We start from the raw sequence: 56,174 nt of genomic DNA, 5'->3' as shown, positions 1-56,174 counted from the left end.
GGCCAGATTTTCGGTATCCTGTTCGGCATCCCGCTCGGCGTGATTTCCGCCATCAAGCAGGACTCCGCGACCGACCACCTCACCCGAATCGGCGCACTGACCGGAATCAGCATCCCGATTTACTGGAGCGGACCGCTGCTCATTCTCCTGTTCGCCCAGTACCTCCACCTGTTCCCGCCGAGCGGTCGCATCGCCTCGGAGTACAGCATCAACCTCGTGACGGGACTCATCACGGTCGATACGCTGTTGAACGGCAACTTCGCGGCGTTCCAGTCGGCGGTGATGCACCTGTTCCTGCCCGCGCTCGTCATCGGCATCTACTCGATGGCGCTCATCTCGCGGATGATGCGGTCGTCCATGCTCGAAGTCGTGCGGCAGGACTACATCCGCACCGCCCGCGCGAAGGGACAGGGAACGAAAATCACGATGCTGAAACACGGCTTCCGCAACGCGCTGATTCCCGTCGTGACCGTCATCGGCATCCAGTTCGGTACCCTCCTCGGCGGCGCGGTGCTGACGGAAACCGTCTTCGGCATTCCGGGCATCGGGACGATGCTCGTGGACGCCATCGAAGTCGGTGACTTCCCGGTGGTACAGGGCACCGTGTTGACGTTCGCGCTCCTGTTCACGCTCGTCAACCTGTTCGTGGACATCACCTACTCCTACCTCGACCCGAGGATCCAACAATGAGCACGCAAACAGAAAACAGCGAAACGGTCTCCCGCGGGTTCTTCAGTCGCCTGCGGGCCTCGCCGTTCCTCTCCGAACTCCTGTCGAATCGCCTCGCCGTCACCGGTCTCACCATCATCCTCTTCATGATTGTGGTGGCGGTGTACGCGAGACTGACCATCGACCTCGCGGCCATCAAACAGTCTCGAATCGGCCTCCAGCCGAGTCTCGCCGCGCCGAGCGAGGCGTACCCCTTCGGGACCAATCTGCAGGCACAGAACATCTTCCCGCGCGTTCTCTACGGCGCGTGGTACGCCATGCTGTTCGGAACGGTGACGGTCGCCGCCTCGACGACGCTCGGGGTCGGCCTCGGCATCATCGCGGCCTACTACGGCGACCTGACGGATAACGTCATCATGCGGACGATGGACGTACTGCTGGCGTTCCCGGCGCTCCTGCTCTCGCTCGCGCTGGTCGCCGTCTTCCCCGACGAGTGGGGGTTGTGGCGCGCGGTCGCCGCGCTGACGCTCGTCTACACGCCGCGGTTCGCCCGCGTCGTCCGCGGCGCGGCGCTGAAAGTCCTCGAAGACGAGTACATCGACGCGACGGTGGCGCTGGGTGCGAAGAACCCGCGCGTGCTGGCCCGCCACGTCCTGCCGAACTGTCTCGCGCCGATTACGGTTCAGAGCACGCTCAACTTCGGCCTCGCCATCCTCGACCTCGCGGCGCTGTCGTTCCTCGGCTTCGGTGCCGACCCGGGAACCCCTTCGTGGGGACTGATGCTCTCGAACGGCGTCAAACACGGCCTGTTCAGCGTTCCGAGCGCATGGTGGTGGTCGTTCTTCCCCGGTCTGTTCCTCGCCGTGACGGTGCTGGGATTCAACCTGCTCGGTGACGGGATGCGCGACGCGCTCGACCCGCGGATGCGCGAAGCCGTGGACTGATGGATTTCGTCGGGTATCTCCGTCCCCGCGTTCGTCTCGTCTCCCGGTTCGGCGGTGTCGGACTCGCGCTGGGCGGCGCGGGCGTTTTGCTCGTCGTCGCCGCGGGCGAGACGGTTTCGTTCGCCAGTCGGAAGGTTTTCGCCGTCGCGGCGCTCGTGTTCGGCTTCGCCATCCTCGGCTGGTCGGGGTCGGTGTTCGCGGGGAGCGCGGTCGAAAACGCACAGAAGTACCTCGATTCGAACACGGGGTGGACCGAGGCGGACTCTCGAAAAGCGATGACGGTCATCGGCAGTCTCGGCGCTGGCGGCATGGTCGGTGTGACCGTTATGACGCTCGTCTTACGTGCGGCATACTGAGCCGTAAATGTTATGCCGACCTATCACTCTTATGGCTCATATGGTGGTTTTCGAATCGTTACTTGTGGGCATCATCTTCGCCGGTATCGGTGTTCTCGTGACGGCGAAACCGCGAGAAATATTTCTTATCAGACAATCGGTCGCCGTCGCATCGACCGGAGAACTCGGCGAGTTCGGCGTCGCTCGGTATCAAACCTACGGGTTGCTTTGCGTCCTGCTCGGGCTATTGCTCGTCCTCATTCCATTCTTCCTTCTCTGACACGACGCCGTTTCACCGGGGTCGGTTCGGCCCGTCACAGGTGCGAGGAGAACCATTCGCCCGCGAGCGTCGCAACCGATTCCAACGTCCCCGGTTCTTCGAACAGGTGACCCGCACCCGGGACGACTTCGAGTTCTTTCTCACAGCGCAATCGGTCGTACGCCTCGCGGTTCAGTTCGAGCACTTGCGTGTCCCGGCCGCCGACGATGAACAACGTCGGTGCCGTCACGTCCGCGAGCACCTCCGTCGCGAGGTCAACCCGGCCGCCGCGTGAAACGGTCGCACCTACCTCCGGACGACGCGCCGCCCCACGAAGCGCGGCGGCGGCCCCGGTACTCGACCCGAAGTAGCCGACGCCGCGTTCTTCCGTCTCCGGTCGCTGTTCCACCCACTCCGTCACCGCGACGAGGCGGTCGGTCAACAGTTCGATGTCGAAGCGGTTCGCGTACGTCTCGTCCTCCGCTTCCGTGAGCAGGTCGAACAGGAGCGTCCCGAGACCGAACTCGTGGAGCCGCTCCGCGACGAAGTTGTTTCGCGGACTCTTCCGACTGCTCCCGCTTCCGTGTGCGAACAGCACGATTCCGTCCGCGTCGCTCGGAACGTGGAGATTCCCCTCCAGTCGAACCGAATCGACCGGAATCTCGACCGTATCTTCTCCCGTCATATCGTATCCTCTATCGACGCGTCGGTGCCTAATCGTGACGGCCCGTCCCACTCCACTCCACTCCACTCCACCCTTCGACTTTCCACCGAGTTCCCACTCACTCCCGAAGCTGTCGTTCCGCCGCGTCCCGCTCCGCCGGTGTATTGACGTTCGCCGTCCAGCCCTCGGTTCGCATCGTCAACATAGTGTTGTCGGTGACGAATCGTCGAATCGACTCCGAGAGTTCGTACTCGCCGCGAACCGACAGTTCCGTCGCCGCACACGCGTCGAACATCGCCGGACCGTACACGGCGAATCCCGCGGCGACGAGGCTCGGTTCTGGCGGGTCGTTTGGTTCCTTTTCGATACCGCGTAGTTCCCCTTCGTCGGTCACATCGCAAATGGCTTTCACGCGAGCCTCCTCGGTCGAGACCCGTTCGACCAACTGAACCCCATCCACGCCCGCCTCCTGCTGGCGTTCGACCAGTGGTTCGAGGTCACACCGAATCACACAATCCCCGTCGAGACACATGAACTCCCCCTCGACGTACGGTTCGGCCTGCAACAGCGCGTGTGCCATCCCCAACTGCTCGCCCTGCCGGGCGTACGTTATCGGAATGCCGGAAAACGAGTCTCCGTACCGGTCCCGAATCTGTGTTCCTTCGTAGCCGATGACGACGATCACTTCCTCCGCGTTCAGTTCGGCCACGGTTTCGAAACAGCGCGTGAGAATCGGCTTTCCCGCGACTTCGACCAACGCTTTCGGCTTGTCGTCGGTCAGCGGACGGAGACGGGTTCCCTTTCCGGCGGCGAGGACGACTGCTTGCATACGGTCGCTACCGCAGCACGCCTGATAATTTTACGGGGACCTACGCTCGAACGTTTTCCCCGATTTGCTCGCCGAACTCGCCGTCCTCGAAGACGACGTTGCCGCGGACCATCGTCATCTCCGGGAATACGCCCGTCCAGCCTTCGAACGGCGTCCAGTCGCACTTCGTGTGGAGGTCTTCCGCCCGAATCTCGCGCGTCGTGTCGGGGTCCACGAGAACGAGGTCGGCCATCCGTCCCTCCTCGATGCGACCCTTCCGCGGCAGGCCGAACACCTTCGATGGGGTTCGGGCGGTGAGGTCGGCGACGCGCTCGTAGCTGAGATTGTCCTTGCGGGCCTCCTCCAACAACAGGGGAAGCATCGTCTCGACGCCCGGCACTCCGCTCGGGGCGTCCCAGATTCCGGCGTCCTTCTCCTCGCGGGTGTGCGGTGCGTGGTCGGTCGCAATCATATCGACCGTCCCGTCCGCTACGCGCGCGAAGACTTCTTCGCGCCGTTCCTCGCTCCGAAGCGGCGGGTTCATGCGCCCGAACGTCCCGAGTTCGTCGAGGTCGTCGCGCGAGAGGAACATATGATGGGGCGTCACTTCGCAGGTCGCACCCGCCTCGGTCGCCGCGTCGATTCCCTCCGGCGTGCTGGTGTGTGCGATGTGCAGTCGCGCGCCGAGTTCGATGCCGATTTCACAGGCCCGTTCGACGGCATCCGACTCCGCCTCGGCCGTGCGGTAGGCGCTCCACGCGTCCGCGTCGTCGCGGGACTTCGCATCCGAATCGAACAGGTCCGCGTTCTCCGCGTGCACCGTCACGACGAGGTACTTGTCCGTGGCCCGTTCGACCGCCGACCGGAACAGGTCCGCTTCGATGCCCATCTTCCCCGTCGAGTCGGCCAGAAACACCTCGCCGAGCGCGAGAATCGGCTCGTCGAGCAGCTCGTCGGGGTTCCAGTCGGGCGTGACGCCGCCGTTGATACCGTAATCGACGTACGACTCCGCCGCGAGTTCCGCCTTCTCGTCGAACGACGGTCCATCCACCGTCGGCGGGTTAGTGTTCGGTTGGTCAACGACCGTCGTCACGCCGCCCGCGGCGGCGCTCTTGCTTCCCGTCTCCCACGTCTCCTTGTGCGAAAACCCGGGCTGGCGGAAGTGAACGTGTGCGTCGATAGCACCGGGCAACAGCAGTTTTCCCGTCGCGTCGACGACCTCGCCGGACTCCGTTAGCGAGGATCCGATAGCCGAAATTCTCCCCGCGTCGGTTTCGATGCGAACGTCGCGTTTGCTGCCGTCGGGAAGCGTCGCGTTCCGGATGGTGAGCATATACTCGCCACTGTTCCGGCAACCGTCCTAAGTGTCCCGGTCGCCAACGTGTTCGACCGTCGCGTCCGCGTCGCCGACCAACATCGCCTCGATGGTTTCGGCGACCACCTTCGGATCGCCGTTCCCCCCGGCCTTTGCGACACTCCCGACGGAATCCGGGTTGAACGGCACGTCGAGCGCGGCGTAGATGGGGTCCAAGACCGCGGCGATTTCCTCGTGGTCGTCCACGACGACGACCCCCGAAACGAGCGCCGCGCCGGTTCGGACCCGCTGTGCGATACCCGCGATTTTCCCCTTCCACTGGAGCGAATAATCGCCCGGACAGAACGACCGTGACGGTTCCCCGCGCTGTGCCGGGACCCCGAGTCGCCAGAACGCACGCTGGAGCGTTTCCGTCGTCTCCGCGTAGCGTTCCTCCATCCCGGTTCGCATGTCCTCCAGCGGGACCGTCGTGGCGAACGCTACCGTGGTTCCGGTGTAGGCGACCGCACGCCCCCCGACGCTTCGTTCGAGCGGTTCGAAGTCACACGAACGGGCGACCGATTTCGCCACGTCGTACTTCTCGGCGCGGGCGTCCCGCCGCCCGAACGCTATCTGTCGATGTGGCGTCCAAACGCGAACCGCCGCCTCGCCCGTTTCCGCCGTCTCCGTGAGCATCGCGGCAGTGACCTGTCGGTCATCGTCCCGAGTCTCCGCCCGACCACGAAGCACGCGCATAGTATTCCATTGTGACCCGATGTATGTAAACGCTCCCGGTCGTAACTCCATCCATGGTCGGGCTTACCACGGACGTGTTGTCGAGCTATCCCCGATTTTCGGTCTACAACTCGCCGTACGTCGCACACGACGACGGTTGTGCCATCGACCTGTATCCCGACAACGAGGAGCCACGGACGCCGCTCGCGCCGAGTCCCGTCGCTGGCGAAGTGGTCGAAACCCGGACGGTGACGGCTCCGTCGAAGCCCTACGCCGTCGCGCACGACCACCTCATCGTGGTCGATACCGGCGACTATCTCGTCCGGATGCTGCACGTCGCCCCGACCGTCGAACCCGGCGAGACGGTCGAAGTCGGCGACTCGTTGGGCGAACTTGTCCGCTCTGGCTTTTTCGCGCCGTGGGTCGCAAACCACATCCACCTCGGCTTTCGGGAGCACGGAACGAACCCGGTTCGCGCGTCGGGGTCGCTCCCGCTCGACGTTCCGGTCGAAATCGAACCCATCGCGTGGGACGGTTCTGGGCGCGTCGTCGAGACGGGTGAGACGTTCGTCGTCCTCGACTCGCCGACCCATCCCGCGCCCGGCGAACGGTTCGCGGGTATCGAGGCCGTTGTCGGTGGGGATGACGAGGCTGGGGATGGCGAGGCGGTGGTGCTGGACGGTGGCCTTCCACACTACGAGGGTGGCGGGGTGCTCCGCACACTGGAACGTCGAACGGCATCGCCGCGAGACGGTGGGGCGCTTCGAGCGTCGGACTCACGAGGCGGCGAACCGACCTCCGTTTCGCTTCTCGGTGCGCGCGTCGGACAGGTGAACGGCCGCACCGTGACGTGGGACGACGTGGACATCCGCGCGAACGGGGAGCCGATTACCGGACTCTCGCTGTTCGTCTCGCTGGAGCAGTTCGGCGCGAAACTCGTCTGTCCGGGCCACGACTTCTCGGTCGGCGATTCGATTTCGGTGAGCGTCCACTGAGGTCGCTTGGCTTTCTTCGCACTGGTTCGGTACTCCGATTTCAGTCTCCGGTATCGATCATCGTGGCGGTTCTGGCCGCGTCCTCGTTTAAAAATCTTCGCCGCTTGGGGAACTTCGTGGCCTTCTCTGTCGATTGCCGTTTTCTTATTCGAATTCGATGTCGTCCAGTTCGACGCCCTCGCCGAACAGCCACGCCGCGTGTTCGAGGGCGTAGTCGCGGTGGTCTTCCTCGATGTAGCCGATGGCGTCCTCCACGAGCATCGGTTTGAAGTCGCGCAGTCCGGCGCTTCCGGCGGTGTGAAGCACGCAGACGTTCGCCAGCGTTCCGCAGATGAGCAGGTCGTGGATGTCGTGGGCGTTCAGATACCCTTCGAGGTCGGTCTGGTAGAAGGCGTCGTAGGTGTACTTCGTCACCACGTGGTCGTCCTCGCGGACGTCGAAATCGTCCACGATGTCGGCTTCCCACGACCCCTCCATGACGTGCTCGCCCCAGCGGTCGAACTCGTCGTAGTAGTGGTTGTCCTCGAACTGTTCCCGCGTGTGCACGTCGCGGGTGAAGACGACCGACGCCCCCGCCTCGCGGGAACGCTGGAGGAGTTCCTGAATCGGTTCGATGACGTCCTCGCTGGCCGGTGCGTACAGACTCCCGTCGGGGTCACAGAACCCGTTTTGCATATCGACGACGACGACGGCGGTCGAATCGGAATCGACGGTCATGTTCGTCACTACGGTCGGTTTTTACGAAACGGTTTCGTCCGCCGGGGTGGCCGATTTATTTCGTTTCTTTTTCAAGAGCTTTTTTACATAGTAGCCCTAGTTTACACGCACGATAATGCGAACGATTACCGTAGCGGCGGTCGCTCTCATGCTCGTCCTCGCTGGCTGTTCGCAAGCCCCCGGAACGAGTACGAGCACGCAGACGAGCGGCCCGAACGTAACCCAAACGACTCAAGGTCCCAGTACCGAGGTTTCCGGTCCGGATACCGAGAAAGCCGTCCATCCACCGGACCCCAAATCGGACGTTCTCGGCTGGGAGAACGGCTATTGGTACAACGAAACCCTCTCGATAGACCAGAGTGACGGGCTGAACAAGTCGGAAATCGCTGCCATCGTCAATCGGTCGATGGCCCGCGACGAGCGGATACGGGACTTGGAGTTCACGAGCACGGTTCCCGTGAAAGTTATCTCCCGCGAACAGTTCCGACAGGATCAGAACAACCGCAGCACGCCCGCGAACCGACGGTTGTTCGACAACGTGAAGTACGAATCGCTGTTCATGATCGGCGAATCGACGGACTCCATCGGCGTGCAGAACCAGAACTCGGGGTCGTCCATCGGCGGCTTCTACAGTCCGTCGAAGAAGTCCATCGTGCTGGTCTCGAACAACAACGAGAACCTGCACGTGAGCGAGAGCACGCTCGCCCACGAACTCACGCACGCGCTTCAGGACCAGCACTTCAACCTCTCTTCGTTCGACCAGACCACCCGCGAACGGCACAACGCCGTGGATGGCCTGCTCGAAGGTGAAGCCAACAACGTCCAATATCTCTACGACGAGCGGTGTCAAAACGAGTGGAAAGGAACGTGTTTCTCCGACACCAAGCAGGGCGGAAGCGGTGGCGGACTCGCCAACTACGGGCCGTACCTCATCAAATACCAGCCCTACAGCGACGGTCCCGTCTTCGTGCGCCACGTCCGCAACCAGTCGGGTTGGGAGGGCGTCAACGACGTTTACTCCAACCCGCCCGCCAGCACGGAGCAGATTATCCACCCGGACAAGTACCAGAAGGACGAACCGTCCACGATTTCCGTGCAGGACTCGACGAGCGACGGTTGGACGCGCCTCCAACCGGAGGGGCGACCGAACTACGGCGAGGTCGGCGAAACCGGCCTCTTCGCCATGTTCATGTATCCCTACTTCGAGAGCCAAGGGAAAACGCAGATAATCCCGTCACGGAACTTCTTCAACCGGAACGCGGACGGTCAGATGCAAAAAGTGGACCCGCTCAACTATCAGAGCAAACCCACGAACGGGTGGGATGGCGACAAGATAGTCGTCTACACGAACGACAACGCGGGCAACAACGAGACCGGCTACGTCTTCAAGACGAAGTGGGACTCGAAGAAGGACGCCAGCGAGTTCGTGGACGCGTACGAGAAGTTGCTCAACTACCACCACGCAAAGCAGGTCGACGGAAAGCAGAACACGTGGACGGTGCCCGACAGCACCGGCTTCGGTGACGCCTTCTCGGTTCGACAGAACGGCAACACCGTCGTCATCGTGAACGCGCCGACGGTTTCCGACCTCTCGAACGTCCACAGCAACGCGGCGTCGTAGATTCCGCGTTTCCCTCGACCGACGAATCCGGTTCTTTTTCTCTCTCGCGGGGAATACCCCCGATATGCAAGACAGGTGGTTCGCGTGAGCGACCGATTCGACGTGGTTCCCGAGGAGTCGATTCGAGACGGAACCGCGACGGATGCCTACTTCCTTCGCACCGAGACGACGCTCGAAGCCGCCGGGAAGAACCCGCACGTCGTCGCCGAAGTGACCGCCGACCAGTTCCCGACCGGCGAGTTCGAACTCCTCTCCGGCGTGAAAGACGCGGCGCACCTCCTCGAAGGACTTCCGATAGACGTGGATTCGATGGCCGAGGGACAGTTGTTCGACGGTGGGCCGGTCATGTCCATCGAGGGGAACTACCTCGACTTCGCGCGGTACGAAACCTCGCTGTTGGGGTTCCTCTCGCACGCGTCCGGAATGGCGACGAACGCGCTCGAAGCACGACTCGCGGCCCCCGATTCGACCGTCCTGAGCTTCGGCGCGCGCCACGTCCACCCGTCCATCGCGGCCGTCGTCGAACGGTCCGCCCTCGTCGCGGGTCTGGACGGCTTTTCACACGTCGCCGCGGGCGAGGTGCTCGGACGGGAACCCGGCGGAACCATGCCCCACGCGCTGATGCTCTGTTTCGGTGCGGGCAATCAGGAGGACGCGTGGCGCGCGTTCGACGCCGCGGTCGGCGAGGACGTGCCGCGGGTCGCGCTCTGTGATACCTTCTCGGACGAAAAGGACGAGGTGTTCCGCGCGGTGAACGCGCTCGGCGACGATTTGGACAGCGTTCGTATCGATACCACGGGGTCGCGGCGCGGCGACTTCGAGCACATCCTTCGGGAACTCCGCTGGGAACTCGATTCGCACGGCTTCGCGGACGTGGACATCTTCGCCAGCGGCGGTCTCGGACCGGACGAGCTCCGGCAACTCGATGGCATCGCCGACGGGTTCGGCGTCGGGAGCTACGTCAGCAACGCGGAACCGATCGATTTCGCGCTCGACATCGTGGAAGTGGACGGCGAACCGGTCTCGAAGCGCGGCAAACTCTCCGGTCGAAAACAAGTCTATCGAACCGCCGATGGCGGCCATCACGTCGGTCTTGCGCGACACGAGGCATCGGGCGAGCAGTTGCTACAGCCGCTAATCCGCGACGGTGAACTGGTACGGGAGTTCGATATCGATGCTGCTGCTCGGCGGGCTATCGACGACGCGACAGCGGTCGAATTTTAAATTCGCTCGATACTCCCTTCCGGCTCTCGCTCTCGGAACACCGGTCCGTCGACGATCGTTACCATCACGTCGTCGTCCTCCCACGCGCCGTGGGGGAGACCCGCCTTTCGACAGGTTCGGTCGAGATACTCGAATTTGCTCCAGTTGTGCTCGACCGGAAGCGTCGGATACATCCACGCTTCGCCGCCGCGACCTTCGACGGCGACTCCGTGTCGTCCGAGCCGAATGTCGTTCGCCGGGTCGTTCGACAACGTGGTGTCCTCGACGATGAACACGGAGATGTTGAGATTCGACAACTCGGCGGGTTCGATCTCCGACCCGCACGAATCTCCGCTCGCGGCCGCGATGGCCGAATCGACGATTGCGTGCCCTAACTGTTCGCTCGTGTCGTAGGCACCTGCGCACCCGCGTAGGCTTCCACGACCACGGGTGGATTCGAGCCGGACGAAGACGCCGGTGCGTGCGTAGAACGCCTCTCGCATGCTTCCCGGTTGTTCTCGTTGTCCGTTGATAACGTAGGAATTGACGGCCTCCCGTGCGAGTTCGACCGCGCGCGTGCCATCCTCGTAGGTGAGGGTTACTGCCTGTGCCTCAGACATACAGGTAGCTTATGCACAGAAACATCTTCAACGCTTCCCTTCAATCTGGCCAGCTTTAAGGGGACGTGACTACCAGTATCGAACGGCTTAAACGCGTGCAACGGCTAGTTTTCTTCGGCAGAGGGAGCCCGGTTTCCGCGGTGCACGCGGCGCTCGTCGCGTGCGGACGGTATCGATTTCCGGTACCTACGTGAGGAAAGTCCCCCCACCAGCCGGGTAGGCAACCGGACGCAAGTCCGGAGTGGGAGACCACTGGCTCTGGAACAGAAACGAGACCGCTTCGCGCGACCGATGAGGTGTGCGAACCGACCCGTAAGGGGAGGAAGTTAACCCACCGAGGGAAACGTGATGGCATCGCCATCACGCGACCGCGCTGGCGCTGTCAGTGCGGTGACCGCGAAGAATGGATGGAACGGTGAATCCTTGCCGGTGCAAGTCCGTGCCATATTGGTAGCCCGGACGCGCCGTCGGATACACTCCGACGCGCCTCCGGACCTCGTCCGGAGATGGTTCGGACGCTGAGCCGAATACTGGGTCGAACAGAAGGGGGCTTACTCCCCTCAGCCATCATTCATATTCCGAACGCGACTGCCAGTAATGCGACCCCAGCGAGTATTTCTATTGCCACGACCGCCAAGGCGGCGCTTGCTTTGATGTACGTCATGCTGCCCAATTCGGACAATGATTCCACCACCAATAAGTAAGAACGATGGTTATGCACAGTTTCTCGTTTCAACAGCAAAATAACGGATTGAACGGTTCTAAACGATTGACAGTCGGTTTGAAAGGTTCTATGGAATGATTGGAAATGTCTCTCATACTCGTTCAATCCGTGATTACCGCTCGATAGTCGCGTGAAAAATACGCGATTAGGGTCCGTCTAAGTATCTCTCGCGCGGATCGTTTGTTTCGCCCGCGGTTTCCGAAGGCGGAAGGTTTGATAGTACGACGAACCGAAACTGTACCAATGAACTGGCGCGCGCTCATGCTCGTCGTCTGTCTCGTTCTCGCGGGCTGTGCCGGTGCACAGTTCGACCGAACGACGACGCACACCGCGACTGACCGCCCAACGATGCAGGGAACGCGGACCGCGACGGAAACGGGGACGGTCGCGGATCGCTCGAATCCGTGGGGTGGTCCGGTGACGGTCGCTATCAATACGAGTGACGGCACGCGTGGGTATACCGACGACGTTCGGCGCGCGCTCGACTACTGGGAGCGCCACAGCGCGAAATACGCGGGGTACTCGATTCAGTACGAACTCGTCCCGGACGCCGAGAATCCGGACCTCGTTATCAACTTCGTCGATTCCGTCGAGAGCTGTCCCCGGGTGGACCACGCCGTCGGCTGTGCGCCGTACATCACCGAGGCCGCACAGATATCCCGGCCCATGCAGATAGACGTGGACGATTCGTTCTCGAACGAATCGACGATTCTCATCCTGAAACACGAGCTCGGCCACACCCTCGGTCTGAACCACAGCTCGGCCCCGCAATCCATCATGGCCGCCGAGGCTGCGCTCGCGTCCCGCCCGCTGCCGGACGCGAGCGAGCGTGACCTCCCGTGGGCGGACGCGTCGTTCACCGTCTACCTCGGCCAGACGGACGACAGACAGGCCGTGAAAGAGCAGGTTCGCCACGCGCTCGACTACTATGCCGACGGCGCGGACGGAACCGTCCCGTCGAACGTCTCGTTTACCTTCACGGACGACCGCTCGGCCGCCGACGTTCTGATTCGCTTCCCCGATACGCTCCCGTGCAATCCGGGGTCGAGCGGTTCCTGCGGCGGCGTCCGCGGAACCGACCCGGACCACGACAACGCGCTGGAGCAGTACGACCGGCTGACGATTTCTATTTCCGGCGTCGATACCGATGCCGTCGGCTGGTACGTCGGCTACTGGCTGGGCTACGGGTTCGGGCTCGAAGAGTCGGAACTCGCACCCCCGTTCCAGCACGCGTCCGCACGCGACCGACGGAGCGACTGGTGGAAGTAAGTCCGCGCCAAAAACTGCCCGCTCGCTCGTTTCACTCGCTCACGGCACGACTGCTCGAATCTACTCCTCGAACCCGTCTTCCCACCGGAAGGTCCACATTGCACTTTTTTACTCGTCGGGTCAGCTTCGCTGACCGCTCCTCGCAAAAACCTGCACTAAAAAATTCCGCTCGCTCGTTTCACTCGCTCACGGCACGACTTCTCGAATCTACTCCTCGAACCCGTCTTCCCACCGGAACGTACCGTTTCGTTGGACCACTTCGCCGTCCACTTCCATCCGCGACTCTTCGCTCATGTCGGTTATCATGTCGATGTGGACGGCGCTCTCGTTGCCCGTCTCTCCTTCGGGAAGGCAGGCGTCGTAGGCTCGTCCGACCGCGAGGTGAACCGTATCGCCCATCTTCTCGTCGAAGAGGATGCTGTCGGTAAAGCGGTCGATGCCGCGGTTCATTCCGATGCCGAGTTCGCCCAGTTTGCGTGCGCCTTCGTCCGTGTCGAGGATGTCAGCCAACTCGTCCTCGCCGGTTTCGGCGCTGAAATCGACGACTTCGCCGTCCTCGAACGTGAGGTGGACGTTTTGGATGCGATTCCCTTGCAGGGTCATCGGCACGTCGAAGAACACCTCGCCTTCGGTCGCGTACGGTGCCGTGAACACCTCGCCGCTCGGGAGGTTGTGCGAGTCGTAGGCCACCGTCGCACAGCTGTTGACCGCGGTTCGCTCCTCGACGGACATCGTGAGGTCGGTGTCCTCCTTGACGATTCTGACCTCGCTGCCCTCGTCCAGCAGCGTCTTCATCGTCGCCATCTCGTCGGCCAGTGACTTCCAGTCGCGGAGGACGGCACTGTACACGAAGTCCTGGTACTCCTCGTAGGCCATCCCGGCCTGCTGTGCGTAGGCGCGGGTCGGGTGGAGCGTCGAAACCCAGTCCGCGTCGAGTCGGGCTTTTCGGATATCCATCCGCGCCTTGTTGTACGCCTGCTTCGTCTCCCCCGGTACGTCCGCTTGTGCCGTCGTATTCGTACTCCCCGCGAGGCGAAGCACCACGTCGGCGTTCTCGTACATCGCCAGTTCGGGTGCCGGGTTCTCGTCGAACTCCCCGTCGTGTGCGCGAAGGTACGCGCGCTCGACCTCCCCGGAGTTGTACACCGTCAGCAGGTTCGCGTTTCGCTTTCCGACCGCCTCGCCGACCGCGACGGCGAGGTCGTGTGCTCCCTCGTCCGTGATGACGACGACATCGTCGCCCTCCTCGATTCGCGCGCTCCAGTCGACCAGTACCTCCGCGTGTTCGTGAATTCGGTCGTCCATACCACGACAGTCGAGGAGCGAAAGAAAAGTTCCGGTGATTCAAAAGCGCGGCGTCTGCTCCTCGATGACGTCGGCGGCGTCGTCCATCTCGTCCGCGAGCATGACGAGCACGTCGTCGAGCGTGACGATTCCCACCAACTCTTCGTCTTCCACGACCGGTATTCGGCGGATGTCCGCGTCCTCCATCCGCTCGATGGCGTCGTGAACGCTGGCGTCGGCGTCTATCGTGATTGGATCTCTCGTCATCACGTCGCCGACCGTTCGGCCCGATGCGTCGGCCTCGTCGGCGAGCGAAAGCGCTATTTTGCGGTCCGTCACGATACCGACCGGACGTCTCCCGTCGACGATGGGAACACACCCGACGTTCTCCTCACTCATCATCGACGCGATGTCCACGAGGTCGGTCTCTTCCTTGGCGGTGATGACTTCCATCGAAGCAATGTCACTAACTGGCATGGTTCTCCCCCCCAACGGAGACACGACGGGTCGGAACGTAAAGACGACGGCTCGTCGGATGCGCCCGTCTACGGGAAGACGAGAACCGTCGCGTGCTCCGTTTCGAGCACTTCGACTTCTTCGCCGCTCTCGGCGCGATACTCCTCTTCGATTTCCACCCAGTCGCCGTCGAGGGTGACCTCTTCGCCCGCGGCGTCCAACGTGATTTCGCCGTGGGTGTCCAACTGCGCTTTGAGTTCGGCGGGGTCCGTCGATTCGAGCGCGCCGACGACCGCACCCGCCTTGTCGCGGAACTTCGGCCCGATGGACGAGTGGTCGGGGCTGACGCCGACCGGCGCGAGTTCGACGTTCGGCCGTCCCTCTTCGAGGTAGACCGGGCCGTTCACCGCTTCGCTCAGGTCGTAGGTGTCGGGGTGGCGCTCCGCGTCGGCGTACAGTTCGATGCGGTCGAGTTCGCCGTTGAGGGCCATTCCCTCGTCGGATTTCCACGCCCGGACCTCGCTCGCAACCTCGGCGATGATTTCGCCCGCGAGTTCGGCCTCGTCGTCGCGCATCTCGACGTCCGGCCACGTGGCCAGATTGACGCTTTCTTCGGTTCCGGGGAGGTAGCTGTAGACCTCCTCGCTGAAGAAGGGCGAGAAGGGGGACAGCATGCGAACGACGGAGGAAACACACGTGTACAGCGCGTGGCGCGCGGCGTTTCGCTCGCCCGGCCGTCCCTCGTAGAGGCGACCCTTCACCAGTTCGAGGTAATCGTCCGCGAGGTCCTCCCAGACGAACTCTCGGAGCGTTCGAAGCGCCCTATCGTAGCGATACCGCTCCATATCGTCGCTCACGCTTTCGGCGGTGTGCGACAGTCGGGAGAGAATCCAGCGGTCCGCGTCGCGGTAGGCCGGGTCGCTGATCTCCGGCGTGTTCTCGTCGAAGTGGTTCTCCGAGAACTGGAGGATGTTCCAGATTTTGGTGAGGAACCGCGAGGCGGACGTCGCTTCCTTCGGCTGGAACTGCACGTCGCTTCCGGGCTGGCCGCCGAGGACCAGCGCCTGTCGAACCGAGTCGGCACCGTACTCGTCCACGGCGTCCGTCGGCGTGACGACGTTCCCCCGCGACTTGCTCATCTTGTTGCCGTCCGGACCGAACACCATGCCGTTGATGAGGATTTCATCCCACGGCCGCTCGCCGGTGAGTTCGCCGACGCGGAGGAGCGTGTAGAACGCCCACGTTCGGATGATGTCGTGCCCCTGCGGGCGGAGCGCCACCGGTTCGAACTCGTCCAGTTCGATGTCCTCGGGCCATCCGCTGATGTGAAGCGGCGTGATGGACGAGTCCATCCACGTGTCCATCACGTCGGTTTCACCGACCCACGAATCCCCGCCGCACTCGGGACAGTCGCCGACTGCGGGGCCAGTTTCCGTCGGGTCGACGGGCAGTTCCTCGATGTCGGCGATGTGCCAGTGACCGCACTCCTCGCACTCCCACGCGGGAATCGGCGTGGCGAACACGCGCTGGCGGGAGATAACCCAGTCCCAACTCATGCCGTCCGCCCACTCTTCGAGGCGGGTGTACATGTGCTCTGGAATCCACTCGACTTCCTTCGCCTTCTCGACGATTTCGTCCGGTTCGACCTCGACGAACCACTGTTCCTTCGAGAGGATTTCGATGGGGGTGTCACACCGCCAGCAGGTGCCGACCGACTGTTCGGTGGTTTCCGAGTCGTTCAGGTACCCTTCCTCGTCCAGTGTCTCGGCGACTTCCGTCTTCGCCTCGTCGATGGTCAGGCCCTCGAACTCGTCGGCGAGTTCGTTCAGGTGGCCGTCTTCCGTGAAGACGGGGCGGAGGTCGAGGTCGTGTCTGGCCCACCAGTCCACGTCCTGTTTGTCCCCGAACGTACAGATCATCACCGCGCCGGTTCCGAACTCGCCGTCAACGTCGTCGTCGCCGACGAGTTCGATCTCCTGTCCGAACAGCGGAACCTCGAACGTCTCGCCGATTCGGTCGGCGTAGCGTTCGTCCTCGGGGTCCACGGCCATGCCGACACACGCCGCGAGGAGTTCGGGACGGGTCGTGGCAATCTCGATATCGTCGTTGCCCACGCCCTCGAATGTGACGTAGTAGAGCGTCCCCGTCCGGTCCTCGTTTTCGACCTCCGCGTCCGCGATGGCCGTCTCACAGCGCGGACACCAGTTGACGGGGTGTTCGTCGCGGTAGACGGACTCTTCCATCTCGACGAACGAGCGCTGGGTCTTCCCCCAGTACTCGGGGTCCATCGTGCGGAACTCGGCGTTCCAGTCGATGGAAAAGCCCAGTTCGTTCATCGTCTCCTTCATCGAGTCTATCTGCTCTTCGGTGTGCTCGATGCAGAGGCGGCGGAACTCCTCGCGGGAGACCTCCGTCCGGTGGATGCCGTGGTTCTCCTCGACTTTCACTTCCGTCGGCAGGCCGTGGCAGTCCCATCCCTGCGGGAACAGGACTTCCTCGCCCTGCAGGCGGTGGTAGCGCGCCGCGAAGTCGATGTAGCTCCACTGGAGTCCGTGTCCGATGTGGAGTCTTCCAGTGGGATATGGCGGTGGCGTGTCGATGACGTACTCCAGATCACCGTCCGGGGTGTACACGTCGGAGTCTTGCCACTCCTCCTGCCACTTTTGCTCGATACGCTCTGGTTCGTAATCGCTTGGAACGTCAGTCATGGCTGCAAATTGCTGTCGCTGAATGGTGAATCGGTGAGAAACACGATCGGCTCGCCGTCTGCGCTAGAGACGTACTACCGACACCATCGCGCTCATACTTGTGACTCTGCGTGTGGTCGCTGATAAAGGTTCCCGTCCATTTCTCGCGTAAATCAACTCCGTACGGTCTGATACGTCCGGAGGAGAACGAGCCCGCCCATGGTTGCGAGCGCGGTGATGACCGCGAAGAGGAAGTTCGGGAAGTGGGTGAGGAGGAACTGGAGATACGGTATCGCCACGAAAACAGTGATACCACAAAGGAGAACGATAATCAGATTTAGTCGCCAAACGATTCTGTCCTCGTCCATACCACCTACTCACCTTCCGCCTTGTTATTTGTTTGCCCCGAATGAAAAATGGAGCACGACATCCTCACGCGTGATATCTGTCCCCGCCGTCCGATTCGCCGCGCCGCCCGGTTCGTTTCCCACCGCGAAAACGTCTACACACCGAGTGGCGCAACGGAGGTATCGGTATCGTCGCCACCGAAGCGAATGAGATGTTAGAAAGATACCGCTTCCGACAGTCGCCGCTCCGTTTCCGCGAACTCAACCACCTGTCTACTATCGGTAACTAACGATTCTCTCCAAAAAGTCCTATACTTCTTTTCGTTGGTTTCAACTCTGTACGCGAATCCAACAACTTGGAAGACGGTGCGAAACTCTTCCGCGACCTGACCCGCGACCGGAACCGCAATCCCTACCTCTCCCCCACCTGCACCTACTCCCATGCAACTGGGCGTCATCGGATTGGGGCGAATGGGTCGAATCGTAGTGGACAGAACGCTGGATGCCGGACACGACATCGTTGCCTACGACGTGGCCGAGGAGGCGGTCGAATCCGCGGCGAAAGCGGGTGCGGAACCGGCCGATTCGGTCGCCGACCTCGCCGAGAAACTGGGCGAGGAGAAACGAATCTGGCTGATGGTGCCCGCCGGGGAACCGGTGGACGCCGCGCTCGAAGACTTGGAACCGTACCTCGACGGTGACGACGTGGTGGTCGATGGCGGGAACTCCTACTTCGAGGATTCCGTCCGCCGCGGGGAAACCACCTCGGCGGCGTACCTCGACTGCGGGACGAGCGGCGGCCCGGCGGGTGCCGAACTCGGCTTCTCGCTCATGGTCGGCGGCCCGGAGTGGGCCTACGACGAACTGACCCCCGTATTCGACGCCGTGGCGACCGGCCCGGACGGCCACGACCGGATGGGCGAATCCGGGTCGGGCCACTACGTCAAGATGGTTCACAACGGCGTCGAGTACGCGCTGATGCAGACCTACGGCGAGGGCTTCGAACTGCTCCACGAGGGACGATACGACCTCGATTTGGAGGCTGTCGCCCGGACGTGGAACAACGGCGCGGTCATCCGCTCGTGGCTCCTCGAACTCTGCGAGGAGGCGTTCCGCGAGGAGGGCACCGACTTGGGTGACGTCGCCGACCACATCGCGGGCGGTTCGACAGGGACGTGGACGGTACAGGAGGCGCTCGAACAGGAGGTCCCGGTTCCGCTCATCTACGAGGCGCTCTCCGAGCGGTTCGGCAGTCGCGCGCCCGAGGACGGCCGTTTCTCGCGGCGACTGGCGAACCGACTCCGGTACGGCTTCGGTCGCCACGAAGTCAAACGGGACTGAGCGGGTTCACTCTCCACTCGGACACGTTCGGTTTCCTCGTCGATTCCTTCGCGTCGTTACCGCTTTGCTCGGAGCAAGTACGCGTGGTCTTGCGGGAGTTTCGCGTCCGAAAGGGATTCCCACGTGTTCTCCTCCCGATGCTCCGTCGCGGTCAGTTCGAACCCTTCGTCTTGCAGCAACTCGAACACGTCCCGTGGCGTGTCGTTCGCTCGCGCCAAAAATTTCGGATGGATTTCGACGAACAGACAGCGAACGTCGTCCAGTTTCTCGCCCATTCCCCGAAGAACGTTGTACTCGTATCCTTCGACGTCGATTTTGACCACGCTCGGGGCGTCACCGTCGTACGCTTCGAGCGCCAACATCTCTGCCGTCGTTCGCTCCCCGACGTAGGCGTGTGTGATGGATGCGCCGTCCGTCGCGTGCGTCCTGTTCAGGACGCGATAGTGGTAGTCGTTCGCTTCGAATCCGTGTATCCGGTCGCCCGGAACGCCGCACGCCTTGGCCAACGTAGTGAAGTAACCGAACTGGCTCCCGATGTCGTAAAACGTGTCATCGGCATCGAATTCGTCGGAAATGGCGGCCGTCAACTGCGGTTCGTACTCGTCACCACGACCGAGTATCTGATACAGGTGTGACCGTTTCGGAGCGTAGAGCGACTCCGTTGTGGACCCTTTCGTCAATCGAATCTCTCGCACGTCGACCGTCAGGTATCGGCTGTACTGATAGAGGTCGTCGATGGCGTGTTCTGTAACGCGGTGATGACCGGCCGCGGAAGTTTCGATACCGCGTCTGCGATGGCATCCGGCATATGTACAGAACCATCCGTGTCGAATATAATTGTGCGTGTTCGGGAGGTGATTCGTCTTCGGACGATGCCACGTCCAACTCGTCCATCTCTCCCACGCACGCCCTCCGGTGACGTCACGCACCCGCGTCAATCACAATGCTGTTAAACCACCGTTCCGTAGCCACCGCCATATGGTAAACGAACTGGGTCTGGGACTCGGGCTACTACTCGCCCTCGTCGTGGTGGCTCTGCACTACACGAAGGGTACCGAGTGGCGAATCGCAGACGACATCTCCCAAGAAGTGCTCGACCGACGAGCGGCGAGCGTTCCCGAAACCGACTTCCCCGAACCGATGAACCGGTCCATCGGCGGTGGCGGTGCTGTCGCTATCGGCGGCGGTGCGGAGGGCGAACTCGCCGATGAAGGTGCCAAGGAGGAGGACGAAGGCTTCGACCCGTCCGCAATCCCGGAGGACGAAGTCGAGTACTTCGAAGTCGAGTACGTCAACGAAGGCGAAACCATCGAAGTCGCCAGCAACGAAACCATCCTCGAAGCGGGTGAGGACGAAGGCTGGGACCTACCGTACTCCTGCCGGGAAGGTCAGTGTCTGTCCTGTGGTGCGCGCATCGCGGAGGGCGACCCCGACGACATCGTTCACAGCAACAACGACACGCTCAGCGACGAGGAACTCGACAACGGATACTTCCTCTCCTGTACCGCCTACCCACAGGCGGACCTCAGCGTCGAGACGAACGAAACGCCATAAACACCATCCCATTCGTTTCTCCACGATTTCACCCGGAGAGCCGACTTTCTCCCTTATTCACGTCGTTCATATCCCAGCGAGCGGTATGGCTCTCGTAAAATTCGTGTTCCGACGATGACCGCCCACCATCGAGTAGCGACGGTGACGGTTGACGCAGACACAAAACTAAAGCCCTCGTGGGCAAACGGAAGACTGAGGGCGCGTAGCTCAGTGGACAGAGTTCTTGGTTCCGGACCAAGATGTCGCGGGTTCAAATCCCGTCGCGCCCGTATCGGTTTCGACGAACGTCGGTGAGTCGAAATCGAACTCCGGGACGGATTCTGAAGGCGACAAGTCACAGCCCGCACAGCGAAGCGAGCAGGAATGTCTTGGTGTGGTTCAAATCCCGTCGCGCCCGTACAGCGAGCGGTGTAACCGCGAGCGAACCGGACGAGGGATTTTCACCAGATCAGTCGCATGCCCGGGAAACGAACGAATGTGAGTGACCCGGAACGTCTGGGCGTGGTTCAAATCCCGTCGCGTCCGCTCATTTTGTGAGCTCTGTGAACCCCAGATGGACCCGAATAACGCCGTTCCTACTCGTCGATATCGCGCTTCAGGGAGGCGCTACCCGGTTCGTAGCTGCCAATTACTTAATTTTTCGGCCGCTGTGGTTGGCGTATGCCCTTCGAGTGCTTTCCAGAATACGCGGTCCGCAATCCCTCCGAGTGTCCCGTCGTTCGTCAGGTTTCCCGCCACGAATGGGTGGCCCGAACCGAGGAGGGGCGCTTCGCCTCCGGTTCGACGCCCGCCAGCGCCATCGCACGGTTGAAACGGTAATCTCCCGCGACGCCGTGCGAAACCGCTCGCTATCGGGACATCCGTTCGGAGAGCAGGGCATCACGATGCTGGAAACGACGTATTAAACTCGCTTAGCAACCGTTTAACTCACTGATGGTCAGTTTCGTGCTTCTCGTCGGTTTCGGCCGCCCATGGTCCCTTGTCCGGTATCGAGACGAGCGAACGACGAGCAGCGCGCCGCACGGATTGCGGCATATCTTACCGAACCGTTTGCGATTCGAAATATTCAAATCGACCTATTTCGTTTCGAAAGTACGATGACTAGCACACAGCCCAGTAGTTCTATCACCGACGGTGGGCTGGTGCGACCGATGTTCGAACTCGCGTGGCCGATTGTCGTTATCCAACTGCTACAGGTGATGTACAACGTTGCGGACACCTTCTGGTTGGGTCGACTGTCGTCCGATGCGGTCGGCGCGATGAGTATCGCGTTTCCGCTCATTTTCTTCCTCATCTCCGTCGCGGGCGGATTTACGACGGCCGGGAGCATCCTCGTCGCCCAGTTTACCGGTGCGGACAGCGAAGGCTCGGCGGGGAAGGTCGCGGGCCAGGTTCTCTCGTTCGTGTCCATCCTCGCTATTCTCCTCGCGATTGCCGGGTATTTCCTCACCGACCCGATGCTCGCGGTGATGCCGTCGCAGGGGGCGACGACCGAGCAGGTCGTTCCGCTCGCGCGGCGATACATGGAGACGTACTTCCTCGGATTGCCGTTCCTGTTCGGCTTTTTCGTCTTCACGTCGCTGATGCGCGGGTACGGCAACACGCGCACGCCGATGCGAATCATGATGGTCAGCGTGGCCGTCAACGTCGTCCTCGACCCGCTGCTCATCTTCGGATGGGGGTCGCTCGACGGCATGGGCGTTCAAGGGGCGGCGCTCGCGACCATCTCCGCACGCGCCGTGGCGAGCGTGCTCGGCCTGTACGTCCTGTTTTTCACGAGTGCAGGGCCGACCGTCGGACTGGACGACTTGCTCCCCGACCTCGGATTCATCTGGAAGATCGTCCGTATCGGGACGCCGAGCGCGCTCGAACAATCGACCAGTTCGCTGGCGATGATTTCGCTGACCGCGATGGTCGTCCAGTTCGCACCTCCCGTCGTCAGCGCCTACGGCCTCGGAAACCGCCTCGCGTCGCTCGTTTTCCTCCCCGCAATGGGGTTGGGTCGGGCGACGAACACCATGGTCGGCCAAAACCTCGGGGCGCGGAAGCCCGACCGCGCGGAGCGGGCGGTGTGGCTCGCGGCGAAGGTCGGTGCAGGGGTGATGTTCGTCGTTGCAATCGTCGCGGTGTTGTTCCCCGGCCCGATTGTCGGCGTTTTCATGGCGACGGGAACGAAGCAGGCGGACGCCACCATTCGACTCGGAAGTCAGTACCTCCGGATTCGCTCCGTCGAATTCGTGTTCATGGCGGTGTTGCAGGTTCTCCTCGGCGCGTACCGCGGTGCGGGGAACACGAAACTGGCGATGGCCTTCTCCATGATAACGCTCTGGCTCGGCCGGGTGCCGACCGTGTACTTCCTCGCGTTCGTCCGCGACATGGGACCGACCGGCGTCTGGATCGGCATGGCATTCGGCAACATCATCGGCGCTATCGTCGCCGCGCTCTGGTTTACTCGAGGGACGTGGAAGCGCACGGTTATCGACGAACCGGGCGTCGCGGTCGCCGACGGCGACGGCGAATAACGATTCGCTGTCCCGTTTAAGAGTAACATAATAAAATGATTAGAGAGCGTAGGAGTCTCCAATGAGTCTGGCGACCGTCGCATTGCAAGATGACACTCCTTGCTCCGCGAACGAAACGAGATACGCTGGCCGAAATTGCGGTTTGGGTGACAGACAATGAGTAACGTAGACGTTCTTCTCATCGGAATCGACGCCGGATGCTTGCCCGTTTTCGAACGCCTATACGAAGACGACGTTATCCCGAACATCCGTTCTATCTGCGATGGTGGGGCTTCTGCACCGCTCGAATCACAAATGCCGCCGTGGACGCCGAGCGCGTGGCCGTCGCTGTACACCGGCGTTAACCCCGGCAAACACGGCGTTTGCGGGTTCGTCGCCTACGACGGATACGATTTCCGCGTCGTCAGCGGGAGCGACGTCGAGGAACACGCCATCTGGACGCTATTGGACAAACACGACCTGACGAGTGTCGTCGTGAACGTCCCCGTAACCCACCCTCCGGACGAAATCAACGGGGCGCTCATTCCGGGGTTCATCGGCCCCGAGGACCCGCGCTGTCACCCCGAAGGACTGTTGGACGAGGTGCGCGACGCCATCGGCGAGTACCGCGTGTACCCGACCTACTCCCGCGAGGAGTCGAATTACACGGACGCACAGAAGATGGACGAGTACACGAGTCTCGTCCGGATGCGCGGGGAAGCGTTCCGCTATCTCGCCGACAAACACGACCCCGACTTCGGGTTCGTGCAGTTCCAGAAGCCCGATACCGTCTTCCACGAGTTCGACGGCGACTGGGACAAGGTGACGACCGTCTACGAGGAGACGGACAGGCAAGTCGGCAAGCTCCTCGAAGAGTGTGACCCGAACACCGTCTTCATCGCGAGCGACCACGGGATGGGTCCGTACGAGAAGTACGAGTTCCGCGTCAACGAGTTCCTCCGCGACGAAGGCTACGTGAAGGCCCGGAAGGGCGGCCGCGGGATGCCGTCGTGGAACCCGATTCAGGACGAGCTTCGGGAGGGAAAGGACACGAAGACGTGGGAGCCGAACACCATCGAACGCATGGCCGCGAAGATGGCCCAGTTCGGTTTCACCGCTCATCGGATTCGAACCGGGTTGGAGAAGGTGGGACTCGCCGAAATCGTAAAGCAGTACGCGCCGAAGAACGTCGCGCGGACGGCGAACGAGCAGGTCGATTTCCCGAAATCCGCCGCGTACATGCGCGCTCGAACCGAACTGGGCGTTCGAATCAACTTGCAGGGACGCGAACCGAACGGCATCGTCCCGCCGGAGCAGTACGACGAGGTTCGTGACGACCTGATAGAGAAACTCAGTGCGGTCGAAACCCCCGATGGTGAACCCGTCTTCGGCGAAGTCGCGCCGCGCGAGACGTACTTCCACGGAAAGAACGCGGACAACGCGCCGGACATCGTGACCATCCCGAACGAGATGGGGCAGTTCCTCTCGGCGCAACTCCTCGGCGACTACTTCGCGCCGCCGACCGAACCGTGGAACCACAAAATCGAAGGCGTCGTCGCCGCGAAAGGGGAGGGAATCGACGCGGATGCGATGCCGACCAAAGCCCACCTCTTCGACATCGCGCCCACTGTCATGTCCGCGCTCGGAATCCCGTACAGCGACCGGATGGACGGCGGCGTCATTCCAATCGTCGAGGACGCCGGAGCGCAGTCGTATCCCGCCTACGACGAGGACGACTCGGTTTCGATGGACGACGCGGACGTCGAAGAGCGGTTGGCCGACCTCGGCTACATGCAGTAGGCCGACTTCGACTCCTCACCTCGTCGGTTTTGCTCCGCGACTCTCTCCGTCGTCTCGACGGTTCTCCGACCTGTCGTTCGCTTTCTTCACCGGTCGTTCCCCGTTCTTCACTCCCCCGTTTCGTCTCTCCTCGGGTTTCATATCTACCTTATACAGTCCATAAACGTATGTGTCGGCTGTCGGTGGCTATCACGTGAGATGCCGTCGGTGGCGCTATCAACAATTTTGTACACTCCACACCACATTTGTACTGTAGAGTAATTTTATATACGTCGGGATGCAACCTTCCGTCCATGTCTCAAGAGACCGCAACCGAGTTCGGGACGTTCGGCGGCCGCCACGTTCCCGAACCGCTCGAAGAACCGCTCGAACGGTTGGCGCAAACCTACGACGAGATTTCCGAGACGGAGGCGTTTCAGCGCGAGTTCCAGCAGTACCTCGAAAAGTTCGCAGGGCGACCGACGCCGCTCTATCACGCGGAACGACTCTCCAAGGCGTACGGCGCACAGATTTACCTGAAGCGCGAGGACCTGCTCCACGGCGGCGCACACAAGATCAACAACTGCCTCGGGCAGGCGTTGCTGGCGAAGCAGGCGGGGAAGGACCGACTCATCGCCGAAACCGGCGCGGGTCAACACGGTACCGCAACCGCGATGGTCGGCGCGCTGCTCGACATTCCGACCGAGATTTACATGGGGAAAAAGGACGTGGAGCGCCAGAAGATGAACGTCTTCCGCATGCGCCTGATGGGCGCTGAGGTGAACGAGGTCACGCGCGGTGACGCCGGACTGGCGGATGCCGTCGATGCCGCGCTGGAGGATTTCGCCCGCAACGTGGACGACACTCACTACCTCGTCGGGAGCGTCGTCGGTCCCGACCCGTTCCCGCGGATGGTCCGCGATTTCCAGTCCGTCATCGGCGTGGAAGCGCGACGTCAGATTCAGGAGGAGACCGGAAGCCTACCGGACGCCGCGGTGGCGTGCGTCGGCGGCGGGTCGAACGCCATCGGTCTCTTCCACGCGTTCCGCGACGACCCCGTGGAACTCTACGGCGCGGAGGGCGGCGGCGAGGGGTCGGATTCGACCCGCCACGCGGCACCCCTCGCGAGCGGGAAGACCGACATCCTCCACGGGATGCGGACCCGCATCCTGAACGACGACGTGGAGGTCCACTCAGTCTCGGCGGGACTCGACTACCCCGGCGTCGGCCCGGAACACGCCCAGTTCCGCGAAACCGGCCGCTGTGAGTACACCGGCGTCACCGACGACGAGGCGCTCGCCGCGTTCCGAGAACTGAGCGAGTTGGAAGGCATCATCCCCGCGCTCGAATCCAGCCACGCCGTCGCGCTGGCGAAGCAACTCGCCGAGGAGCGAGACGAGGACGACGTGATTCTGGTCAACCTGAGCGGTCGGGGCGACAAGGACATGGAACAGGCCGCCGAGCTGTTCGACCTCGGCAACTGAGAAAAATCGCTTTTCGAACCGCGATTGCGAGGCCGCTTACGCGGTCGCCGCCGTCGGTGTCGGCGATGCGGTGCGCTCGCTCGTCTCGTCGGTGTCGTCCGTCTCGTTGGTCTCTTTCGCGTGCCCGCCGTTTGCCGCGAGCGTCGCGGTCACGTCGGCGTTCACCCGCGAGTGGTCGAAGTACACTTGGTCGTACTTCGAGGAGTTGTAACTTCCGTACAGGTCGAGGTCCGCCGGCCGCTCGCATCCGAGGAGCGCCGCGAGTTCGGCGTCGTCGAAGCGAACCGCGAGGCGTCCCTCCTCGGCGTCGTACGTGACCTTCTCCGCTTCGACGGTGCGGTTACCGGGTGTCGAGACGACGAACGTGCCCGCGACGGTTCCGTCGTAGTCCGCTGGCGCGTCGAAGTGCATGACGACCTTGCCGCGTTCGTCGAGGCTGACCGAGGCGTCGTCGAGGGTGGTGTCAACCCGTCGAATCCGGCCGTCCGTCGTCGGCGCGATTCGTTTCTTCTCCTTCAGATAGTCGACCACGGTGGTCGAAAGGAGTTCGTTCGTCCGGTTTACGACCGGTTCGTCGGCGAGCGGATAGCCGCTTCCGCCGCCCGCCATGAAGTCGTTGACGGCGACTTCGTAGGTCGCGTTCGGGTCGAGTCGCTCGCCGTTCACGTACACGTCTCGGATTTGGTCACGACCCTCGTGGCCGACCCACTCGAACCGGACGCCGCTGACTTGCATGGCTATCTCCGCGCCGTACTGCTGTCCGGCCTCGCTCTCCAACGGCGTCACTTGGCTGGCGAGCGTTTCCTCCAGTTCGCGGCCGGTCAGTTCGACCGTCACGACCTCGTTCCCGAACGGGAGCGTGTTGAACACGTCGCCGCCCGTGACGTTTCCGGGACCGTAGACGCTGTTCGAACGGATGCCGCCCGCGTTGGTGATGGCCACGTCGGCACCCGTCTTCGCGCGCATCGCGTCGGTCACGAGGTCGCCGTAGTTGCTCTCGCGGTGGTAGTTGGTGGCGAACCGAGCGTCGAGGGGCGTCTCGGTGTACGCGATAGTCGAATCGAGGTCCACCTCCGAGCGGTAGTCGTCGATGATGTCCGAGGCGGTTTCGTTCTTCGGCGTCGCGTCGGTGACGTTGAGGAGGTGCCCGTTCGCGGCGACGACCTCGCCGTTCTCGACGGTGAGGTTGATTTCGCTCAGGTACTCGGCCCGCGCCTGCGTCTCGCTGATGATGGTTCCGTTCACGACGCGCGGACGGTAGACAACTTCGTCGTGTCCCGTCAGCACGACGTCGGTGTCCGTTCGGTTCGCGACCGTCTCGGCTTCGTTCGTCCCCTCGTGGAGCAGGACGACCGTTACGTCCACGTCCTCCCTCTCGCGGAGAACCCGTTCGTACTTCCGAATCGACGGTACGACCGGCTTCGCGGTGATGTCCCGAGCCGAGAGGTTCTCGGAGACCGAGCCATCGACGCCGGGGTAGACGGCACCGACGATGCCGACTTTGACGCCGCCGCGCTCGACCACTTCGTAGCGTTTCGTTCCCTCGACCGTCTTCCCGGTCGTCTCGTTGACGAGGTTCGAGACGACCCACGGGAACTCGGAGGCGCGGGACGCGTTCGTGAACGCATCGACGCCGTAATCGAGGTCGTGGTTGCCGATGGTATCCGCGTCCGGCCCGATGAGGTTCAACACGTCGACCGGCGCGCGCCACTTCGAGACGGGAGAGAGCGCGTGCGGCGACAACTCGTCACCGCCGCCCATCACGAACGTCGGGTTGTCGTGGGCGGCCCGCCGCTCGTCGATTCGATGGACCAGCCGCGGCAAGTTGCCGTCCTTCGCCGCGGCGGTCTGAATGTCGTTGTAGGAGAGGATGGTAACGTTCGTCGAACTGTTCGCGGTCACGTCGGCTGACCCTGTGTCTGACTGGTGCCCGCCAGCGCCCACACCGAGCGCGGGAATCGCCCCCGCACTGACGATGCAGACGAGCAGGACGAGTGCTGTCGCGCGTCGCATTCATCGTATTCGAACGACTCTTCCAGATTAATTGTATCTATGTGATATTGATAGAATAATGGTCTCTATGGATTCAAATATATGTGGTGGACGAACATGTGCTGTATTTTACCCTTTCGCCCGGGCTATCGAAACACGACGCCGTCCGTCTCACCACTGGGTCAGCGCCTCGGACCCGTACGAGTACGACAGGACGCCGAAGAACGTCAGTACGCCCGAAATCGACGCGATACCGCCGACGTAGAACACCCACTGGATGCCCGGCCCCGTCATCAGGATTCCGGCGAGAATCGGCGCGAGGATGCTCCCCGGTCGCCAGACTAACTCCCGGACGCCGAAACTGCTCGCCACGCCCGCCCCATCGATGCCTTCGTCGGCGAACAGCGCCATGCTGGCCGGTTCACGGAAACTGTCGGCGACTCCGAGCAGGGCGTTGAGTCCGACCAGTGGAAGGAAGGCCGGTGAGAGTGCGCCGAGGACGGGAAACGCGGCGGGAAGCGACAGCGCCTGTCCGATTGCGGGTGCGGAGGGGACGACCAACGCCACGAGTCCGTAGATGCCGCCGCCGACGAAGACGAACAACGCTCGGCCGTAGTCGTCCGACAGTCGCCCGGTGAAGGGCTGACAGAGCATGTTCGTGAACTTCTCCGCGATGAGGACGACGCCGACCGCGATGGGCGCGTACGCGAGACCACCTTTCGCGGCTTCGACGCCCGCGTAGACCACGATCCACGTTCGGACCATCGTCACCGCCACCGCGTACTGGGCGCGGAAACTCGTGAGCGTCAGCAGTTTGCGATTGAGCGCCATGTCGGCGAAGGGGAAGCCCTCGATTCGCGTGTCGTCGCGCTCGACGAAGAGGAGAACCCCGAGCAACGCCGGAATCAGGAGCGCGACGATGACGCCGAACACGACGTCGAAGCCGTATCGTTCGTACAGCGCGGTGGCGGAAATCGTCCCGAGGATGGACGCCGCGAAGCGGGCCGCGTTCGCCTTGCCGATGTGGTTCGCCCGCGTGTCGGCCGTCGAGAGTTCACCGACGAGCGCGAGCGTGATGAGACCGGTTCCGGTGATGGCCACGCCCTGTAACGCACGCGCCGCGATGAATCCCCAACTGCTCTCGACCAGCGGAAAACCGGCGTAGGCGACGATAGACACGACGAGACTGAAGAGGAGAACGGTCCGTTTGTCGTAGCGGTCGCCGCTCCACGCCAGCGGAATGACGGCCACCGACTGCGCGGCGGTCAACCCTGAGACGAACAGGCCGACGACGATTCCCGACTGCGGGTCGAGAACGTTGAGATACGTCGGCAGCAGCGCTGCCAGCGTGATAAAACCGAAGCCGCTGGCGAACCGAGTGAGATAGAGCGCGTAGAACTGGGCGCGATTTTTTTGCACGATACAACCTGTGAACTTCCCCGCAAAGTCCTTTCGTTTCGAAACCTATCCGCCGCTCCCGCCAGCGGCGACGATAGTTCGGGCCAGTGCGAATCGTTACTCGTCTCGACAGTCCGGACACCGCTCGTCTTCGACGTAGATTTCGAGCAATTTCTCGCCACATTCGACACATCGCTTTAGTACGTCCTTCTCTACCACGTTCGCTCACGACGCAATCGAAACCCGATAGAAATAGTCGTATCGGTTTGTCTAGTGTTTGCGATTCACCATTCTCGAATCGCTCTCTACCCCGTTTAGTCCAGATTCTCGCCCTGATAGTCGCCGTCGTAGGTGCCGTCGTGGTCCGCCTCGGCGAGGACGAGTTGTGCGATACGTGCGCCGCGTTCGAGTTCGATGTCGTGGTGGACCTGCAACAACCCTTCACCTTTGCCCTCGTAGCCCGCGTCCCAGACCGCGGTGTTGAGCATACAGGAGTTCCGCATGAGCGACGAGCGGGGGTAGACGAAGCCGACGTGACCGTCCGGGATTTCGATTGTCTCCGCGTACTGGACGATGTATCCTCCTTGCGGCAGGTAGTAGTTCTCCGGGGACTTCTCGGTTATCTGCTCGGATTCGACCTGCTGTCGGTCGCCGATCTCCTTGCCGTTGCGCCCGATTCGGCCCGAGTCCCGCTGTTCGTACACCGTTTCCAGCGTCAAATCGACACCGTTCGGCTGTACCTGTTGCCGTCTGACCTCCGAGACGTGCTCCGCGACGAACGTTCCGCTCTCGAACATAGACGGACGGCGTGTCCGAGATAGTAAAGCCGTTACCGTTCCCGACTGGTGTGCATGACTCTCACACTCGCTCTCTCACCCGTTGACTCGTTCGCCCGCGCGTTTCTTCGCCTACTCGCGCCGTTCGAACGACCCGACGGTCGCGCCGTCCGCCGCATCGAGTTCGCTCGCTCGAAATGCAACGGGTTCGAAGCGTACGACGTCGTTCCGTCCCTTTCGTGGAGTCGTGCCGACGACGGAACGCCGACCGTGACCGAAGTCGAAATCGCCGCCGTTCGGTTTGACAACCCCCCGCAAAACATTGTGATTTTCTCGCCCCGATTTTCGCAATGATTGCCGGACGAGGGCCGAATTTACCACGAACGATGAAAACGTAAACACGCGGGATTTATACCTTCGGAGGGTCGATATTCGTCCGATATGGGACAAACACTGACGGAAAAGATTCTCGACGACCACCTCGTCGAGGGCGAACTCGAAACCGGTGAGGAAATCGGAATCGAGATCGACCAGGTTCTCACACAGGACACGACTGGGACCCTCGTGTGGCTCCAGTTCGAGGCGCTCGACATGGACGAGGTCCAGACCGAGATCGCCGCGCAGTACTGTGACCACCAGACCTACCAGTTCGACTTCAAGAACACGGACGACCACCGTTTCCTCCGCTCGGCGGCGGGCACGTTCGGTGCACACTACTCCCGTCCCGGCAACGGTATCTGTCACAACGTCCACAAGGAGAACTTCGCCGCACCCGGCAAGACGATGCTCGGGTCCGACTCCCACACGCCGACCCCTGGCGGTCTGGGCGAACTCGCAATCGGTTCCGGCGGTCTCGACGTCGCGGTTGCCATGGGTGGCGGCCCGTACTACATCGAGATGCCCGAAATCGTCAACGTCCGCCTCGAAGGCGAACTCCCCGAGTGGGCGACCGCGAAGGACGTCATCCTCGAGATGCTCCGTCGCTTCTCCGTGAAGGGCGGCGTCGGCAAAATCTTCGAGTACACCGGTCCCGGTGTCGAGACGCTCTCGGTCCCCGAGCGAACGACCATCACGAACATGGGAACGGAACTCGGCGCAACGACGTCCATCTTCCCGACGGACGAGAACACCGAGGAGTGGCTCTCGCGCCTCAGCCGCGAGGACGAGTACGTCGACCTCCAGCCCGACGACGACGCGGAGTACGACGACGAAATCGTCATCGACCTCTCCGACCTCGAACCGCTCATCGCACAGCCGTCCATGCCCGACAAGGTCGTTCCGGTCCGCGAAGTCGCCGGACAGTCGGTCGACCAGGTTATGATCGGTTCCTGTACGAACGGTGGCTACGAGGACATCCTCCCCGCCGCGAAGATGCTCGAAGGCCGCACGGTCAACCGGAAGACGGACCTCATCGTCGCTCCGGCGTCCAAGCAGGCCTCCGAGATGCTCGCCCGTGAGGGCTGGGTCGCGGAACTGATGGCGGCAGGCGTCAACTTCTCCGAGGCGACCTGTGGTGCGTGTATCGGTATCGGTCACGTTCCGGCGTCCGATTCCGTCTCGCTCCGTACCTTCAACCGCAACTTCGAGGGTCGCTCCGGTATCGAGGACGACTCCGTGTACCTCTGCTCGCCCGAAGTCGCCACGGCGGCGGCCATCAAAGGCGAAATCATCGACCCGCGCGACCTCGCCGACGAACTCGGCGACCTCGAAGCGCCCGAGTTCGAGATGGGCGACAACTACGGCACCACCGCCGACGACCCGGACCTCATCTCCCCCGACGAAGCGGTCGACGACGAACTCATCAAAGGCCCGAACATCGGCGACGTCCCGCTGAAGGACGAACTCGAATCCGACCTCGAAGGCCCGGCCCTGCTCAAGATGCAGGACAACATCACGACCGACCACATCATCCCCGCCACGCAGGACATCCTGATGTACCGGTCGAACATCCCGAAACTCTCCGAGTTCACGCTCTCGCGCGTCGACGACTCGTTCGCACAGCGCGCACTCGACGCCGACGGCGGCTTCCTCGTCGCCGGCGAGAACTACGGTCAGGGTAGTTCGCGCGAACACGCGGCCCTGTGCCCGATGTACCTCGGCGTGGAAGGCGTCCTCGCACAGAGCTTCGCCCGCATCCACAAGGCCAACCTGTTCAACTTCGGTCTGCTCCCCCTCGAAATCAGCGAGGAGGACTACGAGAAATTCGAACAGGGCGACGACATCGAAATCGTCGACGACGTTGCGGAAGCGGTCCGCTCCGGTCAGGAAGAGTTCACGGTCCGCGTGAACGACGACTGGGAACTCACCGCGACCCTCGACGCCTCCGAACGCGAGCGCCAGATTCTCGCCGACGGTGGCAAGCTGTCCCACACGAAGAAGCAGGCAGAGGGCGGCGACACCGCGGCCTCCGCGGACGACTAACGACCTTTCAGCACCCACCTTTTACGACGGTCACAAGCAAGAGCGATGGCTGTCGCCATCGCTCTTGCTGGCTTCTTCACGGCTTCGCCGTGGAGGAACGAGGGAGCTCCGCTCCCTCGCATTCCCTGTAAAAGCTGGACCAAAAGCACACCTCGCTCCCTTCGCTCGCTCGTCGGCCCGGAAAATCGGAGATTTTCCGGTATGTTACTGGCGTTCTGTGGCTGTGGCACCGGCCTATCGCTCCCTCCGGTCGCTGGATTCAAGCGAGCGACCGGAGGGAGCGATAGGCTGAGGCCTCCTGCTGTCGCACGAGTTTTTCTTCCGCGAACGAGGCGAGGCGCGAAGCGCCTCGAAACGCGAACGGCGAAGCCGTCAAGAAGACTGCCAGCGGTCGGGGCGAGTCGCCCCGACCGCAGAAAAAGGTGGTGGTCAAGGCTTTAGTCCTCCGCGTCGAATGGTCGCTCGTGACTACCACCGCGACCGAGAACGGGTCGATTTCGATTCGTTCCGCGGAGGATACCGATTTGCTCGCCATCTTCCGCATCGAGAAGGCCTCGTTTAGCCAGCCGTGGCCGTTCGCGGCGTTCGAACGGTACATCGACGAACCCACGTTTCTCGTCGCCACGGACGGTGCGAAGATAGTCGGCTACATCGTCGCCGACATGATTCCGAATCACGGTCGGGCGCTCGGGCACGTCAAGGACATCGCGGTTCACCCCTCGCGTCGCGGTGAGGGAATCGGACGAGAGCTTCTGAAACAGGCGCTTTCGGGCCTTCGAGCGCGGGGGACGCACAGCGTCAAACTGGAGGTCCGGGCGAGCAACGAACCCGCGATTTCGCTGTATCGCGACTTTGGCTTCCGCTACTTGCGGACGATACCGCGGTACTACGGGGACGGCGAGGACGCACTCGTGATGATCGTCGAACTCGACTGACCGTCGCCGACTGAACCGTTTTTCAGTGCGGACGCCATACCCACGTGCATGGGATATGCGTGTCCGGTGTGCGAAACGCCACAGTCCGATGGGGAACACCTCGCCAACCATCTCGCCTTCGCTGCCATTCTCGGCGACGCGGACCACGAGTCGTGGCTGGACGAACACGCGCCCGGATGGGACGAGGAGGGACCCGACGAACTCGCGCCGCGAATCACGGAGTACGCGGAGGAGGAGGAGTACCCGCAGGTGTTCGAGGACACGGTTCACGACCACGGCCATCACGGTCACGGACATCACGACCACGGCGGATTGGAGGACGAACTCCAACAGGCCGGTGGCTACGGTCGGGACGCGACCATGGGCGCTGACGCCCAGCGGGTTATGGCCGAGGCGCGGCAGATGACCGAACAGATGCTCGGCGAGGGCAACGACGCGGAGGCGGACCGGAACGACGCCAAGGCGGACGACGAATCGAAGGACGAAAACGAATAGTTTCTTCCCCGAAAAGTACCCGCCATGGAGACGCACGGAATCTTCGCCCCGGAGACGGAGGGGGCTGCGCACGAACAGTACGAAGACGTCGGGCCGGTCGCACAGACCGTCGTCAAGGAGACGGCCAAAGCGATGGACTTCGACCGCGAGGAGTACGGCGAACGCGTGACCGGCGACGTGATTGCGACGGCGCGGGACGCCCTGTTCGCCTCGCTGCTCGAAATCAAAACCGGCACACGCGACGAGTTCGAGGCCGACGTTCCCGACGGATTCGAGGTGCACGTCGAGGGGAGCGAAAACGTCGATAACGTCGCGTGGCACGTCGCGCCGTCGGCGGAGGCGGTCGTCGCGGCGACCTACCAGCAAAAGGAGGACGCGGCGATTGCGACCCTCCAGCGCATCGCTTTCGGACGGGTGTACCGGGACATCGTTTAATTAGTTCGGCCGCGATGTGTCGGCCAGTATGAGTATCGACTACGGGCGGTTCGACCGCGGCCGCGGGATGAATTACTGGCAGTACGACCCCGTTTTGCAACACGAAGTCGAGCGAACCTATCCCGGAGACCGAGGCTGGGCCGAGGAGCGGTTCGACGAGTTCGGTGCCATCGTCGGAACGACCGTCGCCCCGAATTCGGATACCATCGACGAACACGGCCCGGAACTCCGCCGGTACGACCGACACGGGCGGCTCGTAAACGACATCGAGTACCATCCGGCCCAGTTGGAAAACGAGGAACTCGTGTACGGCGCGGGCATCGTCGCCGACTCGTTTCGGGCACCGCCGGACCGCGACGACCCGGCGTCCATGCTCCACCACCTGACGATGGATTACCTCCTCGCGTACGCGGACGTGGGATTGACGTGCCCTGTCGCCATGACCGCGGGCGTCGCGTTGGTGCTGGAGCGGTTCGACCACGGTTCCGACGGGTCCCTCTCGGAGTTCTTCGACCGACTCACCGCCCGCGAGTACGACGACCTGCTTCAGGGCGCGATGTTCCTCACGGAGCGACAGGGCGGGAGCGACGTCGGCGCGACCGAAACCGTCGCCGAACGCACCGACGACGGCTGGGAACTGACCGGCGAGAAGTGGTTCTGCTCGAACGTCGATTCGGGGGCCATCCTCACGCTCGCGCGGACGCCGGACGCGCCCGACGGAACCGAGGGGCTTTCGCTCTTTCTGGTCCCGGGAACGACGTCCAACGGCGAGCGCGACGGCACGTTCGTCCGTCGGCTGAAGGACAAACTGGGGACGGTAAGCGTTCCGACCGGTGAGGTCGAGTTCCGCGGGGCGGAGGCGCATCTCGTCGGCGAACTCGAATCCGGCTTTCGATACATGTCCGAGATGCTCAACCTCGAACGCATCGCCAACGCCTTCGCGTCGTGCGGTCTCATCGGGCGGGCGCTGTTGGAGAGCAAAGTTCGAGCCGCGAACCGCGAGGCGTTCGGCAGCACCATCGACCGATATCCGCTCATGCGCCGCGATTTGGTGGAGATGGCCGTCGCTCACGAGGCGGCGACCGCGTTCACGTTCGACGCCGGGCGGGCGTTCGACCGCTACCACCGCGGCGACGAGGACGCGTTCGCGCTGATGCGCCTGCTCGTTCCCATCGCGAAGTCGAGAACGGGGCGGATGGCGGTCGACGTCGCGTCGTACGCGATGGAGATTCACGGCGGCAACGGCTACGTGAACGATTTCGTCACGAACCGCCTCCTGCGCGACGCGCAGGTGCTTCCCATCTGGGAGGGGACCTCGAACATCCTCTCGCTCGACGTGCTTCGCGCGTTGGCGCGAGAGGACGCACACGAACCCGCGCTGGCACTGACCCGTGACCGACTGGACGGTATCGAACACGACGACCTCGCCGACTTGGTGGCGACCACCCGCGACGAACTCGACGGGCTACAGGAGGCTCTCGTGACGCTTGCGACGGAAGAAGAGGAGTACGCGCAACTCCACGCGAAGGAACTGGCCGAGTACGTCTTCGACGTGTACACCGCCGCGCTGTTGCTGTCGGAGGCGGACGGCGAACTCGCGGCGGGGAACAGGCGGAAGGGATTGGTCGCTCGTCAGTTCGTTACCGACGCGTTCGGCCGCTCCGCCGCGCGAGGGATCTCCTCCGGGGACACGCTCTCGCTCGACGGCTTCGAAGAAATCGTTCGCTTCGCCTAGTTCGCTTCGGTGTCGCGCACGTCGTCACAACATTCGTTGTATTCGGTCTGGGGCGCGCTGCACTCGCCGTTGCAGGGGTGATTGATGTGCTCGCGGATGCGACTCGCAACCTCGTCCGAGAGGGCGTTTCCCATCTCGCGCGCCTCGTCCGGGTCGTCGATTTCGAGGTCGTCATTCAGGAAGTTCTCCGCGAGACATCGTTTCCACATCACTTCCCGTGCGGTCTCCTCGCCCTCGTTCGTGAGCGTCGCCCCCTTGTACTTCTCGTAGGTCGCAAGGTCGCGCGCTTCGAGCGTCGTGAGCATCTCGGTGACGCTGGCCGCGCTCACGTCCAAGGCGTTCGCCAACTCCCCGGTTTTGGCCGGACGTCCCGTGCTCTTGCTGACGAGGTGAATCGTACTGAGGTAGCGCCCGACGCTCGCGGAAACCTCGCTCATTATCTGGCTCTAGCGGGTGTCACGGACATAAATCATTCCCAACGTCAACAACGTATCCCACGGTGATTCGATTCACGGGTGCCGGACCTGCTCGTGAGGTCACTCGAACAGGTCGCTCACGTCCGCCTCCCGGAACTCCCGCTTTTCGACGTGCTGACCCAGACGCTGTGCTATCAGCGCCCTGTTTTCCGGTTGCCGGACGAAATCCATGAGGAACGTAATGAACCGGCTTCCCTCGTCCCCGGCGTCCAAATCCGCCCGTGCGAATTCGACCGCTCGCTCGAACGTCGGTTCGTCGTAGCCGAACTCCTCGGCGAGGACCAGGGCGGCCACCGCGGACGCGTCGAATCCGAGGTTCTCGGGGCGGAGAACGGTCCCGTCGCTGGTCAGTTGCGGCGGTGCGGTTCGCTCGACGTGCTCGGGGTCGTCCCGCACGCCTCGGAGGTAGGACCGAACCGTTTCGACGTTCACTCCCCGGTACTCGTCCGGGAGTCCGGCGAGATACTCGGCCGCGCTCTCGGCGAGGCCACGGATTCCCGTCCAGTTCGCGTCGGCGGTGTGGTGTACGACCGCCGTGAACTGGATCAGTCCGTGGAGGAACCGTTCGTCGTCGGTATCCCGTTCGAGGTCTAGCCAGTGGTCCTCCCACGCGTCGTGGGCGGCGTGAAACTCACCGGCGTTGTAGATGGCGACCCCGGCACGGAGGGATGCGTCCATACGACTTCTTGCTCGCCGCCGACGAAAAACTCCTCCGACACCGGTCACGCGCGTAAAATGGCTCGAAAACGGATGATGCATCGACCTGACTGAGCCACCGTCAGTAGTTTCGAACCGTCTGAAAGCGGTTACTTCTCGGCTTTCTTCACGGCCCACTTCTTCAAGTCGCGAACGAACAATCGGTAGTTCTCAATTTTACTCATACACGAGTAAATATTCACGCCGGGTTCAAAAGTGTCACGGTTCGCGGTATATTTGGCCTGACACACCATGGCAGACGAGCGCTCGGTGAAAACTGCGCGAACGGCAACGGCCTTCGTGTCGTTCGACCTACGCTCTGCATGGACGATATCGAACGGAAGCGGGCGACGACGGATTCGTTCGGGAGCGTCGCGGACGCCTATCTCGACAGCGACGTTCACCGAACCGGTGCGGACCTCGAACTGCTCGCGTCGTGGTGTGACGACGCCGCGTGCGCGCTCGACATCGCCTGCGGTGCCGGACACACGGCGGGTGCGCTCGCCGAAACCGTCCCCATCGTGGTCGCCGCCGACGCCACGCCCGCGATGGTCGAAACGGCCACCGACGCCTTTCCCGTCTCCGGTGCGGTCGCCGACGCGGAGCGGCTTCCCTTCCCCGACGAGACCTTCGACGCCGTGACCTGCCGAATCGCCGCGCACCACTTCCCGAATCCTGAGTTGTTCGTGGCCGAAGTCGCCCGCGTCCTCACGCCCGGCGGCGTCCTCGCCTTCGAGGACAACATCGTTCCCGAGGACGACGCGTTGGCCGCGTTCTACAACCGGTTCGAACGGCTCCGCGATTCGACCCACGGCGAAGCCTATTCCGTCGCGCGGTGGCAGGACTGGTTCCGGGACGTCGGATTGTCGGTTGACGAACTCACGACCATGCGAAAATCCCTCGATTACGAGTCGTGGGCCGAACGAACCGATCCCGGAGAGGACGCGCGCGAGGAACTGGACGAACTCGTCCGCGGGCCGGAAGCCGAAGAGGTGTACGACGTGACGATTGAAGATGGGAAAGTGACCGAGTTCAGCAACGAGAAGGTTCTACTGCGCACGACGAAGTGAAAGTTACTGTACCGTAGTAATCTGAAGCTCACCATCTCCATCTGAAAAACATTTATGATGTGTGATGTATGATATGAATTATGACAGGAGAGAGAAGTCAAACTAATGAGCAGGAAGTTGTCCCCAGTGCAATCCTCGTTGCAAGTCTCGTTTTCGGGGGATATGTAGTTTGGAACCAGCCATTTGGCGGAAGTACGGCATATATCTGGTGGATTATTTTGGGAGGTTCACTACTCGGTCTTCTTTACGTGATATTCGGTTTTAGGAAAATCTCTCAAGAGTCGGATGTTCATGCAGCAGTAGCTTGGTTATTTAATGGAATCTCCCAAAATAGTCGGGTGTTAAATAAAAGAACCAAAACTAACGTCGAAAAAGTCCCGCCACCAACTACAACTCTAAAAAATGAGCTATACTTCGAACGAGCTAATCGAAGATGTGAATGGTGTGATGAACGAGTAGATTCTCCAGATATTCATCACATCAAACCTCGGGCTGAAGGTGGGCAAAACCATTCGGAAAATCTGATTGTCCTTTGCCCAAACTGTCATCGAAAAGCAGATAGAGGCGCTATTAGCAGGTCAAAACTTAAGTATCAGGTCAAGAAACAATCTGGAAGTAGGAGATATCAGAATGGCAGTAGTTCGAAGAAACGGGAAATGGACGCTTGAAAAACAACAGAACGGAGTCTACGAAATTCGAGAACGTGGCAATCTCCAAGCGAGGGTCATCACAGATGACTATGAGCCACAAGGAATGATGAATGACCTACGGATGGACGTAATGACTCAAACTATTGAAGTCCGGGACTTCAAGGATGCTGAGCGAGAATTCCAGAATTATATCAAAAAGTCAGAAAGTAGTGGTTTTGGGTTAGGCGGCGGATTATTCTGATTCATTTCCATGAATAAAGAACTCGTAAAAACTGCCGTTGTGCTAATTGTCGGTATAATCCTTCTCTTGTACCTACATGCTCGCGTCTGCCCAGTGAGTAATCTGAATATTTGGTGGTGCTAGCTGTTCTATTCGCGCCATTGACTCGCTTTACTCATCGCGTTACGCTCTGAAAACGTCCTGACGGAGTTTCGCGCGAGTGAAACGAGCGCGAAGCACGTCGGACCGGAACGGTCCGACGGAGTCTCACGCGAGCAGACGCGAGCGTGAGGCAAGTCAGGTCGCGAATGAAATGAGCGTCCTGACGGAGATTTGAACTCGCCGAGACGGTCACGCTCACATACGTTCGCGCGCTGCGTCTCGTCTGCTCAAATCTCCGCGAGTCGTTTCTGCCAACACGTACGACTCGCTGCGCTCGTCGGTGTTGTGTTGGCAGAAACGTCCTGACGGAGATTTGAACTCCGGTCCCTGGCTCCGCAAGCCAAGAGGATAGTCCACTACCCTACCAGGACTCATTCATTCATTTCGCGGTCGGCTTAATAGCGCTTGCGATGTGGCGGCGGTGTGAGGGAGAGACCCAATCCCACGAACCGGGTGCGGTGGCGATGCCGTGGGAGTAACTCAAATCACTATTTTCGTCTACGGGAGTGTTTTTAGAATGGGTCCAGTAGCTATTGGTATGCAACGACGAGACATCCTGAAACGCGCCGGTGCAGCGACGACTGTCGGACTGCTCGCTGGCTGTCTCAGCGACGGCGGCGGGAGTCCGGGCAACTCGGAACCCGACGGTTCTGGAACCGAGACGACGACAACGACGTTCCAAACCACCACGACGGACGGGACAACGACGGGCACCGAAACCACGGAGACGGGGACGACCCCGACGAGCGGCACGGACGAGACCGCGAAGAATCGCTCGCTGAAGGTCATCAGCGTGGAGTGCGGACAACCCGGCAACGAGGCCGCGGTTGCGTTCGAGGACTCGAAAAAGCAAGTCGTCGTCACGGGGTCGATGACGGGGAGCGACTCCTGTGCGCGTCCCACAATCGAGAGCGCGACGTCCGATTCAAAATCGGGTGCGTTCACGGTGACGATGGGAACGAAGAAGAAAGACGGGAGCGTCGGCTGTTCGGAGTGTCTCACCGAAATCAAGTACCGCGCGACGTTCACGTTCGAAGGGTCGCTCCCGGAGTCGGTGAAAGTCACCCACAAGAGCATGGGAGAATCGAAGGTCGTCGCGGACGCTGACCGTGGGAGCACCACCGAAAGCGCGGGAAGCTGATTTCGACGAAAGCGTCATCGAGAGACGGAGCGTAGGTTTATGGGTGAAGGGGGGACCACTGTTCTGCATGAGTCGAATCGCATCGGAATCGACGTACTCCGTCCGATTGCCGACACAAAGACAACGCTTAAGCGACGGCCAACCCTGCAACCGAGTACGATTATGGGCGTTATAGACGAGGTACACGGGGACCTCGACGCCGACATCTCTCTGGACGAGTTCCGGGACGCCGTCGAGGAAAAAGTCGAACAGATGGGCGGCCTTGCGGACGAGGAAACCGCCGCAATGCTCATCGCCCACGAACTAGACGAGAGCGAAGTAAACGGGGTCGCCGACATCGAACCCGGCATCGAGGAAGTGAAGTTCGTTGCCAAGGTGACGAGCATCGGCGACGTTCGGTCCTTCGAACGCGACGGGGACGACGCGGAGGACGGCCACGTCCTGAACGTCGACGTCGCGGACGAAACGGGTTCGATTCGCATCTCGCTCTGGGACGAACAGGCGCAGGCCGCCGACGAGCAGCTCGAAACTGGCCAGGTGCTTCGCATCAAAGGCCGTCCGACGGACGGCTACAGCGGGACCGAGGTCAACGTCGATCAAGTCGAACCCGACGAGGACACGGAGGTCGATGTGCAGGTACAGGACTCCTATTCGGTGTCCGACCTCTCGCTCGGCCTCTCTGACGTGAACCTGCAGGGCAAACTCCTCGATACGGGGACCGTTCGAACCTTCGACCGCGACGACGGGTCGGAAGGCAGGGTCGCCAACCTCACGGTGGGTGACGAGACGGGGCGAATCCGAATCACGCTCTGGGACGAGCGCGCGGACGCGGCCGAGGAACTCGACCCGGGCATCGCCGTCGAAATCGTCGATGGGTACGTCCGCGAGCGCGACGGCAACCTCGAACTGCACGTCGGCAACCGCGGTGCCGTCGAGGAGATCGACGCCGACATCGAATACGTTCCCGAGAGCACGTCGATTGTGGACCTCGAAATCGGTGACACGGCCGACATCGTTGGCGTGATTCGCTCGACGGACCCGAAGCGCACCTTCGACCGCGACGACGGGTCGGAAGGACAGGTGAAAAACGTCCGCGTGCAGGACGAAACCGGCGACATCCGCGTCGCGCTGTGGGGCGAGAAGGCCGACCGCGAACTCGCGCCGGGAGACAAAGCGGCCTTCGCCGACGTTTCGATAAAGGACGGCTGGGCGGACGACATCGAAGCCTCCGCGGGGTGGCAGTCCACTATCTCCGTCCTCGACAGCGATTCGCCGACGGACGTCGGGTCGGACGAGGCGGACGAGACGGCCCAGTCGGAGACCGGCCTCGACGCGTTCGGGAACGGTAGCGACGGAAGCGGTGGCAGTGACGGAAGCGGCGAAAGTGACGACAGTGGCGGAGACGACGCCGAACGAGCGACGGACTCCGGGACCACGACGGAGACGACGACCACAACCGCGACGGCCGCCGACGGCGAATACGTGGAGTTCACCGGGACGGTCGTTCAGGCGGGTAATCCCGTCGTACTGGACGACGGCGAAGAAACGGTGAGCGTCGAGACGGACGCGGACGTTCACCTCGGACAAGAAGTGACCGCGCGCGGCGAACGTCGCGGCGGGAAAATTGACGCCGAGGACGTTTTCTAACGCTGCGTCGCCTTCGTTTCGCGTCGAATCTTAACTCTGGAACGGCTCTTCGTCGCGGTGATTGTCCTTGTTCTGTTCGTCGGTCGCCGCGTCTTCGCGGGCTTGGTTCTGTTCCACGTCGGTTTCGTCTTCGAGTTCCTCCTCACGGGCCTGTTCGGCCTCCTCTTTCCCGTTTGCCTCGTCGGATTCTTCTTTTTCTTTTGCCATCGTTCGGTCGCGTTCGTGTGGGTCGCTCATCGTGTTCGGCAGTTCATCGTCTTCCTTTTTATTCGTGCTGGCAGTTTCCCCGTCGGATTTGCCGCGAACGACGGTAGGGAAAGATTAAGGGCGACTGACTTCCGCTGTTGGATTATGAGCGTTGAGCTTCCGTTTGCGCCGGTCGATACGATAATCCGACGGAAAGCAGGTGACCTCCGCGTCAGTGCGGACGCCGCCGAAGAACTCGCCCGCCGGATACAAATTCACGGAGCGGAGTTGGCCGTGGACGCGGCAAAACGGGCGACGAAGGACGGACGGAAGACGCTGATGGCGGAGGATTTCGGCGTCCAACAGGTTATCGATAAGGACGAACTCGTCCTTCCGGTCGCGCCTGTTGACCGAATCGCGCGGCTCGACATCGACGACGATTATCGGGTTTCGATGGACGCGCGCGTGGCGCTTGCCGACATCCTCGAAGATTACGCCAACAACGTCGCGGCCGCGGCGTCGATCCTCGCCCATCACGCGGACCGGCGAACGGTTAAGGCCGAGGACATCGAGACCTACTTCAGGCTGTTCGAATGAACTTCGGCTACAGCGAGGCCTGTTTAGCTCACGACACCGGGAAGCGACATCCGGAAAACCCGGACCGGTTGCGTGCGATTCGACAGGCCCTCACGCGAAAGCACGGCGTCGAATACGTCGAGTCACCTCCCGCAACCGAGGCCGAAGTGACCGCGGTCCACGACGGGGGATACGTAACGGAGTTCCGCGAGTTTTGCGAGGACGGCGGCGGAAACTGGGACCCGGACACCGTTGCCGTGGCGGCGACGTGGGACGCCGCGCTCGAAAGCGCGGGGCTGGCGGAGTGGGCCGCCAAGGCGGCGCTCTCGGGGGAAGACGGCCGCTCGACGCCGTTCGCGCTGGGCCGCCCGCCGGGACACCACGCGGTGGAAGACGATGCGATGGGATTTTGCTTCTTCAATAATGCCGCGGTCGCGGCCCGGTCGGTCATCGACGAGGGCGAAGCGGAACGGGTCGCGATACTCGACTGGGACGTTCACCACGGCAACGGGACGCAGGACATCTTTTACGGCGACGACGACGTGTTTTACGTCTCGATTCACGAGGACGGACTGTATCCCGGCACGGGAGAAATAGACGAGTCGGGCGAGGGTGACGGGGAGGGAACGACGCTCAACGTTCCGCTCCCCGCGGGGTCGGGTGACCCCGAATACCGCTCGGCGTTCGACGACCTCGTCGCGCCGTCGCTTCTCGACTTCGACCCCGACCTCGTGTTGGTGAGCGCCGGATTCGACGCCCACCGCCACGACCCCATCTCCCGGATGCGCGTCTCGACGGAGGGCTACGGCATGCTCACCGCCCGCGTTCGAGAACTGGCGGACGAGGCGGGGGCGGCGCTCGGATTCGTCTTGGAAGGCGGCTACGGCTTGGACACGCTCTCGGACGGCGTTGCGATGGTCCACGAGGTGTTCGACGGGATGGAACCGGTCGTCCCCGACGAGGAGGCGAGCGAGGAAGTTCGCGAACTGATAGCGGAAATCCGCGACGTACACCCGGCGTTCGAATCGGACGCCGACGCCTGACTCGTTCCTGATCGTTACACTCACGTCACATTTTCAAGAATAGCACACAATTTATCAGCTAACGCGCTGTAGCATCGTCACGCTCAGGGGTGGGCCAATGAGACAGGAATCACGCGACGTTGCGATTTTACACGACAGGTTTCCCGCCATGGGGGGCGGCGAACGGTTCGCCATCGAGGCCGCTCGGGTACTCGATGCGCCGATTTACACGATGTACGTGGCGGGCGATGTCAGCGTCCCGGACGACGTGACCATCGTTCCGATACGGCAGGAAAAGTACACCCGGGGTCTCTCGGGGCGACTGCTCGAATGGAAGAACGAGGGGATGAACCCGCTGGAAACGCTGTCGGTGGCGGTCGATTTGACCGACGCGCACGACGAACTGGCGGCGTACGACGTGCTCCTCGAAAGCGCACCGCTTTCGAAGTCCTACGTGCCGCCGGTCGAACAGACGGTTCTCCACTACCCGCACAGTCCGCCGCGGTGGTTGTACGACCTCTTCCGCGAACGGCTCTCGGAGTTCGACTATCCCGGCGTCGGGTTCGCGCTGAAGGGCTACGCGAAGGCGTGGCGGACGCTCGACAAGGAGGGCAACGAGTACGTCGACCGGTTCGTCGCCAACAGCGAACTCGTCCGCGACCGAATCCAGCGGTACTACGACCGGGAGGCGGCCGTCGTCTACCCGCCCGTCACCGGCGACTGGAGAAACGAGGGCGACGACGGCTACTTCGTCACGTGGTCCCGTCTCGCGCCGGAGAAACGCATCGACCTCATCGTCGATGCGTTCGCCGGGTTGGAGGAACGCCTCCTCGTCGTCGGCGACGGGGAGGAACGGGAGCGGCTCGAACGGAAGGCGCGCGGCCTCGAAAACGTCGAACTGCGGGGATACGTCCCGAACGTGGAGAACATCGTCTCGCGCGCCACCGCCGTCGTCTACGCGCCCAAGAACGAGGATTTCGGACTGGTCGGGGCGGAGGCGCTGACGGCGGGCAAACCCCTCATCGGCGTGAACGAGGGGTACACTCGCCACCAAGTCGTGGAAGGCCGGACGGGGATTCGCTTCGACCCGACGGTCGGGTCGCTCCGCGAAGCAGTCGAACGGTTCGACCCCGACGACTTCGATGCCGAGGAAATCCAGCGGTTCGCGCGTCGATACGACCGGTCCACGTTCGCCGAGTCGTTGCTCGAACTGGTCAACAGAACGCACGCGGAAGCGGCCGAAAAGCGCGCCGCAGTCGATGCCGATGATACGAAACCCATACGCATCCGATGAGCCGCGGGTGTCGGTCGTCATTCCGACGGTTCCATCGAACGACCACGCGGGAGTCGTCGCCGCCTTGCGGAACCAGACCGCCACCGAGTTCGAGGTGCTGGTCGTCGAGGACGCGTCCCTCGACATCTGCGAGGCGCGAAACGCCGGAATCGAGGCGGCGAGCGCGGACGTCGTGGCGCTCACCGACGACGACTGTCTCCCTCCGCCCGATTGGGTCGCCGTAATCGAGAACGCCCTCGACGGCGAAACGGTCTGCGTCGAAGGGAGCGTCAGCGGCGGACGGACCTACGACGGAACGGGACTGTACGTGGGGTGTAACCTCGCCTTCGACCGCGAGGTCGCGCTCGACGCGGGCGGATTCCGGAGCGAGTACGCGGGCTGGCGCGACGACACCGAATTCGGGTGGCGGATGGAGTCTTACGGGTCGTGTCGGTACGACCCGGCGATGGTGATGTCGCACCCCGACCGCCCCCGCGCCAATATCGATTCCGACATCGAGGCCCGTCTGAAACGCGAGTACCCGACTCGCTACGAGGAGCGAATCGTCCCCGAGACGAGGCTCGGCAGGGTCAACGACTGGCTGTGGCGACGGGGGTTCTGGAACGCGGTCGATAGGGTTCGAGACGTGGGAGGGGTCCGATGACGTTCGGCGATTGGGTCGAGGAGAGTCGGGAGCGGGTTCGGAAGGACGGCTGGCGCGGCGTGGACAAGTCGGCGTACGAACTGTACAAGGGGTTTCTTCGACGCGTCGGGGAACGTCGGGAGTTCGGCGAGTCCGTCTACGACCATCCGTGGGACGCGCTCGTCGTCCTCGACGGCTGTCGGTTCGACTGCATGTGCGAGGTCGCGCCCGAGGTTCCCTTCGTCGAGCGCGTCTGGCGCTTCGAATCCGCTGGCACCCGCTCGGACGAGTGGATGCGCGAGAACTTCGGGAAGCGGGACTGTTCGGATACGGTCCACGTCACCGCGAATCCGAACTCCGCGGAACACCTCGACGCCGGGAACTTCGACCGACTGGAGGAGGTGTGGCGCGACGGGTGGGACGACGAACTCGGGACGGTTCCCGCCCGCGCCGTCACCGACCGGGCCATCCTCGCGGGGCGGGACATCGACTGGCGGGCGGACGACCCGACGAAACTCGTCGTTCACTACATGCAACCGCACTTCCCGTCGATTCCCGCTCCGCTTCCGGGCGACGCGATGAGTCGGGACGAGTTCGGCGAGCGCGTCGGCGTCTGGGAGCGCTTGCGCCGCGGCGACCTCTCCACAGAGCAGGTGTGGCGTTCCTACCGCGAGAATCTCCACTACGTCCTCTCGGAGGTACGGGTGCTGCTCGACAACCTCGGCGCCGAGCGCGTCGTCATCACGGCCGACCACGGCAACGGATTCGGCGAGTGGTACGTCTACGGGCACCCCGACAGCACGCCGATAAGCGCCCTCCGCGACGTCCCGTGGGTCGTCACCAGTGGTACCGACACGGGGAGTTACGAACCCGAACGCTGGATGAAAACGGCGGAGACGTTGCGCGAAACGGACGCCTCCGACGGTGCGGACGCGTCGGTCGAAGAGCGCCTGTCCGCGCTGGGATACCGATGAACGTCGCGCTCGTCGTCCTCGACACGCTACGGAAGGACGCCTTCGACGCGCACTTCGACTGGCTTCCGGGAACGCGCTTCGAGAACGCCTATTCGACCTCACACTGGACGGTCCCGGCACACGCCTCCCTGTTCGCGGGGAAGTATCCGAGCGAGTTAGGGGTCTACGCCGGTGCACAGTTGCTCGACTGCCCCGAACCGGTGCTTCCCGAGTCGTTCCACGGGGACGGCTACACTACCCGCGCGTTCAGCGCCAACGTCAACATCTCGCGCCCGTTCGACTTCCACCGGGGATTCGACCGGTTCGAGGGGAGTTGGCGACTCGACGCCCTCTCGGAGGACGTCTTCGACTGGGACGGGTTTATCGCCGAGACGCGCGACATGGGGCCGAAGCGCTACGCCGTCGCGTTGCGCGACATTCTACTGGGCGACTGCGACACCGTGCCGTCGCTCAAGCGCGGCGCGTTCCTCAAACTCCGCGACTTGGGGATGGGTCGGACGACCCGCGACGACGGCGCGACGGAGGCGCTCCAGTTCGTCCGCGAGACCGACTTCGGCGACGACGAATTTCTGTTCGTCAACCTGATGGAGGCCCACACGCCCTACGCCCCGCCCGAGGAGTTCCGAACCGTGGACCCCCCGGAACTCGACGGCCTTCGGGCGACGCTTTCGTCGCCCGACGCGGACCCCGACAGGATTCGGCAGGCTTATGACGACGGCGTTCGCTACCTCGCCGACCGCTATCGCGCCATCTTCGCCGAACTCCGCGAGGAGTTCGAGTACGTCATCACGCTCGCGGACCACGGCGAAGCCCTCGGCGAGTACGGCGCGTGGGAGCACCTCTGTGGCCTGTATCCCGAGGTGACGAAGGTGCCGCTCTGTATCTGGAGCGAAGACGAAACGGGCGGGGCGACCGCCCGCCGCGAGGAACCGGTCAGCCTGCTCGACGTGCATCGGACGGTGCTCGACATCGCCGACCTCGACGGGGACTCGCGGGGGCGGAACCTGCTCGTCGACCCCGACGACGCGGACCGACCCGAGTGGCTGGTCGAGTACCACGGTCTGACGGACCGTCACCGCGCCGCGCTCTCCCGCGACGGGTTCGACGTCGAACCGCTGGACACGGAACTACACGCGCTGGTCGCGCCGGGCTACTACGGGTGGGAGACGCCCGACGGGTTCCGCCAGTCCGGCGAAACGGAAAAGCCGCGGGAGCGAGTGGAAACGCTCGTGAACGAACTGAATCGACGGGTGGTGTCGAACGACGCGGCCGTCTCGCCCGCCGTCGAGGAGCAACTCCGCGACCTCGGCTACGCATGAGCGAGGCGGCGGGAACCAGCCTCAGCAAGGAGACGCTCGGCGGGACGGTCGCCCAGTTCTCGATGGCGCTCATCGGCTTCGTCGGAACCATCGTCTTCGCGCGGTGGCTCGGCCCGAGCGCGTTCGGCGGCGTCTACCTCCTCTTCGCGCTGGTGAAGTTCGCCGACCGACCGATGAACGGCTGGTCGCTCGCGGCGAAAAAACGCGTCGCCGAATCCGACGCGCTCCGGCCCCCCGCGTTCGGCGCGCAACTCCTGTTCGACGCCGGATGGGTCGTCATCGCGGGTACGGTCGTCTTCCTCGCGGGTGACGTCCTTCGTGACTACACGGGCCTCGCGCTGGCCCCTCTGTTGCTCGTCTGCCTGCTCGCCACCGAATCGGTGTACGAGACGATAGACAGCCTCGTCCAGGGCAGGGGTCGAATCAGCGCCGCGACGTGGGTCGATACGCTCAGGTCGGTATTCACCCTCCCGCTCCAAATCGGGTTCGTCGCCCTCCTCAGCACGGCGACCGTCGTCGGGGCGGCCGGAATGGTGTACGGGCTGGCGCTCGCCTCCGCGCTGGTGCTCCCCCTCGCGGTCGTCCTCGTCGCGGCCCGCCCCGCGATTCCGTCCCGCGCGTTCGTTCGGAGCCTCGCCGACTACGCTCGGTACAGCATCCCGTCAACGCTGTTGGGAACGACCTACGACCGCCTCGACGTGCTCCTGCTCGGCTTCCTGCTCGTGGACGGCACGTCGGCCGTCGGGTGGTACGAGGTCGCGTGGAAGTTCACCCTCCCGGCCGTGTTCGTCGCCGACATGGCCGGACGGGGGCTGATGACGACGGTCAGCGCCAGAAACGAGCGGGTCGGCGGTGCCGCCCACGACATCTCGAACACGCTGGCCTACGCGGGAATCCTCGCGTTTCCCATTCTCTTCGGCTCGCTCGCGCTCTCGAACGCCCTCGTCGTGACGGTGTACGGACCGGCGTACAGAAACGCCGCCGTCCTATTGGTCGGTCTCGCCGCGTATCGCGTCGTCCGCGCACAGAGCGGGCCGCTCTTGCAGGCGGTCAACGGGTTCGACAGGCCGGACGTGGCGATGCGGCTCTCGGCGCTCGCCGTCGGCATCAACCTCCTTCTCGGCGTCTTTCTGACGCTCCGGTTCGGTCCGGTCGGGGTCGTCGCCGCGACCATCGTCGCCGAGTCGGCCGTGTATCTCGGCGCGCTTCGATTCCTCCGGGGTGAACTCGTCGGCGTCGAACCGGTTTCGCGTCCGATGGCAGCGCAAGTCGGCGCGAGTCTCGTCATGTTCGTCGTCGTCTCCGTCGCCCACGCGTCCGTCCCCGTGGCGTCGTGGACCGACCTCCTCTCGCTCGTCTCGCTCGGCGGCGTCGTCTACGTCGGCATCCTCTTCGCCGTCAGTCCCGGCGTTCGACGCACGTTCACCGAGGCGGTCCGCGGGTCGTTTTCCTCACCGTAGGGCTTCCGACCATCCGTCGTGATTTTCGACGCTTCGCCCCTCGGCGATGAGCGTTTCGACGGTTCCAGCTTCGCCGCGGACGGGGCGGACGATGACGTCGAGGACGACCGGTCCCAGTTCGTCGGTCAGGTTTTCCGCGCGAAACCGGACGAATTCGCCGTCCGCCGCGGCGGCGATTCGTCGGCGTAGCTCCTCCCGTTCTTCGTCCGAAATCGTCCACCACGGCGTCTCCCAGAATAGCTCTCCCTCGACCGCCGCCGCGTCCTCGTGAATCGCGTCGAGCGCGGTTCGGTTGATCGTGATGACCGTCCCGTCGGTTTCGAGCAGGCCGATGAAGGAAAAGGGGTCGTCGAACACGGCTTCGAACCGCCGTTCGCTCTCGCGGAGCGCGCGCTCGGCGCGGTGTTTCTCCACCGCGTTTTCGACGACGTGCGCGAGAACGGTGTACTGGTCCACGCCGGTCTCTTTCTGGAGGTAGTCGGTGACGCCCGCGGAGATGGCCTCGCTGGCGATTTCCTCGCTTCCTTTCCCCGTAAACAGGATGAACGGCAGTTCGGGAAACGACTCCCGAACGGCAGCGAGCAGTTCGAGGCCGTTCATCGTCGGCATGTCGTAGTCGCTGACGACGCAATCGAACTCTTCGGCTTCCAGCCGGTCGAGTGCGTCCACCGGATTCGTCTCCGCGTGCGTCTCCAAGGCGTCTCCTTCCCGTCGTACGAACTGGGCCGCCATCTCCGCGAGGTCCGGTTCGTCGTCGACCAGCAACACGCGGATCGGCATCGACATACCCTTCGGTATTCGTTGACCACCGTAAGTCTGACGGGTTTTTTATGCTTCTTCGCGTTGATTTCTCCGCCTCGAACTGCTATCGAAAGTCGGCGGGAGACAGAAGCTATAACCTTGTTCCGTGACGAATAGAACGGTGATGTCACTCCTCAAAATCAACATCGAAAAGCCGGCGCTCGTCGAGGAACGAGTGTACCCCGATAGGGACTCCGCACCCGCGACCGCCAGCACGAAATCGGAATCGTCCTGCCCGTCGCTGTCGTCGGTGCTGAAACCGCTCCTCGGTCTCCTCTTCGTCGTCGGTGCCGCCCTGTTCGTGGCCAAGCGCCGCTCCGGGACGGACGACGAGGACGACGAAATCAGCGCGGACGATTTCAGTTCCGAACCCGCCGGAAGCGGGAAACTCACCCGAAAACTCGGTCTCCTCGCCAGTCTCCTCGGCGTCGTGCTCGTCGCGCGAAAGCGCCGCGGCGGCACCGACGACGAATAGTCTGACGTGACGCTTTTCTTAACTTCGTTTTCCCGAACCGCCTCGTACCAAGAGTTAAGTGGGTTGAAATACTCTTCTTCTAAGTATCAGAATGAGTATCAAGCCAGCCGAGTACGACCTGCGCGAACTCCGCAGGATGGCTGACGAGGACGAACCACCCCTCGACCTCGACGCGGACGACGACGAGCGGACGGCCGAGGAACTCCTCCGTATCGGTCAGCGCGAGGAACTGGTGAAGTTGCAAACCAAACTGCTGGCGACCGGTTCGCTTCCGGAAAAACCCTACTTGACGGGACTGCCAACCCGCTACGGTGCGGAGGTCGTGGTCTTCGAATGGCTCGATTTCCTCATCGAAAAGGCCGGATTCGAGAACACCGGCAACGCGCTCTCCTACTACGTGGACATCGACTGGCTGAGCGAATCGGCCTACGAGTCCCTTCGCTCGTACATGTACGGGTTCTCGGAGACGGACCGGTTCGGGTCCGCTGGTCCCGCTTCGCTCGACACGAGCGACCACGTTCTCAGCCTCATCTACATCGCCCGTCTCGCGTCGCTCTGAACGCCGTCCGAAGCGCGTCGTCGAGGCACCCGTACGGTCTCGTTTTCCGAGCGGTGCGTCGGACGAGTCTCTCGCCGCTCAGAACGTGTCTACGACGGGAATCCCCATCGTCTCGTAGTCGCTCATCGCGGCCAGCCGGTCCGGAACGTCGTCCAGCGTGACGGTTTCGGAGACGACGGCGCTCGGGTCGAGGGTCCCCGACTCGACCATACGGAGGATTTCGTCGTAGCGCGGCGGTTGCATTCCGAACGACCCGACGAACTCGATTTCCTTCATCACCATCGCGTCCGTCGGCAGTTTCACGCTCCCCCGTTCCTCCTTCGTCGTGAGGCCGATTTGGACGTGTTGGCCGCGGCGACGGAGGCTGGAGACGGAGTTCTGGCAGGTTTCGGCGATGCCGAGCGCGTCCACCGACACCGACGCGCCGCCGTCCGTGATGCCCATGATGGCCCTCGGCACGTTGTCCGTCTCGGCGGCGTTCACGGTTTCGAGCGCCCCGAGTTCCTCCGCCTTCGCCAACTTCTCGTCGTCCAAATCGACGGCGACGACGTTCGCACCGATGGCCGAGGCGATGTGGACCGCCGAGAGGCCGACGCCTCCGCACCCGTGGACCGCGACCCAATCGCCCGCGTCCACGTCCGCCCGATGGACCAACCCGTGGAACGCGGTGACGAACCGACAGCCGAGTCCGGCCATCGCCACCGGCGACACGCCGTCCGGGAGCGTCACCGCGTTCTGGTCGGCGGCGGGAACGTGAACCTCCTCGGCGAACGCGCCGGGAACGGGGTCGGCGAAGCCGAGCGGGAGGAGGTTTTCACAGACGTTCGAGTGGCCGTTTCGACACTCCGGACAGGTGCCGTCGCTCAGGGTGAACGGGACGGCGACGCTATCGCCCTCGCTGAGGCGCGTCACGTCCTCGCCCACTTCGATGACCGTTCCGGCGGGTTCGTGGCCCAAAATATGTCCCGTTGGCGGTTTCGCGCCTATCCAGTCCCAATCTCCCTGCCACGCGTGCCAGTCGCTTCGGCAGATGCCGCAGGCGTCCGTTTCTATCACGATGCCGTCCGGGTCGGGTTCCGGGCGTTCCACGTCCTCGATTCGAAGGGGTTCGCCGTACTCGCGTAACACTGCAGCGCGCATGTCCGCATCCTCGTTTCTCTCGCACTTGACATCCTCCCGCGTCTGAAGACGCGGGAATCCCACGGCACCGCACCGCTGAGTTGGGATATTACGGTTCGCGGTTCACGGCCTGTTCTTGTGGGGCGAAACGGCCCTCACTACGGTCGAACAGGTGAACCGCTGGCTGTGCCAACCAGCCGTTATCCCTATCACCGCCATCCGTGGCGAGACTCGGGAGTACCTTTTGCCGAATATTCTCCGCACCGTTCACGTCCGCGTTCGCAACCGTATCGCATCTCTCACACACGTACAGTCCGCGTTCAACGCGCTGATTGTCGTCCGTGTGGCCGCACACCGAACACGACTTCGACGTATCGCGTTCGGACACTAACTCCACGTTGATTCCTCCGGCTTCGGCCTTGTAGTCGAGAAGCGTCGTGAATCGGTCGAACGCCCACCCGTGCAAGTCCAAGTTGCCGTGGTCGCCCCAATTCCGAGAGTCGCCCGTCTCGTCGTCTTCTCGGATACCACCGAGGTCGCCAACGACAACCGTACCAATACCCCGTTCAACACACTCCTCAACAATTGCTTTCGAGAGGGCGTGCAAGAAGTGTGTCCGACGACCCGTTCGCTTGCGGTCAAGACGAGTCGCCTCACGGGACGAGGAATCGTTACACTTGGCTTTCTTCTTCGTGAAGTAGTATTCGTCCTCTTTGAGTGCGCCACCCGGATACAACACGGATTCTCTGCCGAACGAGACGGCGGCGAAGTTGCAAATCCCGAGGTCAACACCGGCCACCTTGTCTCCCGGCGGTTCCGGGTCGATAGTGGTGCGGCAGACGAATTGAAGCCGCCACTTGTCACGCTTGTAGACGGCGCGAACCTGTTGAATGTCCCACTCGGTCAGGTCAACATCCGGGCGAGTTTGGTACTTGCACAGGATGAAGTCCGAGCGGTGTTCTTTGAGGTTGCGGCCTTTTGAGAGGCGAACGCGGTTGAACTGTGCGTCGTGCTTGAAGCCAGCCGCTTTGAACGACACGGTTGAACGAGGGTGGGATTCTCCATGTTTCCGGTAGCCGGGCGGTCGGGCACGGTCGTCGCCGTTCCGACGCTTGCCGAACCAGCCGTTGAACGCTTCAGCGAGTTCTTCGAGAACGCGCTGACTGGATTGAGAATGCAAGTCCGTGTAGCGTTCGTGGCTTTTGAGTTCGGCTTTGAGTTCCCCGTCATCGGGAATCTCGCCCGTTTCATCCCACTGTTCTTGTGCGTAGTAGCGACCGACGTTCCAGAGTTTTGAGGCGGCCCATCCGAGTTGGTCGAGGTCGTCACGAACCTGTTGCTGGTTCGTGATTGTAGCCTCGAAAGTTCGAATGGTTCGACTCATTTTCTGGCTTCATAACTGGTTATGAACGCCGTTTCTTAATAGTGTCGGTTGGCGTGGAATATCCAGACTTGCTATCGACTGTGGAGTGTATCGGTGTTGTCGGATTCATCCTGACCCTTTAGGGTCAGGTATTCTCCTTGATTCTGTATAAATCTACGCCGGTGTGTACGGATATGTGGCGACTTCTGTTAACATAGATTACTGAAATGCCGAAGATTCTTTTCATTGGAATCCGAAGACGGGGTATGGCATTTCGACTGTCAGACGAACAGCGTGCGATACGCGAGGCGGTGCGGGAGTTCGGCGAGGCGGAGATAACGCCGGTCGCCCGCGAACACGACGAGGAGAAGAAGTACCCCGACGACCTCGTTCGGAAGGCGGCGGAACTGGACCTCGTGGCACCGGGCATTCCGGTCGAGTACGGCGGTGCCGGGATGGACACCCTCTCGTCGGTCATCGTCACCGAGGAACTCTGGCGGGCCGACGCGGGTATCGGGAGCGCAATCGGCAGCCGCGGGTTCGGCTCGAACATGATCCGGAAGTACGGCGACGAGTGGATGAAAGAGGAGTGGCTCCCGCGAATCGCCAGCGGCGAGTCCGCCTGCTGTAGCTGTATCTCCGAACCGGGGCACGGTTCGAACGTCGCGGGTATCGAGACGGTCGCCCGGCGCGACGACGACGAGTACGTCATCGACGGCAACAAGATGTGGATTACCAACGGCACCGTCGCGGACGTCGCCGTCGTCATGGCGAAGACGGACCCCGAGGCCGAACCGCCCCACCGCGGTATCAGCGCCATCCTCGTCCCCACCGACGCGGACGGCTTCGAGCCGACGAAAATCGACAACAAACTCGGCATCCGCGCCTCGGACCTCGCGGAAATCGTCCTCGACGACGTGCGCGTCCCCACCGAGAACGTCATCGGCGAGGAGAACGAGGGGTTCTATCAGCTGATGGATTTCTTCGCCTCGGGTCGCGTCAGCGTCGCGTCGCAGGCCGTCGGCGTCGCGCAGGCCGCCGTGGACGAATCCATCGACTACGCCAACGAGCGCGAGCAGGGCGGCCGACGCATCAAGGAGTACCAAGCCATCGGGCACAAGGTCGCGGACATGGCGACGGACGTGGAGGCCGCCCGCTCTCTGACCTACCGCGCCGCCTCCCACGTCGATTCGGGCGACGACCAGTTGGCGACTCGATTCGCCAGCATGGCGAAACTCTTCGCCAGCGAGCACGCCGTGGACGTCGCAGACGAGGCGATTCAGGTCCACGGCGGCGCGGGCTACGTCACCGACCACCCCGTCGAGCGCTACTACCGCGACGCCCGCATCACCAAAATCTACGAGGGAACCAGCGAAATCCAGAAGAACATCATCTCCGACGACCTGCTCTAGGACTTCGAGAGGGAATTTCACAGGATGGGGCGACGCTCGACCGACCAACTGTCACAAACGCCAACTCACCTTTCCATCGTGGCGCGCGCTGGCGAGACGGGGAGAACTCGTCGTTCGACCCGTCTCGATGAAGCGTGCGAGGGATGAGTACCGCAACGAAGTGAGGAGCGCAATCGGTTGGGGAGGATGTGGCGTGCGAGGTTGCTGTGCGGAAACGGTGTGTGGGTGGATTGAAAGGGGCCGGGCGTTCGCGCTCCGTTTAGTCGCTTGCGTGGGCAACTATTTTGGCCGGGCGTTGTTGAGAGGCCAAAATATCCCACGCAACGACCGCGAACGTCCGGGGGCTTTCGAGGACTTCATCACGGTAGTTGCAACGACGACGCTTCTCACGACAATGCTTGCAACGACGACGCTTCTCACGACAATGCTTGCAACGACGACGCTTCTCACGAC

General features: G+C 62.5%; 55 protein-coding genes, 2 tRNA genes, 1 other RNA gene and 1 pseudogene (1 of these 59 running past the window's edge). 38 read left to right on the top strand and 21 right to left on the bottom strand.

Features of this window, described 5'->3' with window-relative positions:
• The 4 genes in view from OPC11_RS11740 to OPC11_RS11725 are tightly spaced (at most 40 nt apart) and all read left to right on the top strand, a layout consistent with a single transcriptional unit that may run on beyond the window.
• On the top strand, window positions 1–690 hold the 3' portion of the coding sequence (locus OPC11_RS11740) for an ABC transporter permease (RefSeq protein ID WP_007980116.1). 324 nt of this gene lie to the left of the window's left edge; only the last 690 of its 1,014 coding nucleotides appear in the window; its start codon lies off the left edge, out of view; it ends in the stop codon at window positions 688–690.
• Window positions 687–1,613, top strand: coding sequence for an ABC transporter permease (locus OPC11_RS11735; RefSeq protein ID WP_007980114.1), 927 nt, complete (start codon window positions 687–689; stop codon window positions 1,611–1,613). The genes OPC11_RS11740 and OPC11_RS11735 overlap by 4 nt, the downstream gene beginning before the upstream one ends.
• Window positions 1,613–1,969 (top strand): hypothetical protein, encoded by a 357-nt coding sequence (locus tag OPC11_RS11730; protein ID WP_264781970.1) that lies wholly within the window; start codon window positions 1,613–1,615, stop codon window positions 1,967–1,969. The genes OPC11_RS11735 and OPC11_RS11730 overlap by 1 nt, the downstream gene beginning before the upstream one ends.
• 40 nt (window positions 1,970–2,009) lie before the next feature.
• A complete protein-coding gene (locus tag OPC11_RS11725; RefSeq protein WP_264781969.1) occupies window positions 2,010–2,228 on the top strand; it encodes a hypothetical protein in 219 nt (72 codons plus the stop codon).
• 34 nt (window positions 2,229–2,262) lie between these two features.
• On the opposite strand, the gene OPC11_RS11720 is transcribed toward OPC11_RS11725, so the two are convergent.
• The 4 genes from OPC11_RS11720 to OPC11_RS11705 form a co-directional block, all read right to left on the bottom strand.
• Window positions 2,263–2,892, bottom strand: coding sequence for a dienelactone hydrolase family protein (locus OPC11_RS11720; RefSeq protein WP_069449573.1), 630 nt, complete (start codon window positions 2,890–2,892; stop codon window positions 2,263–2,265).
• A 97-nt stretch (window positions 2,893–2,989) separates the two neighbouring features.
• On the bottom strand, window positions 2,990–3,700 hold the full coding sequence (locus OPC11_RS11715) for a sugar phosphate nucleotidyltransferase (RefSeq protein ID WP_264781968.1): 711 nt from the start codon (window positions 3,698–3,700) through the stop codon (window positions 2,990–2,992).
• A 40-nt stretch (window positions 3,701–3,740) separates the two neighbouring features.
• On the bottom strand, window positions 3,741–5,012 hold the full coding sequence (locus OPC11_RS11710) for a dihydroorotase (RefSeq protein ID WP_264781967.1): 1,272 nt from the start codon (window positions 5,010–5,012) through the stop codon (window positions 3,741–3,743).
• Between the two features lie 27 nt (window positions 5,013–5,039).
• Window positions 5,040–5,729, bottom strand: a complete 690-nt coding sequence (locus OPC11_RS11705) for a lipoate--protein ligase family protein (RefSeq protein WP_007980102.1) — start codon at window positions 5,727–5,729, stop codon at window positions 5,040–5,042.
• 53 nt (window positions 5,730–5,782) lie between these two features.
• Between OPC11_RS11705 and OPC11_RS11700 the strand changes: the two genes are divergently transcribed.
• The gene (locus tag OPC11_RS11700; protein ID WP_264781966.1) at window positions 5,783–6,703 is read left to right on the top strand and encodes a hypothetical protein; all 921 of its coding nucleotides are present in this window, start codon (window positions 5,783–5,785) and stop codon (window positions 6,701–6,703) included.
• Window positions 6,704–6,847: 144 nt separating this feature from the next.
• Here OPC11_RS11700 and OPC11_RS11695 read toward each other — a convergent pair whose 3' ends face one another.
• Entirely contained in the window at window positions 6,848–7,420 is a 573-nt protein-coding gene (locus tag OPC11_RS11695) for an isochorismatase family cysteine hydrolase (protein WP_264781965.1), read from the bottom strand.
• A gap of 115 nt (window positions 7,421–7,535) precedes the next feature.
• Between OPC11_RS11695 and OPC11_RS11690 the strand changes: the two genes are divergently transcribed.
• Together OPC11_RS11690 and OPC11_RS11685 are read left to right on the top strand one after the other, a co-directional pair.
• A complete protein-coding gene (locus OPC11_RS11690; protein ID WP_007980094.1) occupies window positions 7,536–9,041 on the top strand; it encodes an Hvo_1808 family surface protein in 1,506 nt (501 codons plus the stop codon).
• Window positions 9,042–9,125: 84 nt separating this feature from the next.
• The gene (locus OPC11_RS11685) at window positions 9,126–10,265 is read left to right on the top strand and encodes a nicotinate phosphoribosyltransferase (RefSeq protein ID WP_264781964.1); all 1,140 of its coding nucleotides are present in this window, start codon (window positions 9,126–9,128) and stop codon (window positions 10,263–10,265) included.
• Here OPC11_RS11685 and OPC11_RS11680 read toward each other — a convergent pair.
• Window positions 10,262–10,864: a TIGR00296 family protein gene (locus OPC11_RS11680; RefSeq protein WP_007980090.1), complete on the bottom strand. Its 603-nt coding sequence runs from the start codon at window positions 10,862–10,864 to the stop codon at window positions 10,262–10,264. The genes OPC11_RS11685 and OPC11_RS11680 overlap by 4 nt on opposite strands.
• A 116-nt stretch (window positions 10,865–10,980) precedes the next feature.
• Here OPC11_RS11680 and rnpB point away from each other — a divergent pair.
• Together rnpB and OPC11_RS11670 are read left to right on the top strand one after the other, a co-directional pair.
• Window positions 10,981–11,430: RNase P RNA component (gene rnpB, locus OPC11_RS11675), an RNA gene on the top strand.
• Between the two features lie 401 nt (window positions 11,431–11,831).
• Window positions 11,832–12,857 carry a matrixin family metalloprotease gene (locus tag OPC11_RS11670; RefSeq protein ID WP_264781963.1) on the top strand — a complete coding sequence of 342 codons (1,026 nt, stop codon included), beginning with the start codon at window positions 11,832–11,834 and terminating at the stop codon, window positions 12,855–12,857.
• A 207-nt stretch (window positions 12,858–13,064) separates the two neighbouring features.
• On the opposite strand, the gene OPC11_RS11665 is transcribed toward OPC11_RS11670, so the two are convergent.
• The 4 genes from OPC11_RS11665 to OPC11_RS11650 all read right to left on the bottom strand — a co-directional run bounded on the left by OPC11_RS11665 (window position 13,065) and on the right by OPC11_RS11650 (window position 17,652).
• Window positions 13,065–14,162, bottom strand: coding sequence for an aminopeptidase (locus OPC11_RS11665; RefSeq protein WP_264781962.1), 1,098 nt, complete (start codon window positions 14,160–14,162; stop codon window positions 13,065–13,067).
• A 39-nt stretch (window positions 14,163–14,201) separates the two neighbouring features.
• On the bottom strand, window positions 14,202–14,618 hold the full coding sequence (locus tag OPC11_RS11660) for a CBS domain-containing protein (RefSeq protein ID WP_069450338.1): 417 nt from the start codon (window positions 14,616–14,618) through the stop codon (window positions 14,202–14,204).
• A 68-nt stretch (window positions 14,619–14,686) separates the two neighbouring features.
• Entirely contained in the window at window positions 14,687–17,305 is a 2,619-nt protein-coding gene (locus OPC11_RS11655) for a valine--tRNA ligase (RefSeq protein WP_264781961.1), read from the bottom strand.
• Window positions 17,306–17,457: 152 nt separating this feature from the next.
• Entirely contained in the window at window positions 17,458–17,652 is a 195-nt protein-coding gene (locus OPC11_RS11650) for a hypothetical protein (RefSeq protein ID WP_007980078.1), read from the bottom strand.
• Window positions 17,653–18,072: 420 nt separating this feature from the next.
• Here OPC11_RS11650 and gnd point away from each other — a divergent pair, with 420 nt between their 5' ends.
• Window positions 18,073–18,972 (top strand): phosphogluconate dehydrogenase (NAD(+)-dependent, decarboxylating), encoded by a 900-nt coding sequence (gene gnd, locus OPC11_RS11645; RefSeq protein WP_007980075.1) that lies wholly within the window; start codon window positions 18,073–18,075, stop codon window positions 18,970–18,972.
• 56 nt (window positions 18,973–19,028) lie between these two features.
• Here the strand turns inward: gnd and OPC11_RS11640 are convergent, their stop codons facing one another.
• The gene (locus OPC11_RS11640; protein WP_264781960.1) at window positions 19,029–19,667 is read right to left on the bottom strand and encodes an FkbM family methyltransferase; all 639 of its coding nucleotides are present in this window, start codon (window positions 19,665–19,667) and stop codon (window positions 19,029–19,031) included.
• A 283-nt stretch (window positions 19,668–19,950) separates the two neighbouring features.
• Between OPC11_RS11640 and OPC11_RS11635 the strand changes: the two genes are divergently transcribed.
• From OPC11_RS11635 to trpB, 6 genes are all read left to right on the top strand, one after another.
• Window positions 19,951–20,526, top strand: a complete 576-nt coding sequence (locus OPC11_RS11635) for a 2Fe-2S iron-sulfur cluster-binding protein (RefSeq protein ID WP_264781959.1) — start codon at window positions 19,951–19,953, stop codon at window positions 20,524–20,526.
• A gap of 196 nt (window positions 20,527–20,722) precedes the next feature.
• Window positions 20,723–20,795: transfer RNA gene (locus tag OPC11_RS11630), tRNA-Arg, on the top strand.
• Between the two features lie 391 nt (window positions 20,796–21,186).
• Window positions 21,187–21,345 (top strand): hypothetical protein, encoded by a 159-nt coding sequence (locus OPC11_RS11625; protein ID WP_171970523.1) that lies wholly within the window; start codon window positions 21,187–21,189, stop codon window positions 21,343–21,345.
• 278 nt (window positions 21,346–21,623) lie between these two features.
• Entirely contained in the window at window positions 21,624–23,048 is a 1,425-nt protein-coding gene (locus tag OPC11_RS11620) for an MATE family efflux transporter (RefSeq protein ID WP_303649003.1), read from the top strand.
• 156 nt (window positions 23,049–23,204) lie between these two features.
• A complete protein-coding gene (locus tag OPC11_RS11615) occupies window positions 23,205–24,827 on the top strand; it encodes an alkaline phosphatase family protein (RefSeq protein WP_049805641.1) in 1,623 nt (540 codons plus the stop codon).
• A 293-nt stretch (window positions 24,828–25,120) separates the two neighbouring features.
• The gene (gene trpB, locus OPC11_RS11610; protein WP_264781958.1) at window positions 25,121–26,290 is read left to right on the top strand and encodes a tryptophan synthase subunit beta; all 1,170 of its coding nucleotides are present in this window, start codon (window positions 25,121–25,123) and stop codon (window positions 26,288–26,290) included.
• Window positions 26,291–26,326: 36 nt separating this feature from the next.
• On the opposite strand, the gene OPC11_RS11605 is transcribed toward trpB, so the two are convergent.
• From OPC11_RS11605 to OPC11_RS11595, 3 genes and pseudogenes are all read right to left on the bottom strand, one after another.
• Entirely contained in the window at window positions 26,327–28,303 is a 1,977-nt protein-coding gene (locus OPC11_RS11605; protein WP_264781957.1) for a 5'-nucleotidase C-terminal domain-containing protein, read from the bottom strand.
• A gap of 150 nt (window positions 28,304–28,453) precedes the next feature.
• A complete protein-coding gene (locus tag OPC11_RS11600; protein ID WP_264781956.1) occupies window positions 28,454–29,701 on the bottom strand; it encodes an MFS transporter in 1,248 nt (415 codons plus the stop codon).
• Window positions 29,702–29,994: 293 nt separating this feature from the next.
• Window positions 29,995–30,489: pseudogene (locus tag OPC11_RS11595) on the bottom strand (deoxyuridine 5'-triphosphate nucleotidohydrolase); the annotation flags it as partial.
• A gap of 42 nt (window positions 30,490–30,531) precedes the next feature.
• Here OPC11_RS11595 and OPC11_RS11590 point away from each other — a divergent pair.
• The 6 genes from OPC11_RS11590 to OPC11_RS11565 all read left to right on the top strand — a co-directional run bounded on the left by OPC11_RS11590 (window position 30,532) and on the right by OPC11_RS11565 (window position 36,477).
• On the top strand, window positions 30,532–30,810 hold the full coding sequence (locus tag OPC11_RS11590; protein ID WP_264781955.1) for a hypothetical protein: 279 nt from the start codon (window positions 30,532–30,534) through the stop codon (window positions 30,808–30,810).
• Between the two features lie 87 nt (window positions 30,811–30,897).
• Window positions 30,898–32,877, top strand: a complete 1,980-nt coding sequence (locus OPC11_RS11585; protein WP_264781954.1) for an aconitate hydratase — start codon at window positions 30,898–30,900, stop codon at window positions 32,875–32,877.
• Window positions 32,878–33,341: 464 nt separating this feature from the next.
• On the top strand, window positions 33,342–33,812 hold the full coding sequence (gene rimI, locus OPC11_RS11580; RefSeq protein WP_026177827.1) for a ribosomal protein S18-alanine N-acetyltransferase: 471 nt from the start codon (window positions 33,342–33,344) through the stop codon (window positions 33,810–33,812).
• A 48-nt stretch (window positions 33,813–33,860) separates the two neighbouring features.
• Window positions 33,861–34,307, top strand: a complete 447-nt coding sequence (locus OPC11_RS11575) for a DUF5810 domain-containing protein (protein WP_264781953.1) — start codon at window positions 33,861–33,863, stop codon at window positions 34,305–34,307.
• Between the two features lie 24 nt (window positions 34,308–34,331).
• The gene (locus OPC11_RS11570; RefSeq protein WP_007980045.1) at window positions 34,332–34,742 is read left to right on the top strand and encodes a DUF5809 family protein; all 411 of its coding nucleotides are present in this window, start codon (window positions 34,332–34,334) and stop codon (window positions 34,740–34,742) included.
• Between the two features lie 28 nt (window positions 34,743–34,770).
• Entirely contained in the window at window positions 34,771–36,477 is a 1,707-nt protein-coding gene (locus tag OPC11_RS11565) for an acyl-CoA dehydrogenase family protein (RefSeq protein WP_264781952.1), read from the top strand.
• Here the strand turns inward: OPC11_RS11565 and OPC11_RS11560 are convergent.
• Complete coding sequence (locus OPC11_RS11560; protein WP_264781951.1) at window positions 36,474–36,914, bottom strand: metal-dependent transcriptional regulator; 441 nt, start codon at window positions 36,912–36,914, stop codon at window positions 36,474–36,476. The two genes, OPC11_RS11565 and OPC11_RS11560, sit on opposite strands and share 4 nt — an antisense overlap.
• Window positions 36,915–37,013: 99 nt before the next feature.
• A complete protein-coding gene (locus tag OPC11_RS11555) occupies window positions 37,014–37,631 on the bottom strand; it encodes a DUF309 domain-containing protein (RefSeq protein ID WP_264781950.1) in 618 nt (205 codons plus the stop codon).
• Between the two features lie 341 nt (window positions 37,632–37,972).
• Here OPC11_RS11555 and OPC11_RS11550 point away from each other — a divergent pair, with 341 nt between their 5' ends.
• The 3 genes from OPC11_RS11550 to OPC11_RS11540 all read left to right on the top strand — a co-directional run bounded on the left by OPC11_RS11550 (window position 37,973) and on the right by OPC11_RS11540 (window position 39,610).
• A complete protein-coding gene (locus OPC11_RS11550) occupies window positions 37,973–38,719 on the top strand; it encodes a class I SAM-dependent methyltransferase (RefSeq protein WP_264781949.1) in 747 nt (248 codons plus the stop codon).
• An 80-nt stretch (window positions 38,720–38,799) separates the two neighbouring features.
• Window positions 38,800–39,387 carry an HNH endonuclease signature motif containing protein gene (locus tag OPC11_RS11545; protein WP_264781948.1) on the top strand — a complete coding sequence of 196 codons (588 nt, stop codon included), beginning with the start codon at window positions 38,800–38,802 and terminating at the stop codon, window positions 39,385–39,387.
• Entirely contained in the window at window positions 39,350–39,610 is a 261-nt protein-coding gene (locus OPC11_RS11540; RefSeq protein WP_264781947.1) for a hypothetical protein, read from the top strand. The genes OPC11_RS11545 and OPC11_RS11540 overlap by 38 nt, the downstream gene beginning before the upstream one ends.
• A 439-nt stretch (window positions 39,611–40,049) precedes the next feature.
• On the opposite strand, the gene OPC11_RS11535 is transcribed toward OPC11_RS11540, so the two are convergent.
• Window positions 40,050–40,122 (bottom strand) — tRNA-Arg (locus OPC11_RS11535).
• Window positions 40,123–40,289: 167 nt separating this feature from the next.
• On the opposite strand from OPC11_RS11535, the gene OPC11_RS11530 reads away from it, so the two are divergent.
• On the top strand, window positions 40,290–40,892 hold the full coding sequence (locus tag OPC11_RS11530) for a hypothetical protein (RefSeq protein ID WP_264781946.1): 603 nt from the start codon (window positions 40,290–40,292) through the stop codon (window positions 40,890–40,892).
• Between the two features lie 162 nt (window positions 40,893–41,054).
• Window positions 41,055–42,539, top strand: a complete 1,485-nt coding sequence (locus tag OPC11_RS11525; RefSeq protein WP_264781945.1) for a single-stranded DNA binding protein — start codon at window positions 41,055–41,057, stop codon at window positions 42,537–42,539.
• Window positions 42,540–42,569: 30 nt separating this feature from the next.
• On the opposite strand, the gene OPC11_RS11520 is transcribed toward OPC11_RS11525, so the two are convergent.
• Window positions 42,570–42,776, bottom strand: coding sequence for a hypothetical protein (locus OPC11_RS11520; RefSeq protein WP_007980031.1), 207 nt, complete (start codon window positions 42,774–42,776; stop codon window positions 42,570–42,572).
• Between the two features lie 114 nt (window positions 42,777–42,890).
• Between OPC11_RS11520 and OPC11_RS22085 the strand changes: the two genes are divergently transcribed.
• The 7 genes from OPC11_RS22085 (at window position 42,891) to OPC11_RS11480 (ending at window position 49,992) form a co-directional block, all read left to right on the top strand.
• On the top strand, window positions 42,891–43,322 hold the full coding sequence (locus OPC11_RS22085; protein ID WP_007980029.1) for a histone: 432 nt from the start codon (window positions 42,891–42,893) through the stop codon (window positions 43,320–43,322).
• Window positions 43,319–44,344 (top strand): histone deacetylase, encoded by a 1,026-nt coding sequence (locus tag OPC11_RS11505; protein WP_264781944.1) that lies wholly within the window; start codon window positions 43,319–43,321, stop codon window positions 44,342–44,344. The genes OPC11_RS22085 and OPC11_RS11505 overlap by 4 nt, the downstream gene beginning before the upstream one ends.
• Before the next feature lie 97 nt (window positions 44,345–44,441).
• On the top strand, window positions 44,442–45,617 hold the full coding sequence (locus OPC11_RS11500) for a glycosyltransferase (RefSeq protein WP_264781943.1): 1,176 nt from the start codon (window positions 44,442–44,444) through the stop codon (window positions 45,615–45,617).
• Window positions 45,589–46,260, top strand: coding sequence for a glycosyltransferase (locus OPC11_RS11495; protein ID WP_232423789.1), 672 nt, complete (start codon window positions 45,589–45,591; stop codon window positions 46,258–46,260). Before OPC11_RS11500 ends, OPC11_RS11495 begins: the two co-directional genes overlap by 29 nt.
• On the top strand, window positions 46,257–47,213 hold the full coding sequence (locus OPC11_RS11490; RefSeq protein WP_264781942.1) for a hypothetical protein: 957 nt from the start codon (window positions 46,257–46,259) through the stop codon (window positions 47,211–47,213). The genes OPC11_RS11495 and OPC11_RS11490 overlap by 4 nt, the downstream gene beginning before the upstream one ends.
• The gene (locus OPC11_RS11485; RefSeq protein WP_264781941.1) at window positions 47,210–48,532 is read left to right on the top strand and encodes a sulfatase-like hydrolase/transferase; all 1,323 of its coding nucleotides are present in this window, start codon (window positions 47,210–47,212) and stop codon (window positions 48,530–48,532) included. Before OPC11_RS11490 ends, OPC11_RS11485 begins: the two co-directional genes overlap by 4 nt.
• Window positions 48,529–49,992, top strand: coding sequence for a lipopolysaccharide biosynthesis protein (locus OPC11_RS11480; RefSeq protein WP_007980016.1), 1,464 nt, complete (start codon window positions 48,529–48,531; stop codon window positions 49,990–49,992). The genes OPC11_RS11485 and OPC11_RS11480 overlap by 4 nt, the downstream gene beginning before the upstream one ends.
• On the opposite strand, the gene OPC11_RS11475 is transcribed toward OPC11_RS11480, so the two are convergent.
• On the bottom strand, window positions 49,984–50,778 hold the full coding sequence (locus OPC11_RS11475; RefSeq protein WP_264781940.1) for a response regulator: 795 nt from the start codon (window positions 50,776–50,778) through the stop codon (window positions 49,984–49,986). The two genes, OPC11_RS11480 and OPC11_RS11475, sit on opposite strands and share 9 nt — an antisense overlap.
• A 139-nt stretch (window positions 50,779–50,917) precedes the next feature.
• Between OPC11_RS11475 and OPC11_RS11470 the strand changes: the two genes are divergently transcribed.
• Both OPC11_RS11470 and OPC11_RS11465 read left to right on the top strand, forming a co-directional pair.
• On the top strand, window positions 50,918–51,268 hold the full coding sequence (locus OPC11_RS11470) for a hypothetical protein (protein WP_264781939.1): 351 nt from the start codon (window positions 50,918–50,920) through the stop codon (window positions 51,266–51,268).
• 91 nt (window positions 51,269–51,359) lie between these two features.
• Window positions 51,360–51,827 carry a FlaD/FlaE family flagellar protein gene (locus tag OPC11_RS11465; RefSeq protein WP_026177828.1) on the top strand — a complete coding sequence of 156 codons (468 nt, stop codon included), beginning with the start codon at window positions 51,360–51,362 and terminating at the stop codon, window positions 51,825–51,827.
• Window positions 51,828–51,905: 78 nt separating this feature from the next.
• On the opposite strand, the gene OPC11_RS11460 is transcribed toward OPC11_RS11465, so the two are convergent.
• Both OPC11_RS11460 and OPC11_RS11455 read right to left on the bottom strand, forming a co-directional pair.
• Complete coding sequence (locus tag OPC11_RS11460) at window positions 51,906–52,967, bottom strand: zinc-dependent alcohol dehydrogenase family protein (RefSeq protein WP_264781938.1); 1,062 nt, start codon at window positions 52,965–52,967, stop codon at window positions 51,906–51,908.
• Window positions 52,968–53,055: 88 nt separating this feature from the next.
• A complete protein-coding gene (locus OPC11_RS11455; protein WP_069452712.1) occupies window positions 53,056–54,330 on the bottom strand; it encodes an RNA-guided endonuclease TnpB family protein in 1,275 nt (424 codons plus the stop codon).
• A 245-nt stretch (window positions 54,331–54,575) separates the two neighbouring features.
• Here OPC11_RS11455 and OPC11_RS11450 point away from each other — a divergent pair, with 245 nt between their 5' ends.
• Both OPC11_RS11450 and OPC11_RS11445 read left to right on the top strand, forming a co-directional pair.
• The gene (locus OPC11_RS11450; RefSeq protein ID WP_264781937.1) at window positions 54,576–55,721 is read left to right on the top strand and encodes an acyl-CoA dehydrogenase family protein; all 1,146 of its coding nucleotides are present in this window, start codon (window positions 54,576–54,578) and stop codon (window positions 55,719–55,721) included.
• Window positions 55,722–55,848: 127 nt separating this feature from the next.
• A partial coding sequence (locus OPC11_RS11445) for a hypothetical protein (RefSeq protein ID WP_264781936.1) occupies window positions 55,849–56,174 on the top strand: 326 nt, incomplete at its 3' end.

Origin of the sequence: Haladaptatus sp. T7 (assembly GCF_026008575.1) — an archaeon.
Classification (GTDB): Archaea; Halobacteriota; Halobacteria; order Halobacteriales; family Haladaptataceae; genus Haladaptatus; species Haladaptatus paucihalophilus.
The sequence above is the reverse complement of the archived record's forward strand: the minus strand, read 5'-3'. Positions and strand labels throughout refer to the sequence as shown.

Coding starts and splice junctions, on each gene's coding strand:
- OPC11_RS22085 (WP_007980029.1), top strand. CDS start 42,891: ATGAGCGTTGAGCTTCCGTTTGCGCCGGTCGATACGATAATCCGACGG.
- OPC11_RS11460 (WP_264781938.1), bottom strand. CDS start 52,967: ATGCGCGCTGCAGTGTTACGCGAGTACGGCGAACCCCTTCGAATCGAG.
- OPC11_RS11620 (WP_303649003.1), top strand. CDS start 21,624: ATGACTAGCACACAGCCCAGTAGTTCTATCACCGACGGTGGGCTGGTG.
- OPC11_RS11690 (WP_007980094.1), top strand. CDS start 7,536: ATGCGAACGATTACCGTAGCGGCGGTCGCTCTCATGCTCGTCCTCGCT.
- OPC11_RS11560 (WP_264781951.1), bottom strand. CDS start 36,914: ATGAGCGAGGTTTCCGCGAGCGTCGGGCGCTACCTCAGTACGATTCAC.
- OPC11_RS11485 (WP_264781941.1), top strand. CDS start 47,210: ATGAACGTCGCGCTCGTCGTCCTCGACACGCTACGGAAGGACGCCTTC.
- OPC11_RS11550 (WP_264781949.1), top strand. CDS start 37,973: ATGGACGATATCGAACGGAAGCGGGCGACGACGGATTCGTTCGGGAGC.
- OPC11_RS11450 (WP_264781937.1), top strand. CDS start 54,576: ATGGCATTTCGACTGTCAGACGAACAGCGTGCGATACGCGAGGCGGTG.
- OPC11_RS11665 (WP_264781962.1), bottom strand. CDS start 14,162: ATGGACGACCGAATTCACGAACACGCGGAGGTACTGGTCGACTGGAGC.
- OPC11_RS11660 (WP_069450338.1), bottom strand. CDS start 14,618: ATGCCAGTTAGTGACATTGCTTCGATGGAAGTCATCACCGCCAAGGAA.
- OPC11_RS11650 (WP_007980078.1), bottom strand. CDS start 17,652: ATGGACGAGGACAGAATCGTTTGGCGACTAAATCTGATTATCGTTCTC.
- OPC11_RS11710 (WP_264781967.1), bottom strand. CDS start 5,012: ATGCTCACCATCCGGAACGCGACGCTTCCCGACGGCAGCAAACGCGAC.
- OPC11_RS11565 (WP_264781952.1), top strand. CDS start 34,771: ATGAGTATCGACTACGGGCGGTTCGACCGCGGCCGCGGGATGAATTAC.
- OPC11_RS11495 (WP_232423789.1), top strand. CDS start 45,589: ATGATACGAAACCCATACGCATCCGATGAGCCGCGGGTGTCGGTCGTC.
- OPC11_RS11575 (WP_264781953.1), top strand. CDS start 33,861: ATGGGATATGCGTGTCCGGTGTGCGAAACGCCACAGTCCGATGGGGAA.
- OPC11_RS11625 (WP_171970523.1), top strand. CDS start 21,187: ATGCCCTTCGAGTGCTTTCCAGAATACGCGGTCCGCAATCCCTCCGAG.
- OPC11_RS11475 (WP_264781940.1), bottom strand. CDS start 50,778: ATGTCGATGCCGATCCGCGTGTTGCTGGTCGACGACGAACCGGACCTC.
- OPC11_RS11705 (WP_007980102.1), bottom strand. CDS start 5,729: ATGCGCGTGCTTCGTGGTCGGGCGGAGACTCGGGACGATGACCGACAG.
- OPC11_RS11555 (WP_264781950.1), bottom strand. CDS start 37,631: ATGGACGCATCCCTCCGTGCCGGGGTCGCCATCTACAACGCCGGTGAG.
- OPC11_RS11590 (WP_264781955.1), top strand. CDS start 30,532: ATGACTCTCACACTCGCTCTCTCACCCGTTGACTCGTTCGCCCGCGCG.
- OPC11_RS11725 (WP_264781969.1), top strand. CDS start 2,010: ATGGTGGTTTTCGAATCGTTACTTGTGGGCATCATCTTCGCCGGTATC.
- gnd (WP_007980075.1), top strand. CDS start 18,073: ATGCAACTGGGCGTCATCGGATTGGGGCGAATGGGTCGAATCGTAGTG.
- OPC11_RS11670 (WP_264781963.1), top strand. CDS start 11,832: ATGAACTGGCGCGCGCTCATGCTCGTCGTCTGTCTCGTTCTCGCGGGC.
- trpB (WP_264781958.1), top strand. CDS start 25,121: ATGTCTCAAGAGACCGCAACCGAGTTCGGGACGTTCGGCGGCCGCCAC.
- OPC11_RS11655 (WP_264781961.1), bottom strand. CDS start 17,305: ATGACTGACGTTCCAAGCGATTACGAACCAGAGCGTATCGAGCAAAAG.
- OPC11_RS11520 (WP_007980031.1), bottom strand. CDS start 42,776: ATGAGCGACCCACACGAACGCGACCGAACGATGGCAAAAGAAAAAGAA.
- OPC11_RS11500 (WP_264781943.1), top strand. CDS start 44,442: ATGAGACAGGAATCACGCGACGTTGCGATTTTACACGACAGGTTTCCC.
- OPC11_RS11480 (WP_007980016.1), top strand. CDS start 48,529: ATGAGCGAGGCGGCGGGAACCAGCCTCAGCAAGGAGACGCTCGGCGGG.
- OPC11_RS11585 (WP_264781954.1), top strand. CDS start 30,898: ATGGGACAAACACTGACGGAAAAGATTCTCGACGACCACCTCGTCGAG.
- OPC11_RS11455 (WP_069452712.1), bottom strand. CDS start 54,330: ATGAGTCGAACCATTCGAACTTTCGAGGCTACAATCACGAACCAGCAA.
- OPC11_RS11700 (WP_264781966.1), top strand. CDS start 5,783: ATGGTCGGGCTTACCACGGACGTGTTGTCGAGCTATCCCCGATTTTCG.
- OPC11_RS11635 (WP_264781959.1), top strand. CDS start 19,951: ATGGTAAACGAACTGGGTCTGGGACTCGGGCTACTACTCGCCCTCGTC.
- OPC11_RS11570 (WP_007980045.1), top strand. CDS start 34,332: ATGGAGACGCACGGAATCTTCGCCCCGGAGACGGAGGGGGCTGCGCAC.
- OPC11_RS11525 (WP_264781945.1), top strand. CDS start 41,055: ATGGGCGTTATAGACGAGGTACACGGGGACCTCGACGCCGACATCTCT.
- OPC11_RS11545 (WP_264781948.1), top strand. CDS start 38,800: ATGACAGGAGAGAGAAGTCAAACTAATGAGCAGGAAGTTGTCCCCAGT.
- OPC11_RS11470 (WP_264781939.1), top strand. CDS start 50,918: ATGTCACTCCTCAAAATCAACATCGAAAAGCCGGCGCTCGTCGAGGAA.
- OPC11_RS11730 (WP_264781970.1), top strand. CDS start 1,613: ATGGATTTCGTCGGGTATCTCCGTCCCCGCGTTCGTCTCGTCTCCCGG.
- OPC11_RS11605 (WP_264781957.1), bottom strand. CDS start 28,303: ATGCGACGCGCGACAGCACTCGTCCTGCTCGTCTGCATCGTCAGTGCG.
- OPC11_RS11715 (WP_264781968.1), bottom strand. CDS start 3,700: ATGCAAGCAGTCGTCCTCGCCGCCGGAAAGGGAACCCGTCTCCGTCCG.
- OPC11_RS11615 (WP_049805641.1), top strand. CDS start 23,205: ATGAGTAACGTAGACGTTCTTCTCATCGGAATCGACGCCGGATGCTTG.
- OPC11_RS11735 (WP_007980114.1), top strand. CDS start 687: ATGAGCACGCAAACAGAAAACAGCGAAACGGTCTCCCGCGGGTTCTTC.
- OPC11_RS11695 (WP_264781965.1), bottom strand. CDS start 7,420: ATGACCGTCGATTCCGATTCGACCGCCGTCGTCGTCGTCGATATGCAA.
- OPC11_RS11505 (WP_264781944.1), top strand. CDS start 43,319: ATGAACTTCGGCTACAGCGAGGCCTGTTTAGCTCACGACACCGGGAAG.
- OPC11_RS11720 (WP_069449573.1), bottom strand. CDS start 2,892: ATGACGGGAGAAGATACGGTCGAGATTCCGGTCGATTCGGTTCGACTG.
- OPC11_RS11540 (WP_264781947.1), top strand. CDS start 39,350: ATGGCAGTAGTTCGAAGAAACGGGAAATGGACGCTTGAAAAACAACAG.
- OPC11_RS11530 (WP_264781946.1), top strand. CDS start 40,290: ATGCAACGACGAGACATCCTGAAACGCGCCGGTGCAGCGACGACTGTC.
- OPC11_RS11490 (WP_264781942.1), top strand. CDS start 46,257: ATGACGTTCGGCGATTGGGTCGAGGAGAGTCGGGAGCGGGTTCGGAAG.
- OPC11_RS11680 (WP_007980090.1), bottom strand. CDS start 10,864: ATGTCTGAGGCACAGGCAGTAACCCTCACCTACGAGGATGGCACGCGC.
- OPC11_RS11465 (WP_026177828.1), top strand. CDS start 51,360: ATGAGTATCAAGCCAGCCGAGTACGACCTGCGCGAACTCCGCAGGATG.